Origin of the sequence: Schaalia sp. Marseille-Q2122, assembly GCF_903645355.1 — a bacterium.
Classification (GTDB): domain Bacteria; phylum Actinomycetota; class Actinomycetes; order Actinomycetales; family Actinomycetaceae; genus Pauljensenia.
This window is the reverse complement of record NZ_CAHJXR010000007.1, coordinates 57,672-115,342: the sequence shown is the minus strand read 5'-3', so window position 1 is coordinate 115,342 and position 57,671 is coordinate 57,672. Positions and strand designations below refer to the sequence as shown.

Sequence of the window (57,671 nt, the reverse complement as noted above, 5' to 3'; positions counted from 1 at the left end):
TCGGGTAACCCCCGCATGTGCGGGGACGAGTTCAGAGCCGATGAACTCACTACTCTGGGGTTCGGGTAACCCCCGCATGTGCGGGGACGAGCACGATCGCCACCACAGCACGAAAAACACACTCGGGTAACCCCCGCATGTGCGGGGACGAGCCCGAGCAGCTCACTGCCCTGCAAAATGCGGGCGGGTAACCCCCGCATGTGCGGGGACGAGGGCGGTAATCTGCTTCCAACGCTTACGCGCATCGGGTAACCCCCGCATGTGCGGGGACGAGTCGCAGGTGGGGTTGGCGTATTCTCGCCATTGCGGGTAACCCCCGCATGTGCGGGGACGAGATTGAGGTAGTCCTCAACCAACTGCCAGTTGGCGGGTAACCCCCGCATGTGCGGGGACGAGGGACCGGGGGGACACGAAGACCCACCTTTCCCCGGGTAACCCCCGCATGTGCGGGGACGAGCCTGCGCAAACACGCAAAAGCCGGGGGCATACCGGGTAACCCCCGCATGTGCGGGGACGAGGTGGGTGCGCCGTCGGCGACCCTGATTCCCCGCGGGTAACCCCCGCATGTGCGGGGACGAGGCTCATCATGAGAGGGCCGATCATTTGAGGGCCGGGTAACCCCCGCATGTGCGGGGACGAGGGGCATGTGGGTGCTCGATTCTTTTAGCCATTCGGGTAACCCCCGCATGTGCGGGGACGAGTAGGGTCTTGAATTGCGTGGGGTGGAGGATGAAGGGTAACCCCCGCATGTGCGGGGACGAGGCCAAGCGCGGCGCCCGCATCGACTTCGTGGCCGGGTAACCCCCGCATGTGCGGGGACGAGTACACCCCCGAGCTGGTCATGATTGACGAGGCCGGGTAACCCCCGCATGTGCGGGGACGAGGCCTGTGTTAATGGGTAACGTTTCATGGTGGGGACGTAACCCCCGCATGTGCGGGGACGAGGCCCATTTCATCACGGGCTTTCATGATGGCGTCGGGTAACCCCCGCATGTGCGGGGACGAGTCTTGGGCGGACTTGTAGGACTCCATGCGGGTCGGGTAACCCCCGCATGTGCGGGGACGAGGGACACGGAGGGGACCAAGGAGCACTTGGTCACGGGTAACCCCCGCATGTGCGGGGACGAGGTGTTCGCGACCTGAGGCAGAGCCTGCACGACCGGGTAACCCCCGCATGTGCGGGGACGAGTGGAGGCCTAGGGTGTCAATGAGGGTGGCGACCGGGTAACCCCCGCATGTGCGGGGACGAGTTTGTAGTCGTTTTCGCCGGTTTTGCAGGTGACGGGTAACCCCCGCATGTGCGGGGACGAGCACTGCGTACCAATCAGCGCAGGGCGAGAACGCGGGTAACCCCCGCATGTGCGGGGACGAGCGGCCCGCCACAGAGACGGCCTATAGAGAAGCCGGGTAACCCCCGCATGTGCGGGGACGAGCTCGCTCCTGGCGCTAATCCAACCTCCGACTGCGGGTAACCCCCGCATGTGCGGGGACGAGCGCAGCATCGAGGATCGTCGAGATCATCCGTTCGGGTAACCCCCGCATGTGCGGGGACGAGGTGAACATCCCGTAAGGGGCATGAGATTACCGCGGGTAACCCCCGCATGTGCGGGGACGAGACCCTCACCCTCCTCATCGACGACTACGCCACCGGGTAACCCCCGCATGTGCGGGGACGAGGTGGCCCCACGCGTCGCATGACTGACGCCCTCCGGGTAACCCCCGCATGTGCGGGGACGAGCCGCGCAACGCACGATACGACTCCTCCAACACCGGGTAACCCCCGCATGTGCGGGGACGAGAACAAGGCTCACTCATCATCACATCAAACCTGCGGGTAACCCCCGCATGTGCGGGGACGAGTATTCCGTCGGTGAAGAGGAGGGGGTAGGCGGCGGGTAACCCCCGCATGTGCGGGGACGAGAGTGCCCGCGATTTTGCCAGCGCCACCGGCGACGGGTAACCCCCGCATGTGCGGGGACGAGACGATGTAGAGCCGCGTCTTGGACTCATATTCCGGGTAACCCCCGCATGTGCGGGGACGAGGACCCTTTTGAATGCGATGGTGGGGAGCCATTCGGGTAACCCCCGCATGTGCGGGGACGAGGAATTTTAGGCAGTCGGCTTGGAGGCCGAGTGCGGGTAACCCCCGCATGTGCGGGGACGAGTCAAGCTACCGCTGAAAGCGAAAACCAAGATCGGGTAACCCCCGCATGTGCGGGGACGAGCGCCGCAGTGGTAATCTCCAGATCCCAGAATTCGGGTAACCCCCGCATGTGCGGGGACGAGCTTTGGCGATGCCCTGCCTGAATGGGGCGAGCAGGGTAACCCCCGCATGTGCGGGGACGAGTTGCCGCCCAACGCGATGAATGGCGCCGCGACCGGGTAACCCCCGCATGTGCGGGGACGAGATTGCCAGCAATGTTGTCGGAGGCATTAAGAGCGGGTAACCCCCGCATGTGCGGGGACGAGCATTCGGGAGTCTCCCTGAACCTGATGGCGCACGGGTAACCCCCGCATGTGCGGGGACGAGCTTGGCGGCCTCTTCCACTTTCTGCCAAGCGTCGGGTAACCCCCGCATGTGCGGGGACGAGTGGCTGGTGGCCTTCCTCTGTTTGCGGCGACGCGGGTAACCCCCGCATGTGCGGGGACGAGTCGGATTTGGAGGTGGGCCCTTTGCCTTTCCTCGGGTAACCCCCGCATGTGCGGGGACGAGCTTAACCGTGTTTGTCAGTCGATGATCTGTGCAGGGTAACCCCCGCATGTGCGGGGACGAGGCCATACACCTTAATAATCACTTGCCGGCCTCCGGGTAACCCCCGCACGTGCGGGGACGAGAAAGAAGCCCTTACCGCCGAACAGGCCCTACACGGGTAACCCCCGCATGTGCGGGGACGAGTAGCAGCAGATCAGCGGGGGTGATTTGTAACGCGGGTAACCCCCGCATGTGCGGGGACGAGACCACCAACCGCACCGAACAAATGCGCGACTTCGGGTAACCCCCGCATGTGCGGGGACGAGACCACCAACCGCACCGAACAAATGCGCGACTTCGGGTAACCCCCGCATGTGCGGGGACGAGCGTGGAGGTCTCTCACGGTCTGCCTGGCCGCGCGGGTAACCCCCGCATGTGCGGGGACGAGCCACCCATAGCGGTGGGGGGGGTTTCCTACAACCAGGGTAACCCCCGCATGTGCGGGGACGAGCTGGCGTGACTGTTGGATTCGTTCCAGCGTTTCGGGTAACCCCCGCATGTGCGGGGACGAGGCCAGCGTCTGCGCCACCGATTGGCTTAATGACGGGTAACCCCCGCATGTGCGGGGACGAGGCCGTGTCTGCAGCGTCGATCGTCCTGCAAGCCGGGTAACCCCCGCATGTGCGGGGACGAGACAATGAACCACGTCCTCTTATACCAGGGCTTCGGGTAACCCCCGCATGTGCGGGGACGAGACAATGAACCACGTCCTCTTATACCAGGGCTTCGGGTAACCCCCGCATGTGCGGGGACGAGGCTCGTATGTTCGGGATCCCAGCCCACCTGGCCCGGGTAACCCCCGCATGTGCGGGGACGAGGGTGACGAGATAGAGAACCTCCGTCCGGTCCACGGGTAACCCCCGCATGTGCGGGGACGAGTTGACCAGGAGGGTGCGTCCCAGCAGCGGGACCGGGTAACCCCCGCATGTGCGGGGACGAGGTATGCGAGAGGGGTTGACGCAAGATGAAGCACGGGTAACCCCCGCATGTGCGGGGACGAGTGACGGTAAGTACTCCGCTGTGAATCCTGACTCGGGTAACCCCCGCATGTGCGGGGACGAGTGTAGCGCCATGAGCGCCCATAAAAATTCCTCCGGGTAACCCCCGCATGTGCGGGGACGAGCGCGTCTCAGCCTCCTCAGCCTCAGCCATAGCCGGGTAACCCCCGCATGTGCGGGGACGAGCGCTGAGTTCCGCACTGCGCTGGTTGACGGCGCGGGTAACCCCCGCATGTGCGGGGACGAGTCTGGGCTGAAGGGCAAGAAGGACATCGTGACCGGGTAACCCCCGCATGTGCGGGGACGAGGGTGTGAGACATGGAACGTTACCTCAATCCGTCGGGTAACCCCCGCATGTGCGGGGACGAGGATTTTCTCAATACGTTTCATGCCGCCACCGCCGGGTAACCCCCGCATGTGCGGGGACGAGGACAAATTCGGTTTCAAGGGTCTTTGCGCCAAAGGGTAACCCCCGCATGTGCGGGGACGAGTTATCGAGCGCTCCTACGCCAACGTTCTTGACCGGGTAACCCCCGCATGTGCAGGGACGAGGACGACGGAGGCGGGCCGCGCGAATGAGGCCGCGGGTAACCCCCGCATGTGCGGGGACGAGGCTAACGTTCGAGGTTTTGCTGCCCGTGCGGGCGGGTAACCCCCGCATGTGCGGGGACGAGGAGGCAGGCGACGAAGAAGGCGCGCGCTTCCCCGGGTAACCCCCGCATGTGCGGGGACGAGAGCGTCCTGGTGGATGAGGAAGGAAATGCCACCGGGTAACCCCCGCATGTGCGGGGACGAGATGCCTTCGGTGGTTTCCTCGAAGCTGATGGACGGGTAACCCCCGCATGTGCGGGGACGAGGACAAATTCGGTTTCAAGGGTCTTTGCGCCAAAGGGTAACCCCCGCATGTGCGGGGACGAGTTATCGAGCGCTCCTACGCCAACGTTCTTGACCGGGTAACCCCCGCATGTGCAGGGACGAGGACGACGGAGGCGGGCCGCGCGAATGAGGCCGCGGGTAACCCCCGCATGTGCGGGGACGAGACCGAAAATAGGGGTGACACCTTGCTTGAGCGCGGGTAACCCCCGCATGTGCGGGGACGAGGCATTCAGCGACTCAATCAGCGTCCACGAGGCCGGGTAACCCCCGCATGTGCGGGGACGAGGCACGGCAACCATTTGCCAGTACACCCTAAGTCGGGTAACCCCCGCATGTGCGGGGACGAGGAATATTACAATGGCTACTATTGATCTTGAGGCGGGTAACCCCCGCATGTGCGGGGACGAGGGTCTCTTCATGCGTGGTCAGGGTCGGCTCGCCGGGTAACCCCCGCATGTGCGGGGACGAGCCAGGACTCGACAGATGCCCCGGCTCTTACGCCGGGTAACCCCCGCATGTGCGGGGACGAGTAGGCCGGGAGAATCCAGCCCAGATCACGCAGCGGGTAACCCCCGCATGTGCGGGGACGAGAATGACTACCAACAAGCTGATTGATCTTGAAGCGGGTAACCCCCGCATGTGCGGGGACGAGTCGTTGGTTCTAGCCTATCAGGCTGAACCTTGCGGGTAACCCCCGCATGTGCGGGGACGAGGAATGAGGCCGTCGCCGTCAGCGTCGGTATAGCGGGTAACCCCCGCATGTGCGGGGACGAGGTTCTTGAAGCGTTCGAGTCGACGCCGCACCTCGGGTAACCCCCGCATGTGCGGGGACGAGGGCGTCGTTGAGGGTCGCCCTCAGCCCGGCACCGGGTAACCCCCGCATGTGCGGGGACGAGTCACCCACTGGCACGCGGCGGCGTACTCACGGCGGGTAACCCCCGCATGTGCGGGGACGAGTGCCTTGGCAAAGGCATGTTGCCGATATCGCCCGGGTAACCCCCGCATGTGCGGGGACGAGGTTCAGGGTGCCGATAGCGTTGACTGCGGTGCCGGGTAACCCCCGCATGTGCGGGGACGAGGTGCCGGATGGAGTCCCGCGCACGCGGCGGGCCGGGTAACCCCCGCATGTGCGGGGACGAGCTTTTGCCAGCGCCACCTGTGTAAGCCCAAGCCGGGTAACCCCCGCATGTGCGGGGACGAGACTGGCGTATCCGGACGGTGACCCGTCGGAGTCGGGTAACCCCCGCATGTGCGGGGACGAGCTGATCAGCTTGAGGTCGAGAAGCGTTGCTCACGGGTAACCCCCGCATGTGCGGGGACGAGCCAGTCGATCCAGTCAATCACTTCTCGGATGGCGGGTAACCCCCGCATGTGCGGGGACGAGTTCATGTTCCTACTCGGCGCCACCGCCTACGTCGGGTAACCCCCGCATGTGCGGGGACGAGTCTTGGAGGCGGAAGGGCGCGCCGGGGGATTCCGGGTAACCCCCGCATGTGCGGGGACGAGGGTTACGGTTACGGTTGTTTGACATGTCGGTCCGGGTAACCCCCGCATGTGCGGGGACGAGGAACTCAACACGGGCCTCATGAGCAGTCGCCCAGGGTAACCCCCGCATGTGCGGGGACGAGGCAGTCCGCCCAGCGCCGCTAGAGCCTCGGTCAGGGTAACCCCCGCATGTGCGGGGACGAGTTGACAGACGCGACCAAGCCACGGGAGACCCACGGGTAACCCCCGCATGTGCGGGGACGAGTTGATGCAAAGACCATTGCGAGAATGTTTGGCAGGGTAACCCCCGCATGTGCGGGGACGAGCTCGCTTGACCAGGCGTACATGTGGACGGTGACGGGTAACCCCCGCATGTGCGGGGACGAGACGGACCGGGAAGTGGGCTTGGAGGCTGAGCACGGGTAACCCCCGCATGTGCGGGGACGAGCTCACCGATAACGGTCGGCTCATCATTGACGGCGGGTAACCCCCGCATGTGCGGGGACGAGCGATCAGACCTATGAGCAGGGCGATCGCCCTTCGGGTAACCCCCGCATGTGCGGGGACGAGCTATCGGCGGTATCATCAAAGCCGCGCTAAACCGGGTAACCCCCGCATGTGCGGGGACGAGGCCGTGTACCCGCAACGACCAACCCAACAAGTCGGGTAACCCCCGCATGTGCGGGGACGAGTACGATGTCGACTACGTGCGCGAGGTCCAGACCGGGTAACCCCCGCATGTGCGGGGACGAGTGGTTCCATTCGCGGCCGAGCAATTCCGCGTTCGGGTAACCCCCGCATGTGCGGGGACGAGCTATCCGCGCCTGTACGCGGTGATTGGTAGGTCGGGTAACCCCCGCATGTGCGGGGACGAGTCGAGGGTCCAGTCGGTCTTACCGAGCAACCGCGGGTAACCCCCGCATGTGCGGGGACGAGACGCTCAACTCGCAGGCGACGCGGCGAGGCTTCGGGTAACCCCCGCATGTGCGGGGACGAGCAACACTCCAACATCGGTGTCATCCCCGCAGGCGGGTAACCCCCGCATGTGCGGGGACGAGAGCCCACACCTGCTCAGGAAGTTCCGGGTAGTCGGGTAACCCCCGCATGTGCGGGGACGAGGCCGACCGACGCAACCGCAAAGCTCAACGCGGCGGGTAACCCCCGCATGTGCGGGGACGAGACTAAAAAAGCCTAGAATTCCAACCTTCTCTCGCCAGGTTAGCAGCGAGTTTTGCCAACTTGGCTAAATGACACCCAATTTCTCATGAACTCGGGCGCCGCTCAATGCCAGTTCGAAAGTGCCGTCTTCGGCCCGCAATCGACCAAGCAGTGTCTCTCCGTGTGGTCGAATTACGGGATGTAGCAGATTCTTCGGACCTTTGGCCGCTGGTCTTTTCTCGCCGTCTGACCAGCTTGAGTCCGTCAAAGGTCACGGGTTCCCAGGCATCACCGCATGTCAGAAATTCCAAGCGTTGCTCATTACGCGCGGGGATAACCATAATTGCCCGGCCGTTGCGTATGTTCGCCTGAGTCAATTCCCAGACTTTCTCACGCACTCGTGCAGACAGATGCCCCACGTAAACCCCTGGCGCAATCTCAAGAAGCCAGCGGGTAAGTTCCCCTCGCAATCCGGGTGGAGCGGCTGAGGTTACTAAAACCAACACCGGGCTACCTCACTCTTCTGCGTAGTTTTTGCCACCCTCAATTGCTCCAGCACGTACGTCCCACAATGAGGCGACTTGAGTCTCTGAAGGATCATCATCAGACAGGTCTTCTCCTAGCAACGACTTCACATCCGCGACACATCTTTGGATGATTTTTTGTTCGAAGAGGAGATCCCGGATCCGGTGTCTAGCTGCAGCGGTAACCTCAGTGCCTGTATCTCTAACCACATCAAAAGCCGCAGGAATGGACGTATCCGCTTTGTATAGATCCGCAATGTCATACACAAATGAACGTTCGTGCCCCGCATGAATGAAACCTAAGCCTGGGGAACAGCCCAAAGAAACAATCACTGCGTGGACAATGCCATATAACGAGGCGTTAGCTGCTGAGAGTGCTTGATTAATCGGATCGGAATCGTCGAAATCAGTGGGGTTGTACTGTCGGCTTGCCCACCGAACGCTGGTTCGTTGCGCGTTCGCTCGATAGACATCCCTCATCCGAGCGCCCTCCCGGCCTCGGAGTTGCCTCATCGTCAGCCCCGTGACATCTTCGCCAGGAAAGCGCATTGCGTACATTTCACGAGCGACGCGTAAACGCTCCCGCTCATGAGAAACCAGTCTTGCTTGTGCAACAAGTAGACGCGTGGATTGAGCAAGAGAACGACCATGAGCGTAATAGCGCACACCGTTTTCCCCCACCCACACACAGCTCACCCCACACTCGGCCATAAGAGCGATGGCTTGATGACTGACGGTGCTCCCAGGCCCCAGAAGAAGAACCGACAGCGCCGCCGCTGGAACATGAACCACTCCTTCTTGATCACGCATCGTCAACGCGTTCGAGTCACGGTGCACGATGCAATGTTCAACATAAACGAAGGAAAGGCGATCGCGCACACGCGGTAGTGCATCACGTTCCAGCGGCAACGAAGTCGACATCTACACGCGGCCCCCAGTGAAGGGGACAAGGGTCAGTAAGCCACACCCATAAGCTTTCCCTCGTCCGATTCCATTCACGAGCGTTTCACGCAAACGATCAGCATCAGTGACCTGAAGAACCCCTTCGAAGGTCACCATCTGAAGGGTGACTCTCCGGCGCTCCTCCTCCCTGCCCTTGGTGAAAGTCCATGTTCGATTTCCCACCACGCTCAGCACGCGAGGAACTTCCTCATCGGCAAGCGTGATGTCACCGTCTAAGCCTTCGGAGTTGACACAGATTTCGAACCCAAGATTGGGCGCACGCTGGATAAGCCAATTCTCCTGTTGGGTTGTGGTGACATGAGCCTTCACCTTCCCTCTGGGCTCCTCGTGAGGAGCATTCCGCACCCTTTTGGGAACACTCCACACTGGGTTGGCAGAGAGGCGAAAGTGGAAGAACTGTCCATCCTGCAAAGAGTCCAGAAAACGGTCGTAAGACTTCGCCACTGCCGTTCGAGCATCAAGCCAACCTGCTTGCTCTTGAATGACAGTGAAATCTGGCTCAAGCTGAGAAGTCACATACAGAAAAACGCCATTCTCGCTATGGTCAACCCTCCAGAGGACTCGACCGTTTTCTGCTGACAGGGAGCGAGGAAAGCATGCCAGCACAGCTGCATGCATGGCCTGGGGGTTACCCAGTAGATGCTTGGCGCCTCGTCTATTTGGGTTGATTTCGCAACGACTCAAATACACTTACTTTCCCTCCATGACACTCATCGGATCATGCGTTGTCAGCTTCTCGGCACGCTCACGTAGAACCACCTGAGAACGTCCGACGTTTCGCCATGTGTACTCACGATGACGCTGATCGAAGGTAACTGGACAGTCCTGGACAACATCGGTCATCACGGTGGGGTCACCTTGAGACTCATCACTGAGATCGAAAACGAGATCAGCCGCGTACCCTGTTTTCTCGCAGCGCTTCCTGAACCAATCAGCAGCTTGCCAAGGCACCTCATCGCTCTTCAGCGCTGCAAGTGCCGAGAGTTCGACAATCTTCAGCACTAGGGGCGCACTCGGCGGACATGAGCGCCGACCAAGATAGAGCGGATGACGAGGCCGCCGCAGACTCTCAGCTATGCCTTCCACGACGTCACGCTCGCCCTCGATTGCAGCGACGAAAACAGCGTCAGAAAGGTAATACCGATACGTCAGTGGCATCGATTCCCCGCTCGCCTTGCGAGCAGTGTGGAAATCGCGCAGAAGGGTGCCAGGTTGGTCAACGCGAACTGCGAGTTTGAGATTGAGAAGATCTTCAATCGAATCGCTCCGTCGACGACCCTGAGCAGCCGCGATAAGCCCGATGATGCCTGACTTTGTCGGCTCCCGACGCGTTTGTCGCACGGTGAATCGCGAGGAATCACCCCATGATTGCATCGGTGCCGCAAGCCTCAGAATCAGGGTGCTCACGCTTGCTCACTTCTTGGCAAAGAGGCTTCAGCCACCGCCTTTGCAAGATCCTTAAGGGCAACCTTTTCACCCAGAGTCTCCAGGCAGGACGCTGCTTGATCAGCGACACAAACATACTGCTTATCTGGAGCGTCATACGCTGCGTAGAGAGCCTGCGCATAATCCACTAGGGCTTGCGCAGAGCCCTCAACATACCCATAGCCCGGGCCTGGACGCACCGGCTTTTCAAAAGCCGCTGCCAAGGAAATTGGCTGATCATCACGCAAAGCGACATAAACCCCAGAAGGCAAGGAGTGATTGGCGAAAGTATTTGCCTTGCCTGAGGGCATACTCATGACGAAAGCTCGCACGAAGGCCTCAATCGCAACACGCACGTCCTGCTCATCCTCGAGGTTCTCAAGGAGCTGTTTCACGTTAATGGTGGCATAACGGTAGAGGCAGGATGACACAAACTCAACGGTGCCGATCATTCCGGCGCCGGCATCCGCGCTATCATCAAGGCGTTTCTGGTCATCAACTGCCGTGAAGTAATCAAACTCGGTTTCCACTGCATGAGTCGAGATTGCATGAGCGACCTGGCAGGACGCATCAACGTTGAGCGAAGGGTCATCAGCCACCATTCGACCAAACAATGCAAGGTCGATTGAATTGCGCCCGTCAATGACACTCTGAGCTTCCTTCTTTGAAAGCTTCTCCCCACTCTGTTTCTTGTCGATAGCAAGCTGAGCTACCGCTTCAATCTGCGCATTAGAGAGGAAAAACAAGTACGTGACCTGCTTGTATTTTGCAGGATCCTCGTCCTTTTTCACCTTGGGAGTCTCGACTTTGATCCCTGCAACGCTGAACACACTTTCGGCCATGCTGGCCGCATCATCTGCAAGATCTGGCGCTAGCTCTTCAATCTTTTGCGCGACCAATTCCACCGCGCGCTTAGTCCGAACCCCCAGGTAAGCATGGTCGATTTCCTGGTCAAATCTCGTCCTCACCGCTCGCTTCCACGCTTGAGAGGAAACCCTATGGCGACGGACACCACCAAAAACTGCGCTCTTAGGGCTACCCGTATCGTCACGGTTCGGATTAGACGACGGAAGAGGTTGGATGACACTGATATCAATAAACATTAGCTAGGCTCCTTGAGTCTCTGCGGTTGGATTGCTGTCGTTGTCTTTGGGAAGAGGGCGGTACGCACGTGCCCAGCGGCGTCGCACGGCGTCTTGCCCTGTTGGAGTATGGAACTGATAAAGGTCACTGGTGAGTTCCGCGTAGTCGAACGCTATATTCGCTCCACGCAGCATCGAGATGAGGCTGGCGATATGCCGAACGAATTCCTGGAAAGAAACCGCTGTGGCCGCAGCATTAAGGCGAGACCGTACTCCCGCAGTCTCCTCTCCACCTACTGCATGTGCCAACTTGTATGTTGCCTGCGCGAAGGGAATTCCTTCTTTATGCATGCACTCACTTTTGCCCTGTTCGTGGCGGGCGTACAGACATAGGGCTGTATGGACGCTCTCTTCTGCTGCTGTTGGCGCGTCCCCCACGAAACTGGGTTGCAGGTCATCCGTGACACTGTCCAGTTCCCATAGCTCAGGTATCACACCTGGAGAGCTGTACACAGAGCGCCTCAACACCGCAAGTTTGCCTTTCGCAGTGGAACTGTTGGCAGCCTTTGCCTCGTGTAGCACGCGGATACGTCCCACCACAAGGTGCCCCAAACGCCGTGAACGTTGATTCGCGCTCAAAAGCGCTCCTTCTTTCCCTTCTTCAGCCATCTACCCTTTCCTCCTTAGCGCTAAAGGCTGATAACGCTGTGTTGGTCGCTCTTTCAAGGAAGAACAAAGCCGACCCCAAGCTCATCGTTTCAGTCCCGATAAACGCGCGTTGACTTGCTCCATCACTGAGCATCGTTTTACGTTCCCGTACTGTTTTTTCGAGTTCTTGACGCCACCGTGCACGCTGCTCATCAAGATCCTCGTTGAGGCCGAGCAACCACTGGCGGAATGAGCGATCCAGCATGAAATAGCACAGTTCTCGTTCGCGTGCCTCGGCAGTCTTAACGGTTTCGGGATCCACATGCTGAGCTGAGGCTCTGACAATATTCCCTGCGAAATGTGCCAAGGCCGTCACTACTTCATCGGTCACAGAAAGGACCTTCTTCACAAGGGCTCGATGCTCTCCCTGGTCTTCGGCAAACAGAACCCCCGGAAGCACGACCCGATCATCGTAGAGATGTCCATACGAGGCTGACTGGGCACCGTATTCAATACCGATCGCACGAACAGGGGTGTACTCCTCTAAAGAAACACTTCCCTCAAACACCAGTACGGAGTTCCACGCAAGAACCGCAGCAGGCAAGTACTGCGGGACGTCCGCTCCCCCCTTGCCTTTCACGGTGTCACTCATGCCAATGAGAAGAGCATTCAAGCCACGCCACAGAGCCCGGGACGGGTCGTGCATCTTGGGCATGTAGGTGTGGTAGCCCAGTTTCTTGGTCTGAGGGTCCGAATAACGCCACAGACTCATCGGCTCAATGAGGTTTCTGTTCTGGGGCGTGATCTTGTCTCCTTGAGATAGAAGCACACCGGTGACTTCGTTACCTTCTGGAATGAGACGGACTCTTCGGCTCTGCCATGTGTAGAGCTCGATAACGCCAGCTGGTTCAGGCTCCACCGTATCGGAGCCTCGCTGGCGCTCAGTGTCCGCCTCCCTCTCCCAGGGCGGCAGATCTTTGTGAGGGAACGGATACTCAAGCGGGATACCCAATTCAGCATAGGCATCGTGGGGAATGAGATTTCGCAGAAGAGTCTCAATGAAGCTCTTACCCTCAATAAACACAAAGCCAAGCTGACCAACCCAACCGGTACCAATCGGGTATCCCTTACCACCCTTCACGCGAGGATCACCCACAGCACCAGATTTAATGCCTGAGGTATCCCATGCATGAACATGCACCAGCCATTGGGCAGCCTCAGCAAAAGAAACCCGCGATTCGCCCTCGCGATCCCGCAGGGTCATAAACCTGTGCCCGTCGGGAACATCGGCAATCAGTTTGGCAATACTGTCATGGCTATCTTTGGCAGTGCGCAAATCAGCGACCTGCATGAAGGGGCGTTGTGGATGGAACAGCCAGAAGCTTTCCTGATGCGCCTCAAGATACTCAGTTACCCGGTCTACCAACGCATCTGGTTCTTCCCACGCTTCCTCCCAATCGTCACGGGAGAACAACTCCAGGTCCCCGTCTGGGAGGGGGCTTCGATACGCTGAATACGCGATTGCAAGAGAAAGTCGGAGCAGGGCCGCACTAATGGTTGCTACCTCAGCGCAGATCTCTTGAATTTCTTTTCCCTGCGAGAAAAGTTCTTCCAGCGAGACCTCTTCGATGCGGCCGTCCCTATATCTGACAGGGATCCACGGTTCGACGACTAGATTGAACTGCTTCTCAGTCACCCTCGACCTCCTCTAAGCCATATTCTGTAGAATATCTCAATTTCTTTCCTGCGAGAAGAATTTCTCCGTCAACTAAAGGAAGAATTAACTGTCCAGCAAGGAGCGGCTCGCGCTGCCAGGCTTCAGGATGGAACCACAGCTCACGTAGAACAGTCTCAATCACACTGTCGCGAGAACACGATGGAGGTAGGCGAACCATCGAGCGCATCAAGGTGTCGACAACTTCCTCTCGAGGAATCTCCTCCAAAGGCAGGTAGTCACCAGGGGCTGGTTCCACCCATTCCAATGTCCTCCAGATCGGAACTCCTTCGCTACCTTCATCAACGACCACTATGACCTCTAGGGAATCATCACCGTCACGGACACGTGCTCGCGCTTGAGTCTCACAGTTATCGTCACCAGAATTTGCGTCAAGCCATCCCATAAGCCCATGCCGTCCCTCATGAGGGGAGCGGAGTCGAAAAACGTTCGCTGCCTGCACCCGCTTATTCGTTTCTGCTTCATCCTTTTCGATAGCACGCTCCTCCGCTTCACGCCATTGAGACGAAAGAGCCCCCGTATGGTCATAGATTTGCGCCGTCATCGGTGCAATATCATCAGGGATACGCAGGAACGGTCTCGGAAGATTCCTCAGTAGCCACGCAGTACGCAGGAGCAGGGCAGAACTATAGATATATCCCTTCGTTGAAGCTGCTTCCTCGGGAGAGGCAGAGTTTATCTGGGGCACATCCAACACGAAACACTGAGCTTGCCTCATAGGCGAGGGCCTTTCCCTGCCCTCGTGACGGTGAACACGTCCTATACGCTGGAAGAGCAAATCGACCGGAGCTAAGTCAGTAATAATCGCGTCGAAGTCAATATCGAGGCTCTGTTCCACCACCTGCGTGGCCACAACGATCGCCTGCTGCGGCCGCTCAACCTCAGGACTCGGTTTCCCAAAACTTGCTAGTAGCCAGTCATCGTTGTCCAAGCGATCCTGAGCAACAAATCGCGCGTGAACCAGGTGAACATCATCACCGTACTCTTGCTTCAACAGCCTGTAGGTGCGCTGCGCTTCCTTCACAGTATTGCGCACAATGAGCAGACATCCGCCTTCTTGCAGGAGTCCACGAGTTGTCGGGAGGATGTCCTCACGAGAGATGTGGCGGATCTGCACTTCTCGTGAGGCGAATGCTTGTGCGCAAGTCTTAAAGGTTGCTTCACCTCCCGTGAAAGAGGACAGAAGAGGATAAAGAACGGGCGATCCAGTCTCGATTGAGGCCTTCGGTGGCGCAATTCTGGACTTTTCTGGAGCTTTAATACCCTCCTGGTAGGCATCCATAAGCTCTTGCCTCACACTCGGAGGAAGCGTGGCAGAAAGGGCCACAACCGGCACCCCATAGGAGGCACACCACGTCAGCGCCTGCTTGAGGTAGCGGCGCATGTAGACATCCGCAGCATGCACCTCATCAAGAACGACAACCTTCCGGCTCACACCCAGATGCCGCAGAGCCAAATACCTGGCCTTCAACGCCACCATGAGAAATTGGTCGATGGTTGCGACAACGACATCAGAAAGAATCGTCTTCTTCCCTGACATCCACGGGGAGCGCGTAGCACTGCCATCACTGGTGACGCGCTCGTGAGCATCTACATGCGAGCCTTCGTCATCAAATAGCAGCGGCCTGTAGCCATGTCCACCGCGGAAAGAAAGCTCAGCATACGAGGCGTTAAGAGCAGCCTTACCATGCATAAGAGCCATGCTTCCGCCGTGATGGGTTCCTTCTGCGTCCTCGCCTCGCTCAACCCATGTTTTCACGCGGTCAAACATTGCGTCAGTGGTGGCTTGAGTTGGTAGAACCATCATGATTCCAGAAGCCCCGCCACGTTGCGCCAGGATCTCCGCAGCTAGTAAACCGGCTTCCGTCTTACCTGCGCCCATGACATCTTCAATGATGAGGATCCCCGGGACATCCATCGTCCGAGCAGCCTCGATAGCCGCCTTCTGCAAAGGTCGCGCTGTAGCTAAGGCATCAAGCGCAAAGCGCCGCCGAAGAGCCTCGTCGGCATCGTCAGCTAAAGGCGTCGGCTGCCAGGTGGCGCTGATCCCAACCCCTGACCACCCAAGGTCCACGCGCCGCGAATGGGCCTCACTATCCTCAATGAGACTTCGCGGTGTGGGAGACGAGAGACTGAACAACGGGAAGTAGCGTTCATTTGATGCGATCCAGTCCGCCATAATGACCACGCCTTCGAGAAGAACGAGGGCGGACTGCGTCCACTTCACCTTCGCTAACAGCTCACCGAAGGCCCCAATACCAGAACGCTCCCACATCCAGTCGAGGAGTTCCCTCCGAACATCAACCCAGGCGCTGTCTCCGAGCACGAAACGTTCCCGCTGAACATTACTCAATTCCGCCAGTGAAGGTGGGACCCCATGATGTCCTCCAACAACGGAGGCAATCGACGAGGCCGCCCACGGTTTCCATGCGCGTGTTCCAAGGTATTCCTTCAGAACTACCGCACCGACGAGGCCGTGTTTCTTCGACCGGATGTCATCTCGTTCCACAACGCCATGTGTGAGCCCAGCAGCCTCCATGACAGCATCAAGATCAGGCACCTTCACCGAAAAGGTCGGTGCCGCCTTACCAATGTCATGAACACCAGCGGTAAAGCGAATAACGCTCAACGCCACGTCACGGGCTAGCGCAGGATCGTCAATACCTAGAGGTCTCTCGAAAGCACGCCATTGCTGGTCCGAAAACCATTCTCGCGCACAGCGTTCGGCCACCCCCATCGCGTCGGCAAGATGCAAGGCGAGCGGTAGCCACATTGCTGGACGCCCAAAGTCTCCGCGCGAGCTTTTCGCCCAGACGCTATGAGCTCGGTCTGAGAGCACCACGCTGTCCTCCTGGTTATGTCTTCACTGAACTTTTCGACACAACCATTGCAACACTCTCACCCCGTATTTGCGTGAACGACAGGCCTTATCCTCGCCCTCACCTCCAGAAATCCACGCCCTTCAGCTCCACAGGAGCACCGTCAGAGGTCACGCGCACGCCGGTCACTACACCGGCGGCGACGGCCTCGTCCAACGGGATGCGGATGGTGCCCAAGTGGTAGATGCCATTGCCGTCAGCGCTGGCGCGATTCGCCAGGACGGCCTCGCTGGAAGGAATCGTGTGGGTAAAACGCTGCCCGTCAGCCAGACTCAGCTCCACCGTCAACGACGCCGCGGGCTCATGCGAACCCGAGGGCGACACGTGCACACTCATGCCGCGAGCGCCCGCCACCTCCACAGTGGCTGAAGCGTCAGTGAGGTAGTTGACCTCGGTAATGCTCTGGACAACACCAGATTCGGGCTCTGGGCAGGCGTTCTCCGGCTGAATGGGGTTCATCGGGTCAGCGTGGACGCAGACCTTCGCCGATCCTTCTGACGCGCCCACAAACTCCGACGCATCGACGCTGGCCAGGGTCCCTGGCGTGTGGGCCAGCCAGCGGGCGGGCAGTCCCGCAACGGTGGCGGGCAGGGACTGATCGGCGCGCACGGGCAGCGAGGATGCCTCGCCTCGCAGCGTTGCGTTCAGCCAGTCGATAGCAGTCTCGAGCATGACCCGCTGATGCTCGGAGGCGTCGGGGCACGCCAGCACATCGCAACCAATCCGGTCGTCAGTGCCTGCCTGCGCGGCCGCGTCGTTGACGAACATGTGCCCCAGTCCGGGTAGCTGCACGACGGAGATCGGATGCTCGCGCGTTTCTGGCAGGTAGTGTCCGATCCACAGGTTTGCGGAGGGGCCCACGTCAGAATCCAGTTCGCCCACAACGGCCAGGTAGGGCACATCCGCGCTGGCTGGGCTGATGGATTCCAGTTCGAAGGTGTCGTAGGCGGGCCCGTAGGCGAAAACAGACTTCAGCACTTCCTCGCCAAACAGCTCTCGCGCGGAATCCACCATCATGCCCGAGCGCGAATGAGCAACCATTCCCACCGTCGAAGCATCAACCTGTGGCAGTGCCGTCACGCCCAGGACATCACGCGCTTTCCCAGCGTCTGTCACCATGTCGACGAGGCCACCCACGACCTCCTTCCACATAGCGTTCTGATCGTAGGGGGCGGTGGTGTCAGCGCCAATGAACACGCCACCCAGATCGGGGATGACCACCGCATACCCCTGGGCGGCGAGGGCCTCGCCCAAGTAGGTCATGCCACGATCGAAGCGATACTCCTCCACCCCGGACGCGCATGGGTAGGCGAAACTCCCGTCCGCACAGTTGGGCGCGCGCAGGTGGCTAATGACCACCAGTGGCGCTGGCGCATCGGAAGCCTTGGGCAGCACGATGACGCCGCGTTTGGGTGCGCTGTACTCCCCCGCTGTCGTGTTCCCGAGGTCGATGTCCACGATCGTTTCGTTTCCCGAGGCCGACGCCCGCACTGTCCTCTCCGCCAGCGTGCGGTCCGCCGGGGCATGGGGCCCGTCAGCAATTTCCATCATCTCCGGCTCGGACTGCGTAGCTTCTGCGGGTTCCCCTGCCGTATCAGCGCCCCCGGAGGTGCACGCGCCCAGCACGAGGGCGCAGGCGGCGCCCAGTGCTGCAATACCTCGCGCAGAGCGCCAAGAAGAGTGGGAAGAAGAGCGGGAAGAAAGAGATGCAACCATGGGAGCTCCTTGGCGGATTGTCAGCAGGTGAAGCAGCATCAACATTGCCACAGGCCAGGCTCTCCTTCCACATCAACCTGCCCGCACGAGTTATCCACAGTTTCTGCCTCCGCCTCGGAAACGACCGTTGAACGCGACAAACTGTTGTGAGAGGAAGGAGGGGATGATGAGTCACTTTCACAACGATCACCGTCACAGCGCTCGCCCCATTGATGCTGTAGCCCGGACACTCATCCGCACCGACCGCCACAACCGAAGCGGTTTCAGACGAGCCATCGACACCGGAGAGCTCATCAAAATCACCCAGGGCTGCTACCTGCCAGCCGCGCACCTCACCGAGATTCCAACGCTGTGGGAGCGCCAACGCGCTATCACCCTGGTCAGTCATGCTCGTCCCGAGTGTGAGTCCATTGCGGAAGGGGCACTGGTGTGGACTTTGCTCGCCTGCGGGTTACGGGAATGGGAGCAGCAGTTACCTCTGCTGAGTGCCGGGCGTCGCTACTATGCTGACTTTGCGTTCCCGCAGCATCGCATCATTGTCGAGGTTGAGGGCCTGGCAAAACTCAAAGATGCTCAAGGTTCTACCCAAGCTCGGCACCAAGCCCTGCTCAATCGCTCCTCTGACCTTGCCCGTCAGGGGTGGCAGGTTCTTCATCTCAGCGCAAAGGAAGTGCTGGAGTTTCCCTCCCAGACCACAGGCAAGCTCCACCGCTTCGCTCCTGCCCTCTTCCCGCCCCTCTCTGAGCCTCCCAGCTGGCTCCTCTGAGGCACAGCAGAAAAAATGGTCGCACCTGGTGGTAAAAATCAGGCCGAAAACAGCCCCATTTTTACTACCAGGTGCGACCAAAAATCACGAGGAGAGGAAATCAGTCCTCCAAGCCCTCCAGGATCGCACGCGAAGCCGACAGGCCAAGGCGGGAAGCGCCAGCCTCGATCATGGCCAGCGCAGTCTCGGCGTCGCGGATACCGCCGGAGGCCTTCACGCCCAGGCGATCGCCCACGGTCTGACGCATCAGGCGCACGGCGTGCACGGAGGCGCCGCCAGCCTTGTGGAAGCCCGTGGAGGTCTTGACATAGTCGGCGCCCGCACGCTCGGAAGCCTCGCAGGCGGCGACGATCTCTTCGTCAGTCAGGGCGGCGGATTCGATAATGACCTTGAGCAGCACGTCCGGGCAGGCTTCGCGCACGGCGCGAATGTCAGCCTCGACGCCCGCCCAGTCGCCCTGCTTAGCCAGGGCCAGGTTGATGACCATGTCGACCTCGTCCACGCCATCAGCCTGAGCTCGGGCAGCCTCGGCGGCCTTCACCTCGGACTTGTGAGCGCCGGAGGGGAAGCCACACACGCAGGCCACGGCCAGGCCCTCGGGGGCGGTGACGGGCAGGAGGTTGGGAGAGACGCACACAGAGAAGGTGCCCAGTTCGGCGCCCTCAGCGACCAGGGCCTCAACGTCGGCGGGCACAGCCTCAGGGGCGAGCAGGGTGTGGTCAATCATTGCGGCGACTTCAGCGCGCTTCATTGTTTCTCCATTCTCTTGGCGCTCCCCTCCAATGGGGTGCGCCGCTTTCATTTCTTCGGGTGCTCACCGCAGGCCAGCCTCTTAGGCGGCCTCGTCCACAATGGGCACGACGGCAAGCAGCGGTCTTTTCCAGTATCCCCAGTGCGGTAGGCGTTCCTTATCGCCCTGCCCCAGGGAATAGGCGGCGAGCTCTTCACGATCCAGACGGAAGACCTTACCGCTGGTGGGTTCAAAGATGGCGATCTGCCCTTCCGGGGCTTCTCCGGCGAGGACAGCCACGACGTGCCTCGGCGCCCACTCCACACCGACCTTCGCCACAGCCGACAGGACACCACCGAGCAGGCCGCCGCCGGTCACGTAAGCACCGCCACCGGTGTAGACGAAGGCGTCGTGACCAGCGTCGATAGCCTCATTGACGAGGTCGACGGCGCGCCTCCCCCAGGGCAGGATCCGGTAGCGCATGCCGGTGGAGCGTTTCGCTAGCGCTGCCAGCGCCCAGGGCGAGGTCCCCAAAGCCTGCGGCCAGGGCAAACCGGTGCGGGCTGCGACCTCGTGCATGTCTTGCTGGACGAGGAGCGCCTCCCCCGTGGTGGCCCCCAGGTAGGTGGCGAAGGGCGCGCCGGTGCGTGCAGCGTGGCGGGCGCTGACCACCGCGAGGGCGGCAATCCCGCAGGTCGTTGGGTCGGCCTGCGCGGGGTAGTGGTCGCGCTGGCCTGGACGCATGTCGCGGGGCTCGCGCGGCGTAATCGGTCGTGATCCTGGCATAAAGGTGGTGTTCCTACGTTGCCTCAGCTGGAGGCAATACGATCGAGGACAACCGATGCGGGCAGCTCGGGAGCCTGCGCACCCAACACCACTGCCCCTTCCAAGGAGGCAATCGCGCGCTCGAAACGCTCCGGGGTCTGGGTGTGCAGGCGGAAGATCGGCTGGCCAGCGCGAACGAAATCGCCGGGCTTAGCCAGGATTTCGATGCCGGCCTCGGCCTGCACCGGATCTTCCTTGCGCGCGCGGCCCGCACCCAAACGCCAAGACGACACGCCCACCGAGAGAGCATCCATGGACTGGATGTAGCCCTCCGCTTCGGCACGCACCTCTTCGGTATGTGCAGCCACGGGCAGGGGCGCGTCGGGGTCGCCGCCCTGCTCAGAGATCATGCGGCGCCAGCGGTCCATCGCACGCCCGTCCTTCAACGCGGCTTCCACGTCGGCGTCGGGCTTACCAGCGGCTGCGAGCATCTCACGGGCCAACGCCAGGGTCAGCTCCACAACGTCAGCGGGGCCACCACCAGCAAGGACCTCCAGGGACTCGCGCACCTCCAGGGCATTACCAACGGTCAAGCCCAGGGGGGTGTTCATGTCGGTGAGCAGGGCAACGGTGGTCACGCCAGCGTCGGTGCCCAGGTCAACCATGGTGCGGGCGAGCTCCTCGGCGCGCTCACGGTCCTTCATAAACGCACCCGAGCCGACCTTGACGTCCAGCACCAGCGAGCCAGTGCCCTCGGCGATCTTCTTGGACATGATCGACGAGGCGATCAGCGGCACGCACTCCACCGTGGAGGTAATGTCGCGCAGGGCGTAGAGCTTCTTATCGGCGGGAGCCAGGCCCGCGCCGGCAGCGCAGATGACGGCGCCTGCGCCCTCGCCCAGCATCTCCATAATCTTCTCGTTGGACAAGAATGCCTGCCATCCGGGGATGGATTCGAGCTTGTCGAGGGTGCCGCCGGTGTGGCCAAGGCCGCGGCCTGACAGTTGCGGGACAGCCACGTCGAAAGCGGCGACGAGGGGAGCCAGGGGCAGGGTGATCTTGTCGCCGACACCGCCGGTGGAGTGCTTGTCGGCGGTGGGGCGGGGCAGGGAGGAGAAGTCCATGCGTTCACCGGAGTTAATCATCGCCTGGGTCCAGCGGGCGATTTCGGCCCGGTCCATGCCGTTGAGGAAGATCGCCATATTGAGGGCGGCCATCTGCTCGTCTGCGACAACACCGCGCGTGTAGGCGTCGATCACCCAGTCAATTTGCTCATTGCTCAGGCGGTGCTTGTCGCGCTTGGTGGCGATAATTTCAACGGCGTCAAATGCTTCAGTGCTCAATTTCCTTTTCCTTCCCACCGCAGGTGAGGGGCCCTTTCACTCCCTTCCCTGCCACGTCGTTCAGCGTATGCGACGACCGGCTGGAAGGCGAGTGGGCGTGTGGGCCCCATCCTGCTCACATACTGTCCAGATCCGAAGGCCCAAAGGCTCCGGGCAGGACCTCGTTCATTGTCATCACGCCTTGGGGCATGGTCAGCACCAGGGAGGTGCCGCCATGCTCGAAAAGAATCTGGCGGCAGCGGCCGCAGGGGGAAATAATGTCCCCCTCGCCGTTAACGCACAGGAACGCCACGAGGCGACCCCCACCCCCATTGACGAGGTCGGAGATGAGTCCGCACTCGGCGCAGAGGGTGACGCCCAAGCCCGCGTTCTCCACATTGCAGCCGGTGACGATGCGCCCGTCATTGACGAGGGCGGCCGCGCCGACGTGGTACTTGGAGTAGGGGGCGTAGGCGCGTGCGGCGGCGGCGTTTGCTGCCTCACGCAAGCGGGCCCACAGGGCCTCGTCAATGACGAGGCCCTCGGTGCCAGCGCAGGTGCCAATGGTCGTGTCAGTCATATCAGGCTCCTTTCGGGCCATCTATCACGGGTAGGCCTTGCCTTCAGCGGCCGGGGCGCGAACCGCGCCAACGAAGCCTGCCACAGCCAGGATGGTCACCAGGTAGGGGGTCATCAGCAGGAACTGCGCCGGGATGGGCGAGCCCACGACCTGCATGACAGCACCCAGGTTGGTGGCAAAACCAAAGAGCAGGGCGGCAGCAAGGGCACCACGCGGGTTCCAGCGGCCCAGGATCATCGCAGCCAGGGCGATGAAGCCGTTACCGGCGGCCATGTCCTTACTGAAGGCCAGGCCCTGGCCGATGGTGAAGAAGGCACCACCCATGCCAGCCAGCGCACCGGCGAGGATGACGTTTTGCCAGCGGATGCGGTTGACCTTGATGCCGACGGTGTCAGCGGCCTTGGGGTGTTCGCCGCAGGCGCGGGTGCGCAGACCCCAGCGGGAGTTGAAGATCATGAACTGCAAGGCGATGACCACGATGAACATCAGGTAGATGTGCAGGGACTGGTTGAACAGGACCGGGCCAATGACGGGGATGTCCTTGAGGACGGGGATACCCCAGGTGGGCAGGGCCATGATCTGGTTGAGGCCGGGGTTGTTCTTCAGCAGGGTGGAGAACAAGAAGGCGGTTAGGCCCACGACCAGCATGTTCAGCACGACGCCGACGACAATATGGTCCGCGCGGTACTTAATGGTGAACAGGGCCAGCAGGACGGATACGAGGGCGCCGGCGATAGGCGCACCCACGAGGCCCATCCACACGCTGCCGCTGGCCGAGGCGAAGATGGTGGCCATGAAAGCGCCAAACAGCAGCTGGCCTTCAATGGCGATGTTAATAATGCCGGAGCGTTCGCAGACGATGCCCGACATGGAGCCAAACACCAGAGGCGTGGCGAACATGAGGCCACCGGCCAGGAGCGAGACGACGGGCAGCATGGAGGTGTCCTTGCCGGCCACCGTCCACAGCAGGAAGGTGACGACGAAGGCAATACCGACGATGCCAACCAGCCAGCCGGAGGCTTCCTGGCGGGCCATGGCCTTCTTCCACACGAGGCCGGTGCAGGCCAGGGCGATGACGCCCAGGACAAGGCCGGTGATTTGGGCGGGGATGGTGTAGTCGCCCATGTCGAACCAGCTGGTGGCGCCCGCGAAGGAGACGCGAGAGGACCCCGAAGCCAGGAGGGCCATGATGAAGGTCAGCACCGTCATAGTGGTGGTGACGATCGGGTCGCGCCACTGGACGGGGGTGGTGATGCCCTCAGCCTGGGCTGCGGGGGTTGTCAGTGTTGCGGTGCTCATGCGCCAGCTCCTTCCTTCTTCACGGCGGAGGCAGAGGATGCGTTCGCAGCCTTTTGGGCGCGGCGCAGGCGAATAGCCTCAGATGCTGCAATGAGCAACACAATGACAGCCTGGGTGATCTGACCGATGTCAACGGGAATATTTGAGGACTGCATAATGGCTGAACCAGCGTTCAGGCCACCAAAGAGCAGGCCCGCCAGCACCACGCCAAGGGGGCTGGACTTGCCCAGCAGGGCGACGGTAATGGCGTCGAAACCATAGGAGGCGGCCACGTCACCGGAGATGAACTTCTCCGTGCCCAGCACGGGGGCGGTGCCGGCCAGGCCAGCAAGAGCGCCCGAGAGGACGAGGGTGAGCATGAGGGTGCGGGGCACGTTAATACCGGCCGTGCGGGCCGCCGCCGGGTTGGCGCCCGCAGCGCGCAGCTCGAAGCCGAAGGTCGAGCGCTTGAGGATCCACCACACGAGGACGGCAGCCACGAGGGCCAGCAGGAAGCCTGCGTGCAGGCGGAAGCCGGAGCCCAGCAGCAGCGGCAGCTGCGCGGTTTCAGCGACCTTCTGGGACTTGCCGGGGTAGCCGCCCGGGCCGGTGAAGAGCTGCGTGGTGAGGATGTATTGCAGGAGGTAGACGGCCACGGAGTTGAGCATGATCGTCACGATCACCTCATTGGCTCCCAGCTTGGCCTTGAGGAAACCGGGGATGAAGCCCCAGATTGCGCCGCCCACGATGGCGCCGAGGATGGCGACCAGCAGGTGCAGGCCGTAGGGCAGATTCAGGTAGAAGCCAAGGAAGCCACCCAGAACCGCACCCATCATCAGCTGGCCCTGGACACCAATATTGAACAGGCCAGCGGTGAAGGACACGGCAATGGCCAGGCCCGCGATAATCAGCGGGGTGGCGCGCAGCATAGTGTCGGTAATGGGCTTGATCGCTGCGGTGGCGCTGCTTTGTGTCCAGTCGAAAACGGCACCGCGGAACAGCGAGGTGAAGAAGCCACCAAAAGCAGAGCCGAAAGCAGCGAAGAAGTCACTGGGGCGAGCGAAAAGGTAACCTACGGTGCGCTGCACTTCAGGGTCGAAGATGGCGACGATCAGCGCGCCAATGACCAGGGCGAGGGCGATGGCGCCTGCGATGGTCCCCACCGAGGGGTTCATGAAGCTGCGGAGAAAGCGGGTGACCCAGGAGGGGGCGTCCTTTTCGGGCGCCTTGTCGGCAAGGGTTGGCGCGGTGCTCACAGGTTTTCCTCCTTATCCGCGTGTGCGCGGGCTGCTTGTTCGCGTGCCTCGTCCTCGGGGACGCCGGCCATCATCAGGCCCAGGACGTCGCGGGGCGTGTCAGCGGGGACGGTGCCGATAATGCGGCCGCGGTACATGACGGCGATACGGTCGGCGAGGGCGACGACCTCGTCAAGTTCGGTGGAGACGACGACCACGGCCGTCCCCTTGTCGCGTTCGGCGACGATACGGGAGTGGACGAACTCGATGGAGCCAACGTCGAGGCCGCGGGTGGGCTGGGAGGCGACGAGGACCTTCAGGGGGCGGGAGAGTTCGCGGGCGAGGATCGCCTTTTGCTGATTGCCGCCCGACAGGGTCGAGATCGGGTCGTGAACGGAGGTGACGCGAACGTCGAATTCTTCGCGGAGGGCCTCCGCGTTGCGGTCCACTTCGCCTAGGTCGATGGAGACGCCGCCGGAGAAGGGAGCGTGGTAGTACTGGTCGAGGATCATGTTCTCCGCGATGGAGAAGCTGGTGATCATGCCGTCTTCGAAGCGGTCTTCGGGCACGTAGCCCAGGCCCTTTTCGAGGCGCTGGCGGATGGTGAGGGAGGCCAGGTCTGTTCCGGCGATCTCAATGTGGCCGCCGTTGGGCGCGTGGGAGCCGAGGGTGACCTCGCACAGTTCTGTCTGGCCGTTGCCTTGCACGCCGGCGACGCAGAGGATCTCTCCGGCGTGGACGTCAAGGTTGACGTGGTCGAGGGCGACGTGGCCGAGTTCGTCGAGCATGGACACGTCGCGGTAGCGCAGGACGGGTTCGCCGGGGGTGGCGGGGTCTTTGGCGACGCCGAGGTCGACGGCGCGGCCGACCATGAGGGAGGCGAGTTCCTTCTCGGTGGAGGTCGGGGAGGCTTCGCCGACGACCTTGCCGCGGCGGATGACGGTGATGTGGTCGGCGACGGCGCGGACCTCACGCAGCTTGTGGGTGATGAAGACGATCGAGGTGCCCGCAGCCTTGAGTTCGCGCATGATTTCGATGAGTTCATCGGTTTCTTGCGGGGTGAGCACGGCGGTGGGCTCGTCGAGGATGAGGACCTTCGCGTCGCGGGAGAGTGCCTTGATGATCTCGACACGCTGCTGGGCGCCGACGGGAAGGTCTTCGATGAGGGCGTCGGGGTCGATGTCGAAGCCGAAGCGTGCGGAGAGTTCGCGGACCTTTTCGCGGGCGGCATTGTGGTCGAGGATGCCGCCGACGCCTGCGGGTTCGTAGCCCAGGGCGACGGATTCGGCGACGGTGAAGACGGGGACCAGCATGAAGTGCTGGTGGACCATGCCGATGCCGGCGGCTACTGCGTCGCCAGGACCGCGGAAGGTTTGGGGTTTGCCGTCAATGAGGATGCGGCCGTCGTCGGGCTGGTACAGGCCGTAGAGGACGTTCATCAGCGTTGATTTACCGGCACCGTTTTCGCCGAGTAGGGCGTGGATTTGCCCTTCTTCAACGACGAGGTCGATATGGTCGTTGGCCACGAGTGGGCCGAAGACCTTTGTAATCCCCTCGAGTTCGAGTTTCACAGTAGCTCCTACAGATGTGTATTCAGAAGCAGTGACAGGCGTCTTCGCCTTTCAGGCAACACTACCCTGCTCAATGATCTACACAAGATACATGTCTTTTGACGTAAACGCACATAAGGGCTGGGGGTGCGGAGCCGCGCTCCGCACCCCCAGCCCTTCAGTGTTCAGTTTCTCGATTTGCCGATCACTTGGGGGTGTGAGCGGACTCCACCTTGATGGTGCCATCAACGATCTGAGCCTGGAGATCTTCGATCTCCTTCTTCAGCTCAGCGGAAACCTTGGAGTCGAAATCGTGGAAGGGAGCGATGCCCACGCCACCGTTGGCCAGGGTGCCAACGTAGGGAGCGGAATCCCACTTGCCTTCCTGAGCGAGCTTCACGGTGTCGAACACGGCGGCGCCGATCTGCTTCATGACGGAGGTGAGGATGACCTTGCCGGATTCGGGCTGGGTCAGGTAGCCGTCAGCGTCAACCCACACGACGGAAGCCTTGCCGGTTTCGGTAGCGGCAGCCAGGGTGCCAGCGCCAACGGGGCCAGCGACGGGCATGATGATGTCAGCGCCCTGCTCAATGAGCTGGGTGGAGAACTGCTTGCCCTTGGTGGTGTCTTCGAAGTCGCCGGTGGCCATGCCTTCCTGCTTGGCCTTGTCCCAGCCGAGCAGCTGGATGGTGCCGCCGTGGACCTCGTTGTACTTGGCGATGCCGTCGGAGAAGCCGTCGGCGAAGATCGCGGTGGAGGGCAGCTGCATGCCAAGGAAGGTGCCGACCTTGCCGGTGGTGGTCATGCCAGCGGCAGCGTAGCCAGCCAGGTAGGAGGCTTCAGCGGTGTTGAACAGCAGGGCCTTGGAGTTCTCGGGGGCGTCAGCGAAGCCGGAGTCCACGAGGGCGAACATGACATCCGGGTTGGCCTTGGCAGCCTCGTTCATGGCCTCAGCCATGAGGAAGCCAACGCCGAAGACCAGCTGGCAGCCGCCCTGGATCTGAGCGTCGATGTTCTGGGTGAAGTCAGCTGCGGAGTGGGACTCGGAGTAGGAAACCTCAACGCCGAGTTCAGCCTTAGCCTTCTCCAGGCCTTCCTTACCGGACTGGTTAAAGGACTTGTCCTCGAAACCGCCAGCGTCGGAGACCATGCAGGCCTTGAGGGTGCCGGTGGCTGCGGTGCCCGAAGCTGCGCCGTCTGCAGCGGGGGCGGAGGAAGCGGGTGCGTCGGGAGCTGCACCGCAGGCTGCGAGAGCCAGGGCGGCGGCAGCGGCAACTGCGCCAAACTTCAGGGAGTTCTTCACAGGGATTCTCCTTTGGTTCTGAAAAGAATCGCTGGGTTGCGGCCCCAGCACGTTTCACCATGCTAATCCGGGCTTCCGGGAAACGCCTATTTCGTTTCCTAATCGCAACACATCTGCGAAGAGAGAACTCTCACATCCCTGAATATCTGAAGGATTCTCTGGTGCCCTTCACAGCAAGCGGTGCCTCAGAGCAGGGAATCATAGCTGCGAAAGGGTGCGCACGCTCCCTGCCTTCAAGCCCGCGAACTCGCGAGGAGTGATCACAATCGGGGGCGTTACTGCTTCGCGGCGGAGTTATGGAGCAGTTGTTGCATTGCGTGACCGGTAAAGCCGTCACACAAGGTCGCAAGTGCTTCGCAAAGCAACAAGTGTCACACAACTCGTCCTTCCAGACTCCCAGGTCACGACCCCCCACCCAACAGCCCACAGCCCCACCCAACAGCCCCCACGCCACAACCCACAGCCCACAGCCCTTCACCTCTGGGCCTCAAAAAGCGACGGCAGCAAAATCGGGACAGTAAAAGACTGTGGGCCCCGCGTGTACGCTGGGCCCACAGGAGAGTCAGTGTCGGCAACGACCTCGTATATGGTACGTTCCCTCAGGGCTCACTTGTCGAGCTGGAAGTCGACATGCAGAAGTGCGCGGCTGACGGGGTGAACCTGAACGGACTTGATGAAGGCAGCAACCTTCTTGCCGTCAAGCTGCAGTTCCACCTTGGCGCCCTTGGTGGAGCGAGCTATGAGGAACAGGTCGTGGCCGGGAACGTCAAGGTGAAGGGTTTCTTCGCCTGCACCGTAGAGGACACCGGGGACGAAGCCAGCGCGGCGGGCGCGGCGGGCAGCGCCCTTGCCGAACTCGGTGCGGGTCTCAACAACGAGGACGTTTTCGCTCATGGGATATCTCCTTGAAATGATCGATGTTTTCAGCAACGGCGCGCAGCCAGGAGATGTCCGTAGACGCCCTGTCGATAACGGCGATAGCCATTAAAGCTACCGCCCTCGCCGGAGCAACTGTATGAGTGTAGCGTGTGGGGGCCGCCCAAAGCGACCCCCAACACTAGGGTTTAGGCCACTCCATCAAAGAGGGAGGCCACCGAACCGTCCTCGAATACTTCCTTGATCGCCGAAGCGAGCAGGGGAGCAATCGACAGGACCGTCAGGTTATCGAAACGCTTATCGTCGGTGATCGGCAAGGTGTCGGTGACGATCACCTCTGAGGCACCGCACTCAGAGAGGCGCTCAGCGGCAGGCGCGGAAAGAATACCGTGAGTAGCAGCGATAATGACCGACTCTGCGCCCTCGTTGTAGAGGACCTTCACGGCTTCGGCAATGGTGCCACCCGTGTCGATCATGTCGTCAACGAGCACGCACTGGCGGCCAGCGACATCGCCGACAACACGGTTTGCCACCGACACATTCGGACGGGTGATATCGCGGGTCTTGTGCACGAAGGCCAGGGGGCAGCCACCGAGCTTGCGCGACCACTTTTCTGCCACGCGAATACGACCAGCGTCAGGGGAAACCATGGTGACCTTATCGAGGTCAACGTGGTCACGCACGTAATCCACCAGCACGGGCATGGCCCACAGGTGGTCAACGGGGCCGTCAAAGAAACCCTGCTCCTGGGAGGCATGCAGGTCAACGCTCATGACGCGGTCGGCACCAGCGGTCTTGAACAGGTCAGCCACAAGGCGTGCCGAGATCGGTTCGCGGCCCTGATGCTTCTTATCCTGGCGGGCGTAGGGGTAGAAGGGAGCGACGGCGGTGATGCGCTTAGCGGAGGCGCGCTTAGCGGCATCGATCATCAGCAGTTGCTCCATGAGCCACTTGTTGATGGGGCCCGTGTGGGACTGGATGACGAAGACGTCAGCGCCACGCACGGATTCGTTGAAACGCACGTAGATTTCGGAGCTGGCGAAGTCGTAGGCCGTGGTGGGGCTGACGCCGCAGCCAAGTTCTTCACCTACCTGTCGGGCGAGTTCAGGGTGGGCCCGTCCGGACACCACAACGAGACGCTTTTCTCCGCTAGTCACCAAGCCGGTCATGCGGCGTTTCCTTCCCCTGTTGCAATCTCTTTGCTTCGCCCACTATCCACAGATCAATCGAGGATCGAGTGCGGTGTTCCAATGGTATCGGCTGGGAGGCTCACGTTTGAACCCCACAGGGACGGCAGAACGCTGCGCGCGCCGACCGTCACGTTGGTCAAAGTGGTGTGAGGGCCAAGCTCGCTGCCCCCCTCAATGTGCGTGTTTCCACGCAAGATTGTGCCCGGCCAGATCGTCGTGTCAGGGCCGATGGTGACATCCACATCAATCCACGTTGAGGTGGGGTCGACAATGCTCACGCCCTGGCGCATGTGGGCCAGGCAGATACGGCGGTTGAGTTCAGCACCAAGTTCTGCCAGCTGAGCGCGGTCGTTGCAGCCGCGCGCCTGCCATTCATCCTCAAGGACGAGGGCACCCGCGGTGCGTCCGGCGGGAGAGGCAGCAGCGACCACGTCGGTGAGGTAGACCTCACCCTGAGCGTTATTCGTGCCGACCCCTTGGAGCGTCTCGTAGAGGAATGCTGCATCGAAAGCGTAAATTCCTGCGTTGATTTCGCGGACAGCTGCCTGTTCGGGGGTGGCGTCACGCTGCTCAACGATGGCGACGACATTGCCCGCCTCATCGCGAATAATGCGCCCGTAACCGGTGGGGTCATCAACGATGGTGGAGACGAGGGAGACGGCATGCCCGGCCTCGGCGTGGGCGCGGACCAGTTCAGCGAGGGTGTCAGAGGAAAGCAGGGGAACGTCGCCCGAAGTGACGAGGACGGTGCCGCTCAGTTCCCCCGCACGCTCACGCAATTCCGCCAGGCCACACAGGACGGCTCGGCCGGTGCCGGGGATCTCATCTTGGTCGGCGATGATCGCGTTGGGAAGGACGCGCAGGGCCTCGTTCATGACCTGTTCACGCTGGTGGCGCACGACGGCGACAACATATTCGGGGGTGAGGGCCTGGGCGGTTCGCAGGGCATGTCCGATCATGGACAGGCCAGCAAGGGGGTGAACGACTTTGGAGAGTTCAGACTTCATCCGCGTTCCCTGACCGGCAGCAAGCACGATCACGGCGGTAGGTCGAGATACGTCCTGTCGAGACATTGGGATCCTCCCCCAAGCATGTTATGACATGCGGAAACATCGACGTGTTCCCGACTAGCTCCGCCCCAAGGACTCGAACCTTGACTAAAGGCACCAAAAACCTCTGTGCTGCCAATTACACCAAGGCGGAAGGCACCCCCGATTGTGCCACATTTTGGGGGCCCGCGTCTCCCCGCTTTTCGCCAGGCGAGCACCCCAGCCCCTCCCCATTTGGCAACATTCCGCGAAACTTCGGCCTTTTGTCGGTCTTTGAGCGCTGAATTTGCTTTCCATCACAGCTGTTTCTCTCGACCTCAAGTATCTTGGTCATATGGCTACTTCCCCCGCGTATCACGCACCCAGCGGCGCCACCTCCTCCACGCCACGCGACGAGGTCGACGCCATCCTCGCCGCATGGGCCCTCGAACGCCCCGACGTCGACACCACCCCCATGCAGGTTCTCTCCCGCGTGAGCCGCCTCAGCCGCCACCTTGACCTCGAAAGACGTAAAGCCTTCGCCGCCCACAACCTCGAAACCTGGGAGTTCGACGTCCTCTCCTCCCTCCGCCGAGAAGGCGAACCCTACGCCCTCACGCCCGGCGCCCTCATGACCGAGCTCCTCGTCTCCTCAGGCACCATGACCAACCGCATTGACCGCCTCGAAAGCGCCGGCCTCGTCACCCGAACCCCCTCACCCAACGACCGACGCGCCGTCGTCGTCTCCCTCACCGACGAAGGAAAACGCCGCGTCGACGCCGCCCTCATCTCCCTCCTCGAATGCGAACGCGCCATCCTCGCACCCCTAAAAAACCCTGAAAAAGAACAGCTGGCAACACTGCTGCGCCCACTACTGCTAGCGTTTGAGCAGTAGGTTTACCCTCCGCGCGCCCCTCGCACGCACGACACGCGCCCCCAGGGAAACCTCATCACGCTCTGAAATTCCCTTCGATGGAAGGCATCCTTGTGGACGTTCCAGCACTGTCAATGCGCGGCCTCGTCAAGGTCTACGGCAATGTCATCGCCGTCGGCGACCTCTCACTCGACATCCCCGCCGGCTCCTTCTACGGCGTTGTCGGCCCCAACGGCGCAGGCAAAACCACCACCCTGACCATGGCCACAGGCCTGCTGCGCCCCGACCGCGGCACCTGCCTCGTCAACGGCATTGACGTGTGGGCAAACCCCGCCGAAGCCAAAGCAAAACTCGGCATCATGCCCGACGGTATGCGCCTCCTCGACAAACTCTCCGGCGGTGACTTCCTCACCCACGTCGCCATGCTGCGCGGCATCGACCGCGACACCGCCCGTGCACGCGCCGACGAACTCCTCCACGCCCTTGATCTCGCCGAAGCCGGCTACAAGCTGATCGCCGACTACTCCGCTGGCATGACCAAGAAAATCGCCCTCGCTGCCGCCCTCATTCACGGCCCCTCCGTCGTCGTCCTTGACGAACCCTTCGAAGCCGTCGACCCCGTCTCTGCCGGTAACATCCGCCAAATCCTGCAATCCTTCGTCGCAGGTGGCGGCACCGTCGTCCTCTCCAGCCACGTCATGGCCACCATCCAAAAACTCTGCACCCACGTTGCCGTCATCCACCGCGGACAAGTCCTCGTCGCCGGAACCACCGACGAGGTCGCCGCCGGAATGGACCTTGACGACCGCTTCGCACAGCTCGTCGGCGGTCAGCGCACCGAGGAAGGGCTCTCATGGTTGGGCAACTAATCCGCCTCAAACTCCAGCTGACGTGGAACACCATGAAACGTCAGACATGGGTGCTCGTCATGTCGATCATCGGCATCGCCTACTTCCTCATGATGTTCACAGGCATCGCCATCGGCAGCATCGTTTCCGCACTCTCTGGAGAAATCGCCACCGTCGGCGCCGTCACCGTCTTCGCTGGCGCCGCCCTCGTCCTCGGATGGATCATCATCCCCATCATCTTCTCCTCCCTCGACAACACCCTTGACCCACGACGCCTCGCCCCCTTCATTCCCCCCTCACCCCGCCTGGCCCTCGGCCTCGTCGGCGCAACCTGGGCGGGACTAGCAGGCCTGGGCACCACCATGCTCCTGCTCCTCGCCGTTGCCGTCTGGCTCGCTGGCGGGCAAGCACTCGCCGCCCTCGCCACGCTCATCTTCGGCCCCCTGGCGCTCTTCACTGCTTTCACCTGGGCGCGCGCCATCAGCACCTGGCTAGCGGTCCAAATCGAAGCAAGTTCACGCCTGAAAGACATGCTCACCGTCATCGGCGTCATCCTCTTCGTCGGCGCCTTCTCACCCCTGGGCATCTGGATTCAAAAAATCACCGAATCCTTCGACCCCGAGTGGATCCAACGCAGCGCAACAATCCTCAGCTGGACCCCCTTCGGCGCGGCCTGGGGCATCGCCCACTCCCTCTACATCGGACACTACCTCGCCGCCCTCGGCCAGCTCCTCATTGCCCTTGCCTTCGCCGCCCTCGGCTGGTGGGCATGGCTCAAAGCCCTCCCCTACGCCATGGCTCGCCTGGCGCGGCCCGTCTCAGCTGCCGCCGATTCCGCCATAGCCGCCGGACGTCACCTTGTCGACCCCACCCAGGACACAGCGGTCTCCTCGTCAACGGCCACTGCGGGAGAGCACCCCCAATTCCTGCGCGGCGCCAACATTTGGCAAAAACTGGGACTCAATACGCCCGCAGCCTCACTTGCTGCCCGCACCCTGCGCTACTGGATCGCTGACCCACGCCTGTCCACATCCATGGCCGCCATGCTCATCTTCCCGCTCATGGCAGTCCTCATGATGAACACGCCCGCCACCGGCCAAGGAATGGCCTACGTCTTCCTCGTCATGAACTCCACCATGATGGGCATGACCATCGGAAGCCTCCCCTCCTACGACTCCACAGCATTCTGGCTACTCGTCGCCTCCGGTATTCGCGGGCGCGACGAACGCCTCGGCCGACTCGCAGGCACACTGCCCCTGGCCTTGCCACTCCTCATCATTGGAACCGGCGTCGTCACCTACTTCGCTGGTTACAGCGCCACGGGCATCGCAACAGCAGTCGCCCTACAATTCGCGCTCTTTGCTGGCGCGACGACAGCGGCTTTCATCATTTCCGGCCGCTACGTCTATCCTGTCCAACCGCCCGGCTCCTCGCCTCTATCCTCGCGCGGCACCGGCAACATGATGTTGACCATGGGCGTCCAATTTGGCTCCATGTTCGCCTCCTTCGTCCTTGCGGCGCCCGCCTTGATCCTTGCGGCCGTTGCCTACATTGGCGGAGCTTTCTCGGTGCTGATTGCTGCGGGCTTTGCGCTTGTGTGGGGAGTGGTGCTGCTGGTGGCGGCCGTCATCATTGGCGGGAAGGTCTGGGACTCGTCGAATGTGGACGTGCTGCAGAGCATCCGCAGCTGGCCCGGGCACTGAGGGGTATCTTCTGCTCCTGGCCATCGAGGTGGGGTGCTTGTGCCCACTCGCACCCCACCCCAACGGTTTTACACACCGCGTTGCAGTTTCCACACCGCATAACCCCCAGAAACTACAACAGCCCTCCCATGCGCGGGGGCAGAAGCAGGGCAGTGCGAGGGCTGCCTGCTGCGGAACAGACGACAGAGTTGTGGGGCCTCACGCATCATGCGAGAGGCCCCACAACTGTATTTAGAGAACTACTCCCGGTGCTTGTGCTGATCTGGGATGATCAGCACAAGCTGTTCACGCTCAGCGAGCCTGGAAGGTCAGGCAGCCAGCGGTGCCTGCGGTGCCAGCGCCAACACTGATGGCAGAGGCGGTGCATTCAAGGTGGTCGTTGTGAGCGCAGTCGGACTGCTGGCAGGCGCCAACGAAGGTGCTGTGTGCCTGCTCGAGGCCGCCCTTAACGGACAGAGGAATGAAGGTAACGCAGGACTGTGCTGCGCCCATGGTGATTGCTGCTGCGCCGCAGGTCTTGGACTTGTTGTAGGAGCAAGAGTCAACTGCGCAGTCCTGGATGAGGGGGAGATCGAGAGCCATTTGGGGCCTCCTAGTCGATAGAGAGCGGATATATCGATATGTGATGAGCCCTTACGTACGGCGTTTCCTTATTCGGAACTCACCTCCGCTTCGGGATGCGATGACTTCAGTCTTCCCTTTGCGTAAATCACTGTCCACACATGCCACATTTGCGCAGGTCAGAGGCATATCAACATGTCGCACGCAGACGAATTTAATAACATCCCACCCTTGCTAATATCGAAACATTTTGAGCGCTTTCTGTTTCCTAATTCCAGTAGGTCAGACTCACCTTCCCCACAGAAATGCCCACCAGCTCCACTCCCAGCTCATCCCCTCCCCTCCCTCTTCTTGCAGGTCTAGCTATACTTCAACACAGGATTCACCATCGAATCTGACACCAATGGAGGTGGTCAGTGACTCTCAAACCGCGCCGTGCTCCCCGCAGCACCATCATCGTCGGCCTTGCCCTGACCATAATCCTGGGCGTCTTAGTCGCTTTGCGCGCCTTCGGCCTTCTCCCGCCAGGATTTCCCTTCAGCGGGGACACCTCGCACACTCCTCCCTCCGATCCAGCAGCCACAGACATCACGCCCGACACCCCTTCCCTCACAACACCAGGAATCAGTCAGATCCCGCACTCGCCCAACCGCCCAGAAACCGCGCCCGCCACCGTCGCCGAACAACGCCGTGCAGAAGCGCGCGAGTTCACCAGTCCAGGGGGCGCTGAAGCCTTCCGGAAACTCGTTGAGTTGTACAAGCAGCCCCACAGCGGCACCGTCACTCTGCGCGCTCAATCCCACCAGGGAGCCGCCCTCGTCAAACTACGATCCCCCTCCCTACCACAAACCGAACCCGGAGACTACGGCACCAAGCAATTCGCCATCCCCGGCGGCTACACCTGGGAAGAAACCATCACCATCACCACAGCGGGCCAAAGCGTCTGGGACATCGAAGTCACCCCCTTAGACAACGGTCTCAATGACCGTTTCTCCTGCGCAACCCTGCTCGAAGGCCACCCTGAAAGCCCTTACACGAGTGCCGAGGGCCCCTACGCTCAATGCAGCGTGACGGGCAAAACCCCCGAAGAACTGGGGCCGAACCTCGAGGAGGGCCGATCATGACAACGCATTCCTCCCGCTTTCGCCCTCTCGGCGCGCTATCCCTGATGTGCGCCCTCTGCCTCGGCGTCGCTGCCTGTACGCCGATTGATCCAGCCCCCATGCCACCATCGGACAGCCAGCGCGCCCAGCAATCCGGCGCCCAGCAATCCGGCGGGCAGTCCGGCGGGCAGTCGTTCCTTCCGCCCTCCGACGAGGCTCCCGCTCCCATCCCACAACCGGACAGCGCCTTCGCATGGCAGGCCCCGCTGGAGATCAACCCTGACGAAGGCCTCTACGTCACCAAAAACTTCACGAACCCCGACAAGTGGTTCGATCTGCAGACGACCCTGCAAGAAAACCCCTACAGAGGAATCCCGCCTTTCAACGACGCTCAGCTGTATCTTGATGCCGAACTCACCCTGCCACTCCCCACCACGAACAGTATTCAGGGTGAACGCTACGAGGTCGTTCCCGGCACCAATTGGTCGAGTGTGAAAGCCTCGCGCATCTACACCCACCAGGGGGCGGACAAGCCTCTTGCCCAACAGGCTCTCTTCACCGACGGCAACTGGGGAGCTTTTGGCACCTACTACCTACTGCAACGCACTGACCGCGACGGGGTACTCCTTGAACGCCCTGAGGTGACACCCATTATCGTCAAGGGCCATGCACTGCTGCCTCCTCCCCGCCTGAGCTACGTGGATGGGCGAGTGCTGCTCTCAACGGGTGACCTGGGCGTTGGCGCTGATGACCTTCGCATCGTGAAAGCCACCCGCGAATGGGACGTGGACAGCCAGCAGTTCAAACTCGCATACTTTGGTCTTCCTCCTGACCAGCTGAAATCCACGGGCGCCTTTTACGACATCACAGGCAACATCGAAGGTAGCCTGCACTCAACGAATTTCGTGCTGTCGCGTGCGCGCAATAACTTCGACATGTACGACGTCATCGCGCCCAGCCACCAGCGTGAGTATTTCGCTCATTCCGGGGCGTCGATCTTCATCCTTGCCCACATCAATGGGCGTTGGCAGGCGTCGGCGCCGACTCCTTTGACTCCACTGGCGGCGCGTGTGCCCGTCCGCATTGTTGGCGACCCCGCTCTACAGGGTGCGGCAGCCACCCGACAGTGGGAAAACCTCACTCTTGATACCCTTCCGAACACGGTGGGGGCCGTCGCCGCCGACGGTCAGGTGCGGCGTTTTGCAACCTCCTACACCGTGTCCTCCGTGGAAGAGGCCGGTGACGGGTCTGCCACCGCGATTCTCAAGCTGAGCCTGCGCAATTCTTCCCTCTGGCGCGAGGTCACTTTGAGCTTCGACGGTAACCTTCCTGCCTTGGAGGCCCTGCTGAAGGAACGCAATGAGCGTCCCATTGCTACCGAGGGCACGCCCCTGCACTTCCGCCGTCCCTTCAACCCGTCTACATGGGTGGCTGAGGCGCCCGCTCCCGTTGAGGTGCCCACCTACGTGTTTGGGACCACGCCGATGGCGCGCTATATCGCGGCTCATCTTATTGCTGGCTATAACCGTATGTCCCTCACGTCCTTCCCGGAGGCCGTCAGCTACGGCAAGGTGGAGAATGCCCTCATTGAGGCTGTCAGTCAAAACCCTGAGGTGCTCAATGTCGGCGGAGGCTACCCGTCCTTCACCTACGACACGAGCGATGGCATCTTGACCGTGGATATGCGGATGGTTCGGGCCACGACGCGCGAGGAGTATCTTGACTTGCAGTCGTCTGTGGTGGCCCGCGCACGCGAGATTGTCAGCAGCATTATTACTCCAGGAATGAGTGATGAGGATAAAGCGCGGGCGATTAACCAGTGGCTGATCGACAATGTCGAGTACGACCACCAGTGGTTGAATCGACGCCGCGCCGAGACTTTAGAGAACTACGGTCATGACTCGTGGCTCAATGACGATCGCGGGGTGGATCTACCTCAGCAGGCGATGGGCGCGCTCATCCACGGTCGAGCGATTTGCACCGGCTACGGTCACGGCTTCCTTCTCCTGGCGCGCCATGCCGGTGTGGAGAGCATCGTCGTCGACGGCAATGTCGGCATTGAACTGCACCAGTGGAATAAGGCCAAGATTAATGGCACATGGTTGCACTTTGACTCGACGTGGAATGACAACCCGTGGTCGGAGAATCCCTACGTGAATCTGACCGATGGGCAGATTGAGGATAACGGCACCCGCTACATCGAATGGGGTCGGACACTTCAAGAAAGTAACGCGGGTCAGTTCAAGAACGGCGATGGTTTTGTTCCGCCGCCGGGTGGTGGGGATCACTCCGGCGCTCGGGGCTAAGCGACGCGCGATGGCTTAGTCAAGCAGTTCAGCGGCCTCCAGCCAGGCGAGTTCGGCCTCGTCAATCTCTTCGTGGAGGGCGCTAAGTTCGGTCGAACACTGCGCCAACTCCGTCACCTGAGAGGGGTCCTGCGCAACGGCCACACTGAGCTGCGCAAGACGGTCCTCCAACGCTTGGGCCTGGTCGCGCAGTTTAGTCAGACGCCGCTCAATCCGGTCGGCCTCCTTCTTTGCGGCGCGCCTGGTGGCGGCGTCGATGGTGGGTTTGGTGGCGTCGTCCTCTGCCTGTTTGACGAGGCCATCGCCGTCCTGCCCCGCCGTTGTCAACGTCGTTGCGCTGGTGGCGGGGTCGGTAGTGGCAGAGGAGGTAGCCGCGGCTCCTGCAGCCCGCAGCGCGAGGTATTGTTCCACGCCGCCGGGCAGGGCGCGCACCTGCCCATCCCCCAGGAGGGCAACCTGGTGGTCGGTGACGCGTTCAAGCAGATAGCGGTCGTGACTGACGACGATGAGTGTCCCTGGGAAGGAGTCGAGCAGGTCTTCCATGGCGGCTAGGGTGTCGGTGTCAAGGTCGTTGGTGGGCTCATCCAGGAGCAGCACATTGGGTTCTGCCATGAGTAGGCGCATGAGCTGGAGGCGTCGCCGTTCACCACCGGAGAGCTCCGCCACGCGGGTCCAGGCGCGCTCTCGGGTGAAGCCCATGCGTTCGGTCATCTGCGAGGCGGTCACTTCTTTTCCGCCCACGACGACCATTTGCGCGACCTCGGCTACGGCCTCAACGACGCGCATGTCCCCCAACGCATCAAGCTCGTGGGTTTCCTGCGACAGGGTTGCCACCTGCACGGTCTTGCCGCGCTTGACGCGCCCACTGGTGGGTTCAAGATCGCCACGCAGGAGGTTCAAAATGGTGGTTTTACCTGCGCCGTTGACGCCGACAATACCCACGCGTTCAGCCGGGGCCAGACGCCAGGTGACGTCGGTGAGCACCCGCAGGGTCGAACCGTCGGGGCGAGTGAATTCGACGCTGACGTTTTCCAGGTCCAGCACGTCCTTACCCAGGCGCGCGGTCGCCATCTTCACCAGCTCCACCTGGTCGCGTGGGGGCGGCACATCGGCGATAAGAGCCTCGGCTGTCGCAATGTGGAACTTTGGCTTCGAGGTGCGTGCGGGGGCTCCTCGACGCAGCCAGGCGAGCTCCTTCTTGAGCAGGTTGGCGCGCTTTTTCGCGGCCACATCCGCCTGGCGCATACGCTCGGCACGGGCCAGGGTGTACGCGGCGTAGGATCCGTCGTAGATTTCCACGCGCCCCGGTATTTGTGGGCGTGAGCCGCCCGGATCAATGCCGGGCACGACTTCCCAGATGTGCTCGCACACGGTGTCAAGGAACCAGCGGTCGTGGGTGACGACCAGTAGCGCGCCTTGAGCGCCGGGGCGAGCAAAACGCGCATTGAGGTGGGCGGCCAGCCATGCCACGCCCTCGACATCCAGGTGGTTGGTGGGCTCATCCAGACAGACAATGTCCGATTCAGCGGCAAGCACGCGGGCGAGGGCAACGCGGCGGCGCTGGCCGCCAGAAAGCGTTCCCACCTGCGCGCTCAAGGCAATACCGTCCAGGAGCCCAGCGTGAATATCCCGGATGCGCCCGTCAGAAGCCCACTCGTATTCTTCCTTGCCGGGGTGGACGGCCTCGACGACGCTAAGTTCAGGGTCAAGGGTGTCCGCCTGATCGAGGACGACGACGCGCACCCCGTCGCGCACAGTCAGGGCACCCTCATCGGGGGCTTGAGTGCCCGCCACGAGGCGCAGCAGCGTGGACTTCCCGGCACCGTTAGGGCCCAGGATGCCCACCCGCGAACCGTCGTCGAGGCCGACGGTGACATCGGCAAGGAGGCGACGTGAGCCAGCGAGGGCGCCGAGGGCTTGGGTGCCAAGCAGGTGAGCCATGAGGGTCCTTCACAGTGTGGTGCGGGCGGGTCCCGAAGGGTGGAGCCGGAGAGGGGCCAAGGGAGGTGGAGGGAGGGCGAGCAGTGGGCACTAATTCGCGCGCGCGGCATCGATCCGCGCTCCAGGGGCAGGCCCGGAGACTACGAGCACTTCTCCGATCGTCCCATCGGCGTTCAGCGGGTGGGAGGCAAGTGTTTCGGCGAGGGCGTGGGCGTGGGCCTCGTCGCGGGCGAGGGCGGCGCAGGTCGGCCCAGAACCCGACAGGAGCGCGCCGAGGGCACCGGCCTCGCGGGCAGCCTCAAGCACCGTGTCCAGCTCCGGACGCAGGGTCCGCGCTGCGCTGTAGAGGTCATTCCCCAACGCGGTGGCGAGCTCGTCGGCGCTGCCACTGTAGGGCGCACATTCAGCCTCGCTGGGTTCACGCAGCTCACGCCAGGCGTGAAGCCCACTGCCGGTTGCCTTCGCCTCGCCCTCGTCAAGTGGCCCGCCCAGGGCATCAAGAGTGCGGAAGACTTCCGGGGTAGACAGGCCCTCAGTAGAGGTGATCATCACCCAGTGGTGCGGCGCAGACGGTTCCGGCAAGGAACGCAGGTGGTCACCTCGCCCGGTCCCCAGGGTGACACCACCACGCAGGCAGGCAGGCACGTCCGCCCCCAAAGTGCGACCGATGGCCTCCAACTGGTCCGCGTTCAGGCCAATGCCCCACAGCTCATTGCAGGCCACGAGGGCGGCTGCGGCATCTGCCGACCCGCCAGCCATACCGCCGGCGACAGGAATGTGCTTCTCCACCGTCATAGTCAACCCTGCGCTTGTCGACGCCCAGGGGCCCATCGCGGCCAGGGGCTGAAGGGCTTTGGCTGCGCGAACTGCCAGGTGGGCCTCCCCTGGCAGGGCATCAAGCTGCGCGCCGAGGGCCTGGTCAATACTGCCATCGGGACGGTAGACGATGGTGGTCACGCGGATACCGGGCGAGCGAGAGGTGCGCACAGTCACGTACTCGCGCAGGTCCAGGCACTCAAAGACAGTGACCAGCGGATGGTAGCCGTCCTCGGTGGGCGCCCCGCAGCGCAGCAGAAGGTTGACCTTTCCGGGGGCTGAAGCAGTGACCTCACGCATTGCCCGGCCCCGTCTTATCCCCCAAAGGGAAAGTGCCAGCGGCACGCATCGCCACCAGCTCACGGCCCAAAGCCACGAACTCCTCAATACCCAAGGTTTCGCCGCGAGTGCCAGGATCCACCCCGGCGGCCTCAAGCAGAGCGGTCGCCGCCTCAGAAGAACCTGCCCAATTCTTCATGGCCGCGCGCAGGGTCTTGCGACGCTGGCCGAAGGCCACATCGGTCACCTCGAAGGTCGCTAGGCGCAGAGCCTCGTCCCCACGAGGTTCAGGCGTGCGACGCAGGCGCACCAGGGCGGAGTCAACGTTGGGGACCGGCCAGAAAACCGAGCGTCCAATCGTTCCCGCCCGCTCGGCGTGCCCATACCAGGCGGCCTTCACGGAGGGAACACCATAAATGCGGGTGCCAGGGCCTGCTGCCAGGCGGTCGGCGACCTCGGCCTGCACCATGACGAGGACATCGGTCAGCGAGGGGACGCGCTCCAGCATGGTGAGCAGCACCGGGACGGCCACGTTATAGGGCAGGTTCGCCACGAGCTTCGTCGGAGCTGGCCAGTCTGGGTGGCCGAAATCCTCCTCGGCGCTGATCGTCATCGCGTCGCAGTTAATGACGGCGAAACGCTCAGCGGCTTCAGGCATGCGGGCGCGAATGGTTTCAGGCAGTGCTCGCGCCAGGGGCGGGTCGATTTCCACGGCGCGCACGCGGGCGCCCGTCTCCAGCAGCGCCAAGGTCAGGGAGCCCAAACCTGGGCCGACTTCGATAACCTCGTCCCCTTCTTCGACGCCGCCCGCTTTGACGATGCGGCGCACAGTGCCCGCATCGTGAACAAAGTTCTGCCCCAAGGTCTTAGTGGGGCGGATTCCCAGCGCCTCAGAAATCTGACGCACCTCAATGGGTCCCAGCAGGCCTGACTCGGAGGCGGTCACGCCCTCGGGGAGGGTCGGGTCGGAGTAACGCTGCGTGCGGCGCTCAGCGCCGCGTTCAGATGCGGCGCGGCGAGGGGCACGGGAGGGGCGGGTAGACATCACAGGGAAAGTCTAATCGACTGCGCGCACACGGCTGCAGAGGGGACTAGTACCATCCGACCGACTGAGAATGACCCCAGGCGCCGCAGGGGTCACCGTATCGGCCTTCGATGTAGCCCAAGCCCCAGCGGATCTGCGTGGCCGGATTGGTCTGCCAGTCCTCACCCGCGGAAGACATCTTCGAGCCCGGTAGCGCCTGGGGAATACCGTAGGCGCCGGAGGAGGGGTTCGCCGCGTAAGGATTCCATCTGGATTCCTTTTGCCACAGGGCAACGAGGCAGCGGAACTGGTCATCATTCCAGCCGCGCTCGGTCAGCTGCTGCTTGGCGATATTACGCGGGTCCTCACCGGTGTAGACCAAGGGGATGCCTGAGAGTTCACTGGAGACCCGGAGGGCGGTGATCTCTTCGGGAGTGGAGATGGACCCCAGTGCTGCACGGTAGCGGACCGAGGTCGTCCCATCGGGTTCAACGCCCTCTTCCAACTTGGCCTTGGGGTCAATACCAGCAGCCAGTAGGGCCTCAGGAGTGGCTTCCTTTGTGCCCTGGGAACGCACCTGGTCTTTGGGGGCGTTCAGGGCCTCTTCACTGAGCACGGCCCTGTGAACAACCGAGCCGTCAATGGTTTCCTGCCAGGCGGTCTGCCTCTTCGTGCCGGGCACGCCCTTCGTCGTCACGACGGATTCGCCTGCGAACATCTGCGCGTTGTCCTCGGTGCGTTCGGTGAAGTCAACAGGGGTGTCGACGGTGACGACACCTCGGGTGACAGTGGACACCTTGACGTTGAGGGCACCTGCCTGAGTAAACACCATCACGCGGTCCAGAGGATTGAGGGTGATGCCCGCCGAGGATAAGAGTGAGCGAATGTCGTCGCCGGGGCGCATGAAGATCGAGCGCTGCTGCCCCCGGTAGGTGACGGTGACGTTTTGAGGGCGGGAGGTCAACGCGGGCAGGGTGCCGCGCAGCGCTAAACGGCTGGCTGCGATAGTGGCGCCCTCACCATGGGGGTCGGCAGCAGCGAGGATATCGTCGAGGGAGGTCGCTGTCGTCCACACGGTCCGCTGTTCGCCGTTGATATTGACCCCAACAGACCGTGCTTGACGCACGACAATGGTGGTGCCGTCTTTGATGCTCTCACCCCTCGCGGGAGAGACGAGGTCATGGGGAGAGAGGTTCACCCCCGCGTCGGCGAGGGCTTCGTCAATGGTCGTTGCCCACGCGGAGTGCGGTCGGGAGACGCCGTCAACTTCGACGATGTAGTCAACGTGGGAGGCTGCCACGGATGCAATGGCGGTTGAGCAGACGAGGGTGCTTGCCGTCAGCGCAGCTGTCAGGACGTGGCGGCGGCCGGGCGCGAAGGACAGGAGGGTGTCACGCACCTGGGTGAGTGTGCGTGTGACATCAGAAAGCAATGATGCGCCCTTCCTGTAGCCTCGTTCTTCCTCTATAGATGCTAACTGCCCGCAGGCGTGGAGGGAAGGCGTTGGGGGGTGAAAAAGCTCGGAGGTGGCCAACCCCATGCAGGGTGGTCACCTCCGAGCCTCAGTAGCTGTCGGTGGCGCTGTGCCGTCATCCGAAGGACGAGGCCCTCGCCCGCGTCAGTAATGCGAGGAGGAACGCGCCGCTGCTGGGTGGCTCAGTACAGGCCCAAGCGTGCCGAGCACGCGGGCCACTGGCCCCAGCCTGAACGAGCCTGAAGGATCTGGGCACGCATGGTCTGCTCCGCTGCCGAAGCGTCCGAGGGCAGGCCTGAGCCGCCGACAGACTGCCAGGTCGGCAAACTGAACTGGTACATGCCGAAGTAGCCGTTCCCCGTATTGGTTGACGGGTTACCACCCGACTCGCAGGCCGCGAGGGCTGCCCACACGTCTCCGCCCACGGAGGAGGCAACGGGCTGAACGTCAGCTGCAGCGCCGGAGGAGGAGGCGACGACGGGGCGCTTGGTCCCGACGGCGATCACACGGGTCGCGGGCTCTTGACGTTCGGTGCTCACCACGGTTTCAACAGTGGTGCGGCCACCGATGGTTTCCTTGTAGGTCTTTGTCACGACCTTACCTTCAGCGCCTTCTTCGATGACGCGGGTTTCGCCCTGCTCCAGGGTGTCATCGTCGCGTTCTTCGACGGGCATCTCGATGGTTTCCACTGTTTCGGTGGTGCCGCGGGTGACGCGCACGACGCGCAGGGTGACGCCCTCGCCGGTGGTCACGAAGGACACGCGATCAATGGGGGATGTGGTGACGCCCGCCTTTTGCAGGAGGGTGGCGGCGGTGTCGGTCACGGTGGCCGTGACAGGTTTCTTGGTGCCGTCGGCCTCGATAGTGACGGTGCCTCCCTCGGTGAGGATGGGCAGGGGCGTGCGGGAGTTGGAGCGGTCGGCAGCGTAGGTCACGCCGGTCGAGCCGAATTGGCTGAGCAGGTCGGCCACGGAGGAGGCGGTGGACCACGCGACCTTCGTGGTGCCGTCAATATTGACGGTGTAGGGCGAGGCCGTGCGCACGACGATGGTCGAGCCGTCCTCAACATTTTCGTGGGTTCCAGGAGCAACCAGGTCGTGTTCACCCGGCTGGAATCCCGCAGCTCCAAGCGCGCCTTCGACTGTGGAGAAGAAGCCACTCACGGGCTTGGCCACACCGTCGACCTCTACGGTGACATTGCGGTGGGCGTTGGCGATGCCGATTCCGGTGACGCCCATGACGGCGACGGTCAGCGCGGATGCGGCGGTGATAACGGTACGGCGCGTGGATTGCGTATTCTTCACAAGACTCCAGACTTCGGCGTTCTCTGCACCGAGTCGGCCTGGATTCGCGGCTTCCCCGAGGGGGGTGCGCGAGGCGGAGTCGGAACAGACTTACCGTGCCACCGTAGTGGCCTTTTCTGGCGATGTCCTGTGAAGGTGGGTCATCTCACGACCAAAAAATAGCAATATTCAGCCATTTTTGGGGTGTGTTCGGGGTCTGTCAGAGGCTATTCTTACTATGATTGAGCGCCCCAGAAGTCAGGCTCATAGGTCTGGGGGTGATCCTCAGGTCGTTCGGGAACGAACTGCATGGGCTTCGTCGTGGAGCCGTCACTGGGAAGGCACGAGGACTGGTAGTGGAATCTCATTGACCCGTCTGAAGCGCCGAGCCCGACGAAGCCGCCCGTGAGGGGGTTAAACCAGGAGAGGGCGACGAGGCCGTCCTCACTTGAGTCAGTGATATCTGTAAAGCCAAGGGGAACAAGGATCTGCTCACCCAGCTGCAGGAGCTCTTCCTCGTCAAGGCTTGCCGTCACATACATTTGGCTGTGAAGAACCCATGCCCCTTCCTCATTACAGGCGCTGAGGCTTGAGTACCCATCATGCTGGATCACCGAGGACGTCCGGGAAGCGACTTCGTCGACGTAACGCAGAATCTGAGGTTCGATCGTCCGCTGGAACTCCTCGGTGCTCACTCGCTGAGAAATTGGCTGAGAACCGTCTGGGGTAAACAAAGAGTTATCCTTCCATAAAGAGCAAGAAGACAGGAGGGCGCCGACAGTCACGACCACACTCAGGGCTCGTGTCTTGAGCATAAACCCTTGTCTCATCTCACTTCTTTCCCGCGCTCACAAGCGCGATGTCGTCCAATGCCGCAGTCTTTTCTTTCAGGTATGAGGTGTGCATTTCAATCGGGTCTATGATGAACCCGTGGTCAGCGTCTGAAATGTCAGCATTCAGGTGTTTAATTCCGGGCAAATCCCGCGGGTCGGTTTTGAAGTAATCGTCATTGCCGAGACCTAAGAAAGGGTCCCCAGGAGTTGCCGACACGTACACATTTCCTTTAGGAACAGAATACTGCTCAAGGGAGGTCACTCCACTCCCTGGAGATCCAGCGAGGACTAACTTGTCAATGACCCCATCGGGTGTCATAGTCGCAGCAAATCCCGAAGTCGTCGATCCGTATGAATGGCCGAAAACTGTCATATGCGGATCTCCTGCGGGAGATTGTTTGCGGATAGAATCAATGCCGGTAAGGAAAGGGGAAAGTCTTTCAGCTCCCAAGTGAGCATCGCCAGCGACTGATGCTTTGATAATATCCTGCGGCGCGTCATAACCGAGCCAGGCGACCGTGGCGATATCCTTGCGCCTCATTCCTCCCAGGGCCGCCGTTCGGTTCCTCAGTCTTTCAGCGGAGTCCACGTTACCCTGCAAACTATCGTGCACATTCGTTGTCATTCCGGGCACGATCACGCAGATGTGGCTTGCTTTGTCCACGTCGCCTACACTTACCGCTGCTTTCAGCCTCTCACCACTGAAATCGAGGGTCAATAGCTGTCGAGGATCGCCAGAGTGACCCGGATAGAGCGCATCCTCGATACGGCGCAACTCTTCAAGCTGACGACGTAATCTCACCAATTCAGCGTCCCCGACAAAGTGAGACCACAAAGACCGGTTCTTCTCATGCTCATGCAACCGTTCTCGTGCTCGTTTAACCGCTTCTGCCAGCACGATACGGTTGGCTTTATCTCGAGATGCAGCGTCAACCCCGTCGAGGTTACCGATCTTTTCGGGATTCTCTTCGATCTGTCGCTGTTTTTCCGCATCACTTAGACCAGCCCACCACTGCGCAGTTGCCTGAGGATACAGCCCTACCCCGCGAGGAATCGTAGTGCCCCTCAACGGAAGCGCTCCTCCTACAGCAACCCCACTACCACCAGTACCTCGCGATGCCTGCTCCTGCTCGTTAGCATTAGCGGTTAGACGCTCGTTCGCTGCACGCAACTGCTGAGCTGCACGCCGTATCATCGGCTCCAGCGATGCAGACCAATCTGAGCGGAAGCCTTCCGCATTCGGCCCTCTCCACACGCTGGATCCGAGAATCTGATGAGACAGCGGGCGCGCGACGTCTGCTTCGAGCTGTTCAGCTTTGGCAAGCAGCATGCGCCCGAGTTCCCTCATCTGGTCAATATCAGCACCGTAGAGAGGCATGAGAGTCCTTTTCCATCAGCAACGACTTTCTATTTTCAAAACTATAGGAACCCGCCCGTTTCGCCAATGGGGAGCACTCCCCATCCCAGTCCGCACTCCTCGTTCCATCCCCCCCTCCGGCGCCTGCCGCAACCGTTTTTCATCCTTCATTTTTCTCAAAAGGGTGTTTCCAGCGCGCGCAGGGCACCTAAACGCGAAACAATAAGGCGAGGCCTCGCCTGAAACCGGGTCTTGCCCCACCCCACCCCACCCCTACATCAGGAGCATCCGCGTGTTTCTAGCCCTACGCGAGATCCGGCACTCCCCCACCCGCTTCATCCTCATCACCGTGGTGATCTTCCTCGTCAGCTACCTCGTGTATTTCCTGACGGGCCTGGCCTACGGGCTGGCCTCGTCTTACACCAGCTATTGACGAGTGGGACACCTCCTACGTCGTCGTCTCTGAGGACGCCAACCGCAACCTCGTTGCCTCACGCATTACAGAGACGACCGCGAAGGAAGTTGGCGACGTTCTGCCTAACAGCACGGCCCTGCTGGCCCGCCCCGTCGTCTACGAGGTCCCCGCAGCCGCCCGCGAGGACGAGGCCGACACCGGCAAACGCAGCGCTTTCCTCTTCGGTATTGACGAGGGCGAACCCGCGTCGGTGCCGGTGGTGGAGGGGCGTTACCCTCGTGAAACGGACGAAATCCTTCTTGACGAGGCCCTACGCGCCGAAGGTTACGCCGTGGGTGACACCTTGGAACTCATTGACTCCGAGACGACGTGGACGGTCAGTGGCTTCACCGACTCGCGTCGTTTCCAGGTGGCCCCCACCTTCTACATCCCACGAGATCACTTCACAGAGGCTTTCGCCTTCGCCCTCGCCAGCCGTAATGACACGGTGGTCGCCCAAGCGCTCTTAATCGACTACCAGCCGCCCGCTGGGGACCTTGAGGCCCTCAGCGATCTGAAACTTGAAGCCCTGAGCATTGATGAGCTCATTGAGGAGCTGCCCGGCTACCGCGCTCAGACGCTGACCTTCACGCTCATGATCGGCTCACTCATTGCGATCTTGTCCTTCGTTTTGGGCATTTTCATCTACGTGCTGACCCTTCAAAAGCGCATGATCTTCGGCATTATGAAGGCCCAAGGTATTCCAACCTCCTACATTCTGTCGGCGGGCACCATCCAGACTGTCCTGCTCACCATTGTGGGCGTGGGTAGCGGCGTTGGCCTGGCTTGGCTGACGGGCTATTTCCTGCAAGGCAAGGTGCCCTTCCAGGTTGACCTCACGCTCTTTGGCATTGTGACGGGCGCGTTCTTCCTCTTTACCCTGATCGGTGCGCTCTCCCCGATTCGCACGATTTCACGTATTGACCCGTTGGAGGCGATCGGCTGATGATTACCCTCACAGGTGTTTCTAAGGATTTCATCCAGGGCGATGAGACCATTCATGCCCTGCGGATGACCGATTTCGAGGCCCACCCTGGGGAACTCGTGGCAATTATTGGCCCGTCCGGGTCGGGCAAGTCCACCTTCCTCACGATCCTGGGTGGCCTGCAGACCCCCTCAACGGGCGAGGTCACGCTGGCGGGCGCCGACATTGGGCAGGCTAGCGAACGTGAGCGTTCTCAGGTGCGTTTTGAGCACCTCGGGTTCATCTTGCAGGCCTCCTCCCTGGTGCCCTTCCTCAAGGTTGGCGAGCAGTTGCTGCTGCATGACCGGGTGGCCAGACGCTCCTCTGACCTGGCACGCCGCGATGAGCTGCTAGAGTCCCTGGGCATTACGAAGCTGGCGAATAAGTACCCGGCGGACCTGTCGGGGGGCGAGCGTCAGCGCGTGGCGATTGCGACTGCGTTGATGCACGATCCGGAGATTATCCTGGCTGATGAGCCCACTGCTGCCCTCGATTCAGAGCGTGCTTTTGAGACGGTCAAGCTCTTGCGCGAGGTCACGCATGCGACGAAGAAGACGACGATTATGGTCACCCACGATCAGCGTCTATTGGAGTATTGCGACCGCGTGTATCGGATTGTTGATGGCGTGCTCAGCGAGGAGACGCCCCCCGGCGAGGCTGCCGATGCAGCCACGGCCACCGATGCAGCCAAGCCCTCTGAGGAATGAGCGAGGCCGCCCTCACCAGCTGCCGTATACCCGCTGGGAGTTCTCCATGAGCTGCGCGCACGCCTGCTCCTCGCTGCATTCCCACAGGTCAGCGATGGCGCGCACCGTGTGGGCCATGACGTAGGAGGCGTTGGGGCTGCCCCGGTGAGGCGCGGGGGTGAGGTAGGGCGCATCCGTTTCGACAAGTACCAACTCGCGAGGCATCCGCCGCAGCCCCTCACGCAGATCCTCATTCGTGGGGTAGGTGATGGGCCCAGCGAAGGAGGCGTACCAGCCGTGCTCGGCGAGGATGTCAGCCATGGGGCCATCGCCTGAATAGCAGTGGAAGACGATCGGGTAGTCGCTGGTGGCCGAGTCTTTGAGGACCCTGATGGTGTCCGCGTGAGCGTCACGGTCGTGAATCTGGAGGGGCAGGCCGTGGGCGCGCGCCATCTCCAGGTGGGCGCGGAAGGATTCGGCCTGAGCGGCCCTGCCGGGTTCGGCGGTGCGGTAGTAGTCCAGGCCGGTCTCCCCCACGGCCACCACGCAAGGATCTGTTAAGCGGGAGTCAACGGCGGCGAGGGCCTCGTCAAGCGGAATATGGTAGTCGCGCTGTTGGGGGGTCAGCCCGTCCGGCGAGGCGTCCGCGTGCCCGGCGTGCAGGGCAGCGTCGTTGGGGTGGAGGGCCAGGGCGACGCGCACTTGGGGGTAGCGGCGGGTGAGTTCGAGGCTGGGGTCGAATTCGGGGAGCTCGCAGGCGCTGGTAATGAGGTGAGTGACCTTTGCGTCGATCGCGCGGGCGATCTGATCGTCGAGGGAGAGGCGAACGCCGTCAGCTTTGGGAATCTGCAGCTCGTGGACGGGCAGGTGAGTGTGGTTGTCCATGACTGGCCCGGCCAGTGGCGCGGGGGCCCCGGGCCATACCCTTGAGCGCTTCTTTCCCATGAGTGTCCTTCTTCCTTCATTCCTTCTCATGCGCTTGGCTGTGGCCCGTACTCATGCGCTTGGCTGCGGCCCCACCAGCCTACGGTGACATTGCGCCTCTTGGCAGCCTTCGCCAACACTGTGCCTCATAGAAGCCTTCATCGGCAACTTGCCTCCTCAACGCTTTAGCGGTCTTTCAGGGAGAATGGAGGTATGGAGACTGCAACTGAGATACACCGTTCTGCAACGATGCGCCGCATTGTCATCTACTGCCTCTTTGCCTTCGGTATGGCGTGGGCACTGTGGTTTGGGGCGCTCTACCCGATGGTGTTCTCCTCCCCGACTGGTCCGGGTCCTTTGGGTGGCCTCGTCCTGGCGGCGGGCATGTTCGCCCCGGCTCTGGCCGTGCTTGCCACGCGCCTGATCACTGGCGAGGGGTGGGTGGGGGTGTGGATTCGGCCTCGAGAGTTCAAGCGCACGTGGAAGTATTACCTGCTGGCCTGGTTTGCTCCGCTGGCGGCGATTGTGGTCGGAGCTTTCTTATACTTTGCACTCTTCCCGCAGGAGTTTGACCCTTCGTCAGGCTTCTTTGTCGAGACTCAACGCCAGGCCCTGCGGGGCAGCGTGCCGCAAAGCGCTCTATCGGATGAGCAGCTGCGCGCTGCCGTCTGGGTGCAGTTGCCTCTCGTATTGCTCGCTCCCCTGTTGAATTTCCTTCCGTGTTTCGGTGAGGAATGGGGGTGGCGCGGTTACCTGCTGCCCAAGCTGCGCGAGCTTTTCTCCATGCCCGTCACCCTGCTGATCTCGGGCCTGGTCTGGGGATTGTGGCATGCGCCCATCATTGCTATAGGCCACAACTACGGCACCGATTACGCCACCTACCCCATTGGGGGCATCCTGGCCATGTGCGTGTTCACGACGCTGGTGGGCGCGTTCATGTCCTATGTGACGCTGCGATCGGGTTCGGTGATTCCGGCGGTCCTCGCTCACGGGATGCTCAATGGCTCCGCTGCTTTCGGGCTGTTGTTTTCCGCCTCCGCAGGTAACCCTTTCACCGGGCCTCTGCCCACGGGTGCAATTGGCGGGGCGGGTTTAATCCTTCTTGGCGTGGCTTCGTTCGTACTGCTCAGCCGCCTTTCTCCTGCAGATCCGGGGTCCGTGAATTAGCCTGTCCTTGGTGCTGTGCAAGGGGCCATTTTCGATGAGACGGTGCCCATGCCCGTTAGCTCTGCGGGCTGGATGCAGAAGCTGTGTTCCGTGCTTTGCCGAGTCCATCAATACCGGGCCTGATACACGGGCTAAAGCCGAATGGAGCGAGGCTGAGGTGACTGGCAGCTAGTCGTGGTCCGTGTCAGCACACCTTTTCTACGTCGATTGCCGCTGCGAAGTGTGACGGTGAGGGATTTAAAGCAATGATTGTCCCTCAATGACCGCATAAATGCGCGTTCCTGCCATTAACCTGAGTGATGGATGCGCTCCACCAGTAAGGAGCCCGTTCTCGCTGCCAGGACAATGGATAACTCAAACGGAACAGACTGGAGTGTGGTGTGATGCGGAATCTGAGGCGACTATGCGGCGTGATCGCTCTGACCCTGGCTTTAAGTGTCGTCAACGCGACCGGTGCCGTAGCTGACGATGGCATTATTACCGACCAGCCGTTCGCCGATTTTTACGGCCTCAAGAACGCTCACGCTAAAGGCATGGATGGTGCTGGGGTCACTATTGCCATGCTTGATGGCTGGGTTGACACCAGCGTGCCTGAGCTGGCCGGTGCCAGCATCGAATCTGTCGAAAAATGTCCCATCCAAAAGGGCCTTGACGACACAAGCCACGCAACCGCTGTCGCTTCCATCCTCCTTTCCAAAGACTACGGTTGGGCGCCGAAAGCCACACTCCTTAGCTACCCCATCGCAGACACAGAGACCAAGTCAGACACCTGCAGGTGGGAGATCTGGGATGCCATCCACGATGCTCTATCCAAAGACGTTGACATCATCACCATCCAGATCAGCAGTGACGAGGGCGCAGGGTTTAGCGATCGACTAGCCGTCCTGCGCGCGGCTCGTATGAATGTACCTGTAGTCTGGAGTTCTGGTAATACCGGAACTGAGACTGAAACATCAGGCATGGAGACAAATGGTGCTATCGCTGTGGGCTCCCACACCCTCGACGGGACCCCATCAGAGTGGGCCACCTACGGTCGAGGTCTCACCCTCACCGCCCTTGGCGAAGAGATCACCTTACGCGTCCCGGATGACAGTGGAGCACTCACCCGTATTACCTCCCACCAACGAGGCACATCCGTCTCCGCCCCTATGGTGGCAGGTGCCCTAGCTTTAGGCATGCAAAAATGGCCCAAGGCTACCGGCAACCAACTCACCCGAGCCCTCCTCGAAACCACCATCCCCTGCGAAGCGAAGTACCACTGGTCTGATAAATGCGGCTACGGCGCCATGAATGTCGGCGTCTTCGCCCAACACCCAGACCCCACCACACTCGAAGACACCAACCCCTTGCTCGACAAGCAGCGCTTCAACGTTGATCACGACCGTAAAATCCTGCGGGATTACGATGATGGGGTGTGGCGCTACGAAGACCTCTTCTACGACACCTCCTACACCTACCGCGGCAGCGACATCCCCCAAAAAGGCGAGCGCGTCAAAAGAGTCGGCCAATTCGGCTCCTCCCCCCGCTACATGAAACGCGTCCACCAAGCCGAACAAGCAGACGGACTGATAAGCACCTAAATCCCCCTGCCAAGCATTAACCTGAGTGATGGATGCGCTCCACCAGTAAGGAGCCCGTCCTCGCTGCCAGGACAATGGATAACTCAAACGGAAAAGACTGGAGTGTGGTGTGATGCGGAATCTGAGGCGACTATGCGGCGTGATCGCTCTGACCCTGGCTTTAAGTGTCGTCAACGCGACCGGTGCCGTAGCTGACGATGGCATTATTACCGACCAGCCGTTCGCCGATTTTTACGGCCTCAAGAACGCTCACGCTAAAGGCATGGATGGTGCTGGGGTCACTATTGCCATGCTTGATGGCTGGGTTGACACCAGCGTGCCTGAGCTGGCCGGTGCCAGCATCGAATCTGTCGAAAAATGTCCCATCCAAAAGGGCCTTGACGACACAAGCCACGCAACCGCTGTTGCTTCTGTCCTCCTTTCCAAAGACTACGGTTGGGCGCCGAAAGCCACACTCCTTAGCTATCCCATCGCCTATGCAGAAACAAAATCAGACACCTGCAGGTGGGAGATCTGGGATGCCATCCACGATGCTCTATCCAAAGACGTTGACATCATCACCATCCAAGTCACCGGCAGCGATCTTACTGACTCCAGCAACCGCCTGGCGGTTTTGCGCGCGGCTCGTTTGAATGTACCCGTGGTCTGGGGAGCGGGTAACAACGGCAACGCCCTCGAGACAACTGGTATGGAGACAAATGGTGCTATCGCTGTGGGTTCCCACACCCTTGACGGGACCCCCTCGGAGTGGGCAACCTACGGTCGAGGTCTCACCCTCACCGCCCTTGGCGAAGAGATCACCTTACGCGACCCTGATGACAGCGGAGCACTCACCCGCATCACACCACGCCAACGAGGCACGTCCTTTTCTGCCCCTATGGTGGCAGGTGCTTTAGCTTTAGGCATGCAAAAGTGGCCCAAGGCTACCGGCAACCAACTCACCCGAGCCCTCCTCGAAACCACCATCCCCTGCGAAGCGAAGTACCACTGGTCTGATAAATGCGGCTACGGCGCCATGAATGTTGGCGTCTTCGCCCAACACCCAGACCCCACCACACTCGAAGACACCAACCCCTTGCTCGACAAGCAGCGCTTCAACGTTGATCACGACCGTAAAATCCTGCGGGATTACGATGATGGGGTGTGGCGCTACGAAGACCTCTTCTACGACACCTCCTACACCTACCGCGGCAGCGACATCCCCCAAAAAGGCGAGCGCGTCAAAAGAGTCGGCCAATTCGGCTCCTCCCCCCGCTACATGAAACGCGTCCACCAAGCCGAACAAGCAGACGGACTGATAAGCACCTAAATCCCCCTGCCAAGCATTAACCTGAGTGATGGATGCGCTCCACCAGTAAGGAGCCCGTCCTCGCTGCCAGGACAATGGATAACTCAAACGGAAAAGACTGGAGTGTGGTGTGATGCGGAATCTGAGGCGACTATGCGGCGTGATCGCTCTGACCCTGGCTTTAAGTGTCGTCAACGCGACCGGTGCCATAGCTGACGATGGCATTATTACCGACCAGCCTTACGTTGAGGTCTACGGGTTCAAAAACGCTCACGCCAAGGGACTCAACGGCTCCGGGATCACTATTGCCATGCTTGATGGCTGGGTTGACACCAGCGTGCCTGAACTGGCCGGTGCCAGCATCGAATCTGTCGAAAAATGTCCCATCCAAAAAGGCCTTGACGACACAAGCCACGCAACCGCCGTTGCTTCTGTCCTCCTTTCCAAAGACTACGGTTGGGCGCCGAAAGCCACACTCCTTAGCTACCCCATCGCCTATGCAGAAACAAAATCAGACACCTGCAGGTGGGAGATCTGGGATGCCATCCACGACGCCCTATCCAAAGACGTTGACATCATCACCATCCAAGTCACCAGTGACGAGGGCGCAGGGTTTAGCGATCGACTAGCCGTCCTGCGCGCGGCTCGTTTGAATGTACCCGTGGTCTGGGGAGCGGGTAACAACGGCAACGCGCTCGAAACAACTGGTATGGAGACAAATGGTGCTATCGCTGTGGGCTCCCACACCCTCGACGGGACCCCATCAGAGTGGGCAACCCACGGCATAGGTCTCACCCTCACCGCCCTTGGCGAAGAGATCACCTTACGCGACCCTGATGACAGCGGAGCACTCACCCGCATCACACCCCACCAGCAAGGCACATCCTTTTCTGCCCCTATGGTGGCAGGTGCTTTAGCTTTAGGCATGCAAAAGTGGCCCAAGGCTACCGGTAACCAACTCACTCGAGCCCTCCTCGAAACCGCCCTGCCCTGCGAAGCGAAGTACCACTGGTCTGATAAATGCGGCTACGGCGCCATGAATGTTGGCGTCTTCGCTCAACACCCAGACCCCACCACACTCGAAGACACCAACCCCTTGCTCGACAAGCAGCGCTTCAACGTTGATCGCGACCGTAAATTCCTGCGGGATTACGATGATGGGGTGTGGCGCTACGAAGACCTCTTCTACGACACCTCCTACACCTACCGCGGCAGCGACATCCCCCAAAAAGGCGAGCGCGTCAAAAGAGTCGGTCAATTCGGCTCCTCCCCCCGCTACATGAAACGCATCCACGACGCAGAAGAAGCTGCGGGCTTCCTTTCAAATACTCACTGAAAATGGCCCGCCGATGACGCAGAGTCGATACTCTTAAAGACAGTGAGTATAGGCCGTTTTGGAAGGATGCTTCGTGACCGAACAGATCAGTTATCACTCCGATGAGGTGCGCCATATTGCCGCTGAGGTAGATGCTGCGATTGATGCTCATGCGAGTACGGCTAGAGACCGCGTGAAGGATGCCGCCCAAAGTCAAGGAGAAAGAAAATGGGGCACTGCCCTCCTAGGCGCACCAGCAAACTTCGGCGAGGTCTATTCCAGCAGGCTGCTGTTTGTGGAGGATTCACTACGACAGCTCTCTAAACGAGTGGAAGAGTTTTCCCTCAAGGTGCACGAAGCTGCAGCCCGCGCAGATACCACCGATGATGAGCTTGCTGAGCTCCTCCGAATCCAGGAACGTGACCTCACTCATTCTCCGGAACCTCGCACCATTAACCACGCGCAGAGCGCCCCTGGCGGTTTAGTCCAGTGGAGTTGAGAGAATAGCGCAGTCAGATGTTGGATACGACTAATTACGACAAACTCGGTTCCCTCAAGGATCTCAGCTACTCTGACCACGATGTCCTTGTCCTAAAGTCCGGGAAAGACTCTGTAGCTGCCCTACGCCAGAAACTGGAGGACGCCTCTGCCCAGATGGCCCATGCCATGGAGGGTGAGGCACTCATAGCCGCTCAACAAAGTCTCTCTACGCTCAATGAGGAACTCGCCCAACAAGAGCGTTTGATTGATGCCTTTATCGGACATCATGAACGCGCACGTGAGAGCATGCGCCGCGCTATTGCAGCATATGATGAGCTCCCCCGTCGCCTGGTGGACCGTACAACAGAACAGACCCTTTACGCGGAAGACAGAGTCTTCCTTGACGGGCAGTACGTGACACCGGAAGCCTATCTGGCGGCGCTGCGGGAACAAGCGAATCGTGAACGTGAGGCGGCCGCTGCCGCTGCCTTGAGCGCCATGGATGGCGAGATTTCCGACTACACGCAGGCTCTCAGGGACGAGACTGGAAATGTCCGAACGCACCCTAGCTCTAACACTCCTCCTGACGCCAGTTCCCTCGCCCCCGCCTCTGCACTAGGTGCAGCAGGCGCCGCAGGTCTAGCCGCATCACGTCGCGGTATCTTTGGCCCCATCATCCCCGAGCGGCGAAGTGGCACAGAACCACGTATCGGCACCCCTATCAATCCCAATGGCGTGTACCGCCGCCCACCGGCAACAGGACCTGGCAGCCGCAACGAACCGGTCAATGATCCTCAAGCCCTGCGCCACCTGGATCTATACCGGACCCCCATCAACCCTCGTATGAGTTCTGATGGCCCGATCGGCGGCTACCTGCCCGCCCATGTCACTGACGGCGCCGATCCTCGTTGGAGTTCTCAACACTCTCAGCCCCCTGCAGGTTCCTCCCGTGCTTCCATTAGTGCTGGAATGCTCCTTGGTGGCGGAGGAGCCGCAGCCTTGGGCCGTTCCACGCTGCTCGGCACTCAAGGGACAGCGCCCACACCCGGTTCTGGCGCCTCAGCCTATGGCACTGCTGGCTTTGGACCAGGCAGCTCCTCTGCAAGCGGCGTATCCACAGCTTCAGCCCTATCAGGCTTGCGAGCCCCCGGTACTTCCGCAGCGGGGGTTTCCCCTGCCTCTGGCGTTGCGGGGATGGCTCGCTCCGGCATTACGCCCGGTTTGACACCTGGGGTTGCCCCCGGCCTCGCAGGAACGAATGTTGGCGCGGCGGGTCCAGGTATGGGATCAGCTGCGGGGATGAACGCTCCCGGTGTTTCGAGTACTGCGGGAGCACCTGGAGCTCCCGGTGTGCCGGGTGCCTACGCGCCCGGTGCTGCGACGTCTTCCTCTTCTGATCGTCAGAGTGGAAAGAGCCGCGTGGGCTACCAGGTGGTCCGTGTACGTGATGATGAGCGCCGCCCTATCCGGCTTTCTGAAGGAGCGGGCGCTGGTGACTCGGCCTCCATGAAGCCCATGACCTTCAACGAACCTGACGACAGGTGGGA

General features: G+C 61.3%; 43 protein-coding genes, 1 tRNA gene, 1 pseudogene and 1 CRISPR repeat array (2 of these 46 cut by a window edge). Of the genes and pseudogenes, 15 read left to right on the top strand and 30 right to left on the bottom strand.

The window, feature by feature from the left end; translation table 11 throughout:
* A CRISPR array of direct repeats spans positions 1-7,291; the repeat unit is 28 nt; unit sequence GGGTAACCCCCGCATGTGCGGGGACGAG (it extends 3,469 nt beyond the left edge of the window).
* Between the two features lie 82 nt (positions 7,292-7,373).
* The 9 genes from cas2e to HWX48_RS09120 all read right to left on the bottom strand — a co-directional run bounded on the left by cas2e (position 7,374) and on the right by HWX48_RS09120 (position 18,241).
* The gene (gene cas2e, locus HWX48_RS09160; RefSeq protein ID WP_175956839.1) at positions 7,374-7,775 is read right to left on the bottom strand and encodes a type I-E CRISPR-associated endoribonuclease Cas2e; all 402 of its coding nucleotides are present in this window, start codon (positions 7,773-7,775) and stop codon (positions 7,374-7,376) included.
* 9 nt (positions 7,776-7,784) lie between these two features.
* The gene (gene cas1e / locus HWX48_RS09155) at positions 7,785-8,714 is read right to left on the bottom strand and encodes a type I-E CRISPR-associated endonuclease Cas1e (protein ID WP_175956837.1); all 930 of its coding nucleotides are present in this window, start codon (positions 8,712-8,714) and stop codon (positions 7,785-7,787) included.
* Positions 8,715-9,446 carry a type I-E CRISPR-associated protein Cas6/Cse3/CasE gene (gene cas6e / locus HWX48_RS09150; protein WP_175956835.1) on the bottom strand — a complete coding sequence of 244 codons (732 nt, stop codon included), beginning with the start codon at positions 9,444-9,446 and terminating at the stop codon, positions 8,715-8,717.
* On the bottom strand, positions 9,447-10,163 hold the full coding sequence (gene cas5e / locus HWX48_RS09145; protein WP_175956833.1) for a type I-E CRISPR-associated protein Cas5/CasD: 717 nt from the start codon (positions 10,161-10,163) through the stop codon (positions 9,447-9,449).
* The gene (gene cas7e, locus HWX48_RS09140) at positions 10,160-11,284 is read right to left on the bottom strand and encodes a type I-E CRISPR-associated protein Cas7/Cse4/CasC (RefSeq protein WP_175956831.1); all 1,125 of its coding nucleotides are present in this window, start codon (positions 11,282-11,284) and stop codon (positions 10,160-10,162) included. The genes cas5e and cas7e overlap by 4 nt, the downstream gene beginning before the upstream one ends.
* Positions 11,285-11,287: 3 nt before the next feature.
* Positions 11,288-11,932 carry a type I-E CRISPR-associated protein Cse2/CasB gene (casB, locus tag HWX48_RS09135; RefSeq protein ID WP_175956828.1) on the bottom strand — a complete coding sequence of 215 codons (645 nt, stop codon included), beginning with the start codon at positions 11,930-11,932 and terminating at the stop codon, positions 11,288-11,290.
* Positions 11,925-13,607: a type I-E CRISPR-associated protein Cse1/CasA gene (casA, locus tag HWX48_RS09130; protein WP_175956826.1), complete on the bottom strand. Its 1,683-nt coding sequence runs from the start codon at positions 13,605-13,607 to the stop codon at positions 11,925-11,927. Before casA ends, casB begins: the two co-directional genes overlap by 8 nt.
* On the bottom strand, positions 13,600-16,488 hold the full coding sequence (gene cas3, locus HWX48_RS09125) for a CRISPR-associated helicase Cas3' (RefSeq protein ID WP_175956824.1): 2,889 nt from the start codon (positions 16,486-16,488) through the stop codon (positions 13,600-13,602). The genes casA and cas3 overlap by 8 nt, the downstream gene beginning before the upstream one ends.
* 97 nt (positions 16,489-16,585) lie before the next feature.
* Positions 16,586-18,241, bottom strand: coding sequence for a dienelactone hydrolase family protein (locus HWX48_RS09120; RefSeq protein WP_175956822.1), 1,656 nt, complete (start codon positions 18,239-18,241; stop codon positions 16,586-16,588).
* Between the two features lie 166 nt (positions 18,242-18,407).
* Between HWX48_RS09120 and HWX48_RS09115 the strand changes: the two genes are divergently transcribed.
* Positions 18,408-19,007 carry a DUF559 domain-containing protein gene (locus HWX48_RS09115; protein WP_175956820.1) on the top strand — a complete coding sequence of 200 codons (600 nt, stop codon included), beginning with the start codon at positions 18,408-18,410 and terminating at the stop codon, positions 19,005-19,007.
* 100 nt (positions 19,008-19,107) lie between these two features.
* Here HWX48_RS09115 and deoC read toward each other — a convergent pair whose 3' ends face one another.
* From deoC to HWX48_RS09055, 12 genes and pseudogenes are all read right to left on the bottom strand, one after another.
* On the bottom strand, positions 19,108-19,758 hold the full coding sequence (deoC, locus tag HWX48_RS09110) for a deoxyribose-phosphate aldolase (RefSeq protein WP_175956818.1): 651 nt from the start codon (positions 19,756-19,758) through the stop codon (positions 19,108-19,110).
* Between the two features lie 81 nt (positions 19,759-19,839).
* Positions 19,840-20,523, bottom strand: coding sequence for a hypothetical protein (locus tag HWX48_RS09105; RefSeq protein ID WP_175956816.1), 684 nt, complete (start codon positions 20,521-20,523; stop codon positions 19,840-19,842).
* A 23-nt stretch (positions 20,524-20,546) separates the two neighbouring features.
* Positions 20,547-21,845, bottom strand: coding sequence for a thymidine phosphorylase (locus HWX48_RS09100; RefSeq protein ID WP_175956814.1), 1,299 nt, complete (start codon positions 21,843-21,845; stop codon positions 20,547-20,549).
* Positions 21,846-21,960: 115 nt separating this feature from the next.
* Positions 21,961-22,404 (bottom strand): cytidine deaminase, encoded by a 444-nt coding sequence (locus HWX48_RS09095; RefSeq protein ID WP_175956812.1) that lies wholly within the window; start codon positions 22,402-22,404, stop codon positions 21,961-21,963.
* A gap of 24 nt (positions 22,405-22,428) precedes the next feature.
* On the bottom strand, positions 22,429-23,703 hold the full coding sequence (locus tag HWX48_RS09090; RefSeq protein WP_175956809.1) for an ABC transporter permease: 1,275 nt from the start codon (positions 23,701-23,703) through the stop codon (positions 22,429-22,431).
* Complete coding sequence (locus tag HWX48_RS09085) at positions 23,700-24,938, bottom strand: ABC transporter permease (protein WP_254873051.1); 1,239 nt, start codon at positions 24,936-24,938, stop codon at positions 23,700-23,702. Before HWX48_RS09085 ends, HWX48_RS09090 begins: the two co-directional genes overlap by 4 nt.
* The gene (locus HWX48_RS09080; protein ID WP_175956807.1) at positions 24,935-26,488 is read right to left on the bottom strand and encodes an ABC transporter ATP-binding protein; all 1,554 of its coding nucleotides are present in this window, start codon (positions 26,486-26,488) and stop codon (positions 24,935-24,937) included. Before HWX48_RS09080 ends, HWX48_RS09085 begins: the two co-directional genes overlap by 4 nt.
* Positions 26,489-26,672: 184 nt before the next feature.
* The gene (locus HWX48_RS09075; RefSeq protein ID WP_175956805.1) at positions 26,673-27,770 is read right to left on the bottom strand and encodes a BMP family protein; all 1,098 of its coding nucleotides are present in this window, start codon (positions 27,768-27,770) and stop codon (positions 26,673-26,675) included.
* Between the two features lie 621 nt (positions 27,771-28,391).
* A pseudogene (locus HWX48_RS09070) lies at positions 28,392-28,664 on the bottom strand (50S ribosomal protein L25); the annotation flags it as partial.
* 170 nt (positions 28,665-28,834) lie between these two features.
* Complete coding sequence (locus HWX48_RS09065) at positions 28,835-29,815, bottom strand: ribose-phosphate diphosphokinase (RefSeq protein ID WP_124872044.1); 981 nt, start codon at positions 29,813-29,815, stop codon at positions 28,835-28,837.
* 53 nt (positions 29,816-29,868) lie between these two features.
* Entirely contained in the window at positions 29,869-30,909 is a 1,041-nt protein-coding gene (locus tag HWX48_RS09060; RefSeq protein WP_175956801.1) for a bifunctional N-acetylglucosamine-1-phosphate uridyltransferase/glucosamine-1-phosphate acetyltransferase, read from the bottom strand.
* Positions 30,910-30,967: 58 nt separating this feature from the next.
* A tRNA-Gln gene (locus HWX48_RS09055) sits at positions 30,968-31,039 on the bottom strand.
* Between the two features lie 180 nt (positions 31,040-31,219).
* Between HWX48_RS09055 and HWX48_RS09050 the strand changes: the two genes are divergently transcribed.
* The 3 genes from HWX48_RS09050 to HWX48_RS09040 all read left to right on the top strand — a co-directional run bounded on the left by HWX48_RS09050 (position 31,220) and on the right by HWX48_RS09040 (position 34,289).
* On the top strand, positions 31,220-31,759 hold the full coding sequence (locus tag HWX48_RS09050; RefSeq protein ID WP_175956799.1) for a MarR family winged helix-turn-helix transcriptional regulator: 540 nt from the start codon (positions 31,220-31,222) through the stop codon (positions 31,757-31,759).
* 113 nt (positions 31,760-31,872) lie between these two features.
* A complete protein-coding gene (locus HWX48_RS09045; RefSeq protein ID WP_254873060.1) occupies positions 31,873-32,607 on the top strand; it encodes an ABC transporter ATP-binding protein in 735 nt (244 codons plus the stop codon).
* On the top strand, positions 32,592-34,289 hold the full coding sequence (locus HWX48_RS09040) for a hypothetical protein (RefSeq protein WP_175956795.1): 1,698 nt from the start codon (positions 32,592-32,594) through the stop codon (positions 34,287-34,289). The genes HWX48_RS09045 and HWX48_RS09040 overlap by 16 nt, the downstream gene beginning before the upstream one ends.
* Before the next feature lie 291 nt (positions 34,290-34,580).
* On the opposite strand, the gene HWX48_RS09035 is transcribed toward HWX48_RS09040, so the two are convergent.
* Entirely contained in the window at positions 34,581-34,871 is a 291-nt protein-coding gene (locus HWX48_RS09035; RefSeq protein ID WP_175956793.1) for a DUF1540 domain-containing protein, read from the bottom strand.
* Between the two features lie 395 nt (positions 34,872-35,266).
* On the opposite strand from HWX48_RS09035, the gene HWX48_RS09030 reads away from it, so the two are divergent.
* Together HWX48_RS09030 and HWX48_RS09025 are read left to right on the top strand one after the other, a co-directional pair.
* Positions 35,267-35,974 (top strand): hypothetical protein, encoded by a 708-nt coding sequence (locus HWX48_RS09030; protein WP_175956791.1) that lies wholly within the window; start codon positions 35,267-35,269, stop codon positions 35,972-35,974.
* Positions 35,971-38,259, top strand: coding sequence for a transglutaminase domain-containing protein (locus HWX48_RS09025; protein WP_175956789.1), 2,289 nt, complete (start codon positions 35,971-35,973; stop codon positions 38,257-38,259). The genes HWX48_RS09030 and HWX48_RS09025 overlap by 4 nt, the downstream gene beginning before the upstream one ends.
* A 15-nt stretch (positions 38,260-38,274) precedes the next feature.
* Here HWX48_RS09025 and HWX48_RS09020 read toward each other — a convergent pair whose 3' ends face one another.
* The 7 genes from HWX48_RS09020 to HWX48_RS08990 all read right to left on the bottom strand — a co-directional run bounded on the left by HWX48_RS09020 (position 38,275) and on the right by HWX48_RS08990 (position 47,287).
* Entirely contained in the window at positions 38,275-40,200 is a 1,926-nt protein-coding gene (locus tag HWX48_RS09020; RefSeq protein ID WP_175956787.1) for an ABC-F family ATP-binding cassette domain-containing protein, read from the bottom strand.
* 90 nt (positions 40,201-40,290) lie between these two features.
* Positions 40,291-41,316, bottom strand: a complete 1,026-nt coding sequence (locus HWX48_RS09015; protein WP_175956785.1) for a 4-(cytidine 5'-diphospho)-2-C-methyl-D-erythritol kinase — start codon at positions 41,314-41,316, stop codon at positions 40,291-40,293.
* Positions 41,309-42,340, bottom strand: a complete 1,032-nt coding sequence (rsmA, locus tag HWX48_RS09010) for a 16S rRNA (adenine(1518)-N(6)/adenine(1519)-N(6))-dimethyltransferase RsmA (protein ID WP_175956783.1) — start codon at positions 42,338-42,340, stop codon at positions 41,309-41,311. Before rsmA ends, HWX48_RS09015 begins: the two co-directional genes overlap by 8 nt.
* Positions 42,341-42,386: 46 nt before the next feature.
* A complete protein-coding gene (locus tag HWX48_RS09005) occupies positions 42,387-43,751 on the bottom strand; it encodes a ubiquitin-like domain-containing protein (RefSeq protein WP_175956781.1) in 1,365 nt (454 codons plus the stop codon).
* 224 nt (positions 43,752-43,975) lie between these two features.
* Positions 43,976-45,097 (bottom strand): resuscitation-promoting factor, encoded by a 1,122-nt coding sequence (locus HWX48_RS09000; protein WP_254873050.1) that lies wholly within the window; start codon positions 45,095-45,097, stop codon positions 43,976-43,978.
* A 215-nt stretch (positions 45,098-45,312) separates the two neighbouring features.
* Entirely contained in the window at positions 45,313-45,810 is a 498-nt protein-coding gene (locus HWX48_RS08995; protein ID WP_175956772.1) for a DUF4853 domain-containing protein, read from the bottom strand.
* A gap of 97 nt (positions 45,811-45,907) precedes the next feature.
* Positions 45,908-47,287 carry an alpha/beta hydrolase gene (locus HWX48_RS08990; RefSeq protein WP_175956770.1) on the bottom strand — a complete coding sequence of 460 codons (1,380 nt, stop codon included), beginning with the start codon at positions 47,285-47,287 and terminating at the stop codon, positions 45,908-45,910.
* Between the two features lie 271 nt (positions 47,288-47,558).
* Here HWX48_RS08990 and HWX48_RS08985 point away from each other — a divergent pair, with 271 nt between their 5' ends.
* From HWX48_RS08985 to HWX48_RS08975, 3 genes are all read left to right on the top strand, one after another.
* The gene (locus HWX48_RS08985) at positions 47,559-47,699 is read left to right on the top strand and encodes a hypothetical protein (protein ID WP_175956768.1); all 141 of its coding nucleotides are present in this window, start codon (positions 47,559-47,561) and stop codon (positions 47,697-47,699) included.
* A gap of 241 nt (positions 47,700-47,940) precedes the next feature.
* Positions 47,941-48,666, top strand: coding sequence for an ABC transporter permease (locus tag HWX48_RS08980; RefSeq protein ID WP_175956766.1), 726 nt, complete (start codon positions 47,941-47,943; stop codon positions 48,664-48,666).
* The gene (locus tag HWX48_RS08975) at positions 48,666-49,391 is read left to right on the top strand and encodes an ABC transporter ATP-binding protein (RefSeq protein ID WP_175956764.1); all 726 of its coding nucleotides are present in this window, start codon (positions 48,666-48,668) and stop codon (positions 49,389-49,391) included. Before HWX48_RS08980 ends, HWX48_RS08975 begins: the two co-directional genes overlap by 1 nt.
* 12 nt (positions 49,392-49,403) lie before the next feature.
* Here HWX48_RS08975 and HWX48_RS08970 read toward each other — a convergent pair whose 3' ends face one another.
* The gene (locus HWX48_RS08970) at positions 49,404-50,315 is read right to left on the bottom strand and encodes a TatD family hydrolase (protein WP_175956762.1); all 912 of its coding nucleotides are present in this window, start codon (positions 50,313-50,315) and stop codon (positions 49,404-49,406) included.
* Between the two features lie 192 nt (positions 50,316-50,507).
* Here HWX48_RS08970 and HWX48_RS08965 point away from each other — a divergent pair, with 192 nt between their 5' ends.
* The 6 genes from HWX48_RS08965 to HWX48_RS08940 form a co-directional block, all read left to right on the top strand.
* Positions 50,508-51,461 carry a CPBP family intramembrane glutamic endopeptidase gene (locus tag HWX48_RS08965; RefSeq protein WP_175956760.1) on the top strand — a complete coding sequence of 318 codons (954 nt, stop codon included), beginning with the start codon at positions 50,508-50,510 and terminating at the stop codon, positions 51,459-51,461.
* 410 nt (positions 51,462-51,871) lie between these two features.
* Positions 51,872-53,041: a S8 family serine peptidase gene (locus HWX48_RS08960; RefSeq protein WP_175956758.1), complete on the top strand. Its 1,170-nt coding sequence runs from the start codon at positions 51,872-51,874 to the stop codon at positions 53,039-53,041.
* A 139-nt stretch (positions 53,042-53,180) separates the two neighbouring features.
* Positions 53,181-54,350 (top strand): S8 family serine peptidase, encoded by a 1,170-nt coding sequence (locus HWX48_RS08955; RefSeq protein ID WP_175956756.1) that lies wholly within the window; start codon positions 53,181-53,183, stop codon positions 54,348-54,350.
* Positions 54,351-54,489: 139 nt separating this feature from the next.
* Positions 54,490-55,665, top strand: a complete 1,176-nt coding sequence (locus HWX48_RS08950) for a S8 family serine peptidase (protein ID WP_175956754.1) — start codon at positions 54,490-54,492, stop codon at positions 55,663-55,665.
* Positions 55,666-55,738: 73 nt separating this feature from the next.
* Positions 55,739-56,143 (top strand): hypothetical protein, encoded by a 405-nt coding sequence (locus tag HWX48_RS08945; protein WP_175956752.1) that lies wholly within the window; start codon positions 55,739-55,741, stop codon positions 56,141-56,143.
* 17 nt (positions 56,144-56,160) lie between these two features.
* Positions 56,161-57,671, top strand: partial view of a hypothetical protein gene (locus HWX48_RS08940; RefSeq protein ID WP_175956750.1) — the 5' portion only. Its footprint extends 4 nt past the window's final position; only the first 1,511 of its 1,515 coding nucleotides appear in the window; the start codon lies at positions 56,161-56,163; the stop codon falls past the right edge of the window.

Excerpts from the sequence above, each read along its gene's own strand:
- cas1e (WP_175956837.1), bottom strand. The coding sequence starts at position 8,714 with ATGTCGACTTCGTTGCCGCTGGAACGTGATGCACTACCGCGTGTGCGC.
- cas7e (WP_175956831.1), bottom strand. The coding sequence starts at position 11,284 with ATGTTTATTGATATCAGTGTCATCCAACCTCTTCCGTCGTCTAATCCG.
- casB (WP_175956828.1), bottom strand. The coding sequence starts at position 11,932 with ATGGCTGAAGAAGGGAAAGAAGGAGCGCTTTTGAGCGCGAATCAACGT.
- HWX48_RS09120 (WP_175956822.1), bottom strand. The coding sequence starts at position 18,241 with ATGGTTGCATCTCTTTCTTCCCGCTCTTCTTCCCACTCTTCTTGGCGC.
- HWX48_RS09115 (WP_175956820.1), top strand. The coding sequence starts at position 18,408 with ATGAGTCACTTTCACAACGATCACCGTCACAGCGCTCGCCCCATTGAT.
- deoC (WP_175956818.1), bottom strand. The coding sequence starts at position 19,758 with ATGAAGCGCGCTGAAGTCGCCGCAATGATTGACCACACCCTGCTCGCC.
- HWX48_RS09105 (WP_175956816.1), bottom strand. The coding sequence starts at position 20,523 with ATGCCAGGATCACGACCGATTACGCCGCGCGAGCCCCGCGACATGCGT.
- HWX48_RS09095 (WP_175956812.1), bottom strand. The coding sequence starts at position 22,404 with ATGACTGACACGACCATTGGCACCTGCGCTGGCACCGAGGGCCTCGTC.
- HWX48_RS09090 (WP_175956809.1), bottom strand. The coding sequence starts at position 23,703 with ATGAGCACCGCAACACTGACAACCCCCGCAGCCCAGGCTGAGGGCATC.
- HWX48_RS09065 (WP_124872044.1), bottom strand. The coding sequence starts at position 29,815 with ATGACCGGCTTGGTGACTAGCGGAGAAAAGCGTCTCGTTGTGGTGTCC.
- HWX48_RS09060 (WP_175956801.1), bottom strand. The coding sequence starts at position 30,909 with ATGTCTCGACAGGACGTATCTCGACCTACCGCCGTGATCGTGCTTGCT.
- HWX48_RS09050 (WP_175956799.1), top strand. The coding sequence starts at position 31,220 with ATGGCTACTTCCCCCGCGTATCACGCACCCAGCGGCGCCACCTCCTCC.
- HWX48_RS09045 (WP_254873060.1), top strand. The coding sequence starts at position 31,873 with ATGCGCGGCCTCGTCAAGGTCTACGGCAATGTCATCGCCGTCGGCGAC.
- HWX48_RS09040 (WP_175956795.1), top strand. The coding sequence starts at position 32,592 with ATGGTTGGGCAACTAATCCGCCTCAAACTCCAGCTGACGTGGAACACC.
- HWX48_RS09035 (WP_175956793.1), bottom strand. The coding sequence starts at position 34,871 with ATGGCTCTCGATCTCCCCCTCATCCAGGACTGCGCAGTTGACTCTTGC.
- HWX48_RS09025 (WP_175956789.1), top strand. The coding sequence starts at position 35,971 with ATGACAACGCATTCCTCCCGCTTTCGCCCTCTCGGCGCGCTATCCCTG.
- HWX48_RS09020 (WP_175956787.1), bottom strand. The coding sequence starts at position 40,200 with ATGGCTCACCTGCTTGGCACCCAAGCCCTCGGCGCCCTCGCTGGCTCA.
- HWX48_RS09015 (WP_175956785.1), bottom strand. The coding sequence starts at position 41,316 with ATGCGTGAGGTCACTGCTTCAGCCCCCGGAAAGGTCAACCTTCTGCTG.
- rsmA (WP_175956783.1), bottom strand. The coding sequence starts at position 42,340 with ATGTCTACCCGCCCCTCCCGTGCCCCTCGCCGCGCCGCATCTGAACGC.
- HWX48_RS08990 (WP_175956770.1), bottom strand. The coding sequence starts at position 47,287 with ATGCCTCTCTACGGTGCTGATATTGACCAGATGAGGGAACTCGGGCGC.
- HWX48_RS08975 (WP_175956764.1), top strand. The coding sequence starts at position 48,666 with ATGATTACCCTCACAGGTGTTTCTAAGGATTTCATCCAGGGCGATGAG.
- HWX48_RS08970 (WP_175956762.1), bottom strand. The coding sequence starts at position 50,315 with ATGGGAAAGAAGCGCTCAAGGGTATGGCCCGGGGCCCCCGCGCCACTG.
- HWX48_RS08965 (WP_175956760.1), top strand. The coding sequence starts at position 50,508 with ATGGAGACTGCAACTGAGATACACCGTTCTGCAACGATGCGCCGCATT.